This is a genomic window from Nocardia sp. NPDC127606, assembly GCF_042671725.1.
In the GTDB taxonomy this organism is placed as follows: domain Bacteria; phylum Actinomycetota; class Actinomycetes; order Mycobacteriales; family Mycobacteriaceae; genus Nocardia.
Genome location: NZ_JBHXWQ010000001.1, coordinates 2,246,200 through 2,287,156, shown reverse-complemented (window position 1 = coordinate 2,287,156; position 40,957 = coordinate 2,246,200). Strand labels below are relative to the sequence as shown.

At 67.3% G+C, this 40,957-nt stretch carries 49 protein-coding genes; 24 read left to right on the top strand and 25 right to left on the bottom strand.

Translation table 11 applies throughout. From position 1 onward, the window contains the following. From ACFVJ5_RS10755 to ACFVJ5_RS10745, 3 genes are all read left to right on the top strand, one after another. The coding region (locus ACFVJ5_RS10755; protein ID WP_379219730.1) for an NAD-binding protein at window positions 1–261 on the top strand (261 nt) is incomplete at its 5' end. A 17-nt stretch (window positions 262–278) separates the two neighbouring features. Further along, window positions 279–932, top strand: a complete 654-nt coding sequence (locus tag ACFVJ5_RS10750; RefSeq protein WP_379219729.1) for a TetR/AcrR family transcriptional regulator — start codon at window positions 279–281, stop codon at window positions 930–932. Continuing rightward, window positions 911–1,426: an SRPBCC family protein gene (locus ACFVJ5_RS10745; protein WP_379219728.1), complete on the top strand. Its 516-nt coding sequence runs from the start codon at window positions 911–913 to the stop codon at window positions 1,424–1,426. Before ACFVJ5_RS10750 ends, ACFVJ5_RS10745 begins: the two co-directional genes overlap by 22 nt. A gap of 18 nt (window positions 1,427–1,444) precedes the next feature. On the opposite strand, the gene ACFVJ5_RS10740 is transcribed toward ACFVJ5_RS10745, so the two are convergent. Continuing rightward, a complete protein-coding gene (locus ACFVJ5_RS10740; protein WP_379219814.1) occupies window positions 1,445–2,086 on the bottom strand; it encodes a LuxR C-terminal-related transcriptional regulator in 642 nt (213 codons plus the stop codon). 23 nt (window positions 2,087–2,109) lie between these two features. After that, window positions 2,110–3,507: a sensor histidine kinase gene (locus ACFVJ5_RS10735; RefSeq protein WP_379219727.1), complete on the bottom strand. Its 1,398-nt coding sequence runs from the start codon at window positions 3,505–3,507 to the stop codon at window positions 2,110–2,112. 171 nt (window positions 3,508–3,678) lie between these two features. Here ACFVJ5_RS10735 and ACFVJ5_RS10730 point away from each other — a divergent pair, with 171 nt between their 5' ends. Next, window positions 3,679–4,770 carry an alpha/beta fold hydrolase gene (locus ACFVJ5_RS10730; RefSeq protein WP_379219726.1) on the top strand — a complete coding sequence of 364 codons (1,092 nt, stop codon included), beginning with the start codon at window positions 3,679–3,681 and terminating at the stop codon, window positions 4,768–4,770. A gap of 19 nt (window positions 4,771–4,789) precedes the next feature. On the opposite strand, the gene ACFVJ5_RS10725 is transcribed toward ACFVJ5_RS10730, so the two are convergent. Continuing rightward, complete coding sequence (locus ACFVJ5_RS10725; protein WP_379219725.1) at window positions 4,790–4,951, bottom strand: hypothetical protein; 162 nt, start codon at window positions 4,949–4,951, stop codon at window positions 4,790–4,792. A 382-nt stretch (window positions 4,952–5,333) separates the two neighbouring features. On the opposite strand from ACFVJ5_RS10725, the gene ACFVJ5_RS10720 reads away from it, so the two are divergent. Continuing rightward, window positions 5,334–5,873, top strand: coding sequence for a DUF6328 family protein (locus ACFVJ5_RS10720; protein ID WP_379219724.1), 540 nt, complete (start codon window positions 5,334–5,336; stop codon window positions 5,871–5,873). 207 nt (window positions 5,874–6,080) lie between these two features. Here the strand turns inward: ACFVJ5_RS10720 and ACFVJ5_RS10715 are convergent, their stop codons facing one another. Next, window positions 6,081–6,647 carry a hemerythrin domain-containing protein gene (locus ACFVJ5_RS10715; protein ID WP_379219723.1) on the bottom strand — a complete coding sequence of 189 codons (567 nt, stop codon included), beginning with the start codon at window positions 6,645–6,647 and terminating at the stop codon, window positions 6,081–6,083. A gap of 95 nt (window positions 6,648–6,742) precedes the next feature. After that, the gene (locus tag ACFVJ5_RS10710; RefSeq protein ID WP_379219722.1) at window positions 6,743–7,324 is read right to left on the bottom strand and encodes a hypothetical protein; all 582 of its coding nucleotides are present in this window, start codon (window positions 7,322–7,324) and stop codon (window positions 6,743–6,745) included. 131 nt (window positions 7,325–7,455) lie between these two features. Here ACFVJ5_RS10710 and ACFVJ5_RS10705 point away from each other — a divergent pair, with 131 nt between their 5' ends. From ACFVJ5_RS10705 to ACFVJ5_RS10695, 3 genes are all read left to right on the top strand, one after another. Beyond that, window positions 7,456–7,752 carry a hypothetical protein gene (locus ACFVJ5_RS10705; RefSeq protein WP_379219721.1) on the top strand — a complete coding sequence of 99 codons (297 nt, stop codon included), beginning with the start codon at window positions 7,456–7,458 and terminating at the stop codon, window positions 7,750–7,752. Continuing rightward, window positions 7,749–8,132 carry a DUF1304 domain-containing protein gene (locus ACFVJ5_RS10700; RefSeq protein ID WP_379219720.1) on the top strand — a complete coding sequence of 128 codons (384 nt, stop codon included), beginning with the start codon at window positions 7,749–7,751 and terminating at the stop codon, window positions 8,130–8,132. Before ACFVJ5_RS10705 ends, ACFVJ5_RS10700 begins: the two co-directional genes overlap by 4 nt. 132 nt (window positions 8,133–8,264) lie before the next feature. After that, window positions 8,265–8,465 (top strand): hypothetical protein, encoded by a 201-nt coding sequence (locus tag ACFVJ5_RS10695; protein ID WP_379219719.1) that lies wholly within the window; start codon window positions 8,265–8,267, stop codon window positions 8,463–8,465. 57 nt (window positions 8,466–8,522) lie between these two features. Here the strand turns inward: ACFVJ5_RS10695 and ACFVJ5_RS10690 are convergent, their stop codons facing one another. From ACFVJ5_RS10690 to ACFVJ5_RS10670, 5 genes are all read right to left on the bottom strand, one after another. Continuing rightward, a complete protein-coding gene (locus ACFVJ5_RS10690; RefSeq protein ID WP_379219718.1) occupies window positions 8,523–10,001 on the bottom strand; it encodes an FAD-dependent oxidoreductase in 1,479 nt (492 codons plus the stop codon). 106 nt (window positions 10,002–10,107) lie between these two features. Further along, window positions 10,108–10,662: a type 1 glutamine amidotransferase domain-containing protein gene (locus ACFVJ5_RS10685; RefSeq protein ID WP_379219717.1), complete on the bottom strand. Its 555-nt coding sequence runs from the start codon at window positions 10,660–10,662 to the stop codon at window positions 10,108–10,110. Between the two features lie 41 nt (window positions 10,663–10,703). Then, window positions 10,704–11,171, bottom strand: a complete 468-nt coding sequence (locus ACFVJ5_RS10680) for an SRPBCC family protein (RefSeq protein ID WP_379219716.1) — start codon at window positions 11,169–11,171, stop codon at window positions 10,704–10,706. A 207-nt stretch (window positions 11,172–11,378) separates the two neighbouring features. Beyond that, window positions 11,379–11,939 carry a TetR family transcriptional regulator gene (locus ACFVJ5_RS10675; RefSeq protein ID WP_379219715.1) on the bottom strand — a complete coding sequence of 187 codons (561 nt, stop codon included), beginning with the start codon at window positions 11,937–11,939 and terminating at the stop codon, window positions 11,379–11,381. Window positions 11,940–11,943: 4 nt separating this feature from the next. Beyond that, window positions 11,944–12,462, bottom strand: a complete 519-nt coding sequence (locus ACFVJ5_RS10670; RefSeq protein WP_379219714.1) for a hypothetical protein — start codon at window positions 12,460–12,462, stop codon at window positions 11,944–11,946. A gap of 83 nt (window positions 12,463–12,545) precedes the next feature. Here ACFVJ5_RS10670 and ACFVJ5_RS10665 point away from each other — a divergent pair, with 83 nt between their 5' ends. Beyond that, window positions 12,546–12,938: a PPOX class F420-dependent oxidoreductase gene (locus ACFVJ5_RS10665; RefSeq protein WP_379219713.1), complete on the top strand. Its 393-nt coding sequence runs from the start codon at window positions 12,546–12,548 to the stop codon at window positions 12,936–12,938. A 37-nt stretch (window positions 12,939–12,975) separates the two neighbouring features. Here the strand turns inward: ACFVJ5_RS10665 and ACFVJ5_RS10660 are convergent, their stop codons facing one another. Next, window positions 12,976–13,335: an Rv2640c family ArsR-like transcriptional regulator gene (locus ACFVJ5_RS10660; RefSeq protein ID WP_379219712.1), complete on the bottom strand. Its 360-nt coding sequence runs from the start codon at window positions 13,333–13,335 to the stop codon at window positions 12,976–12,978. A gap of 99 nt (window positions 13,336–13,434) precedes the next feature. Here ACFVJ5_RS10660 and ACFVJ5_RS10655 point away from each other — a divergent pair, with 99 nt between their 5' ends. The 5 genes from ACFVJ5_RS10655 to ACFVJ5_RS10635 all read left to right on the top strand — a co-directional run bounded on the left by ACFVJ5_RS10655 (window position 13,435) and on the right by ACFVJ5_RS10635 (window position 16,603). Next, on the top strand, window positions 13,435–13,953 hold the full coding sequence (locus tag ACFVJ5_RS10655; RefSeq protein WP_379219711.1) for an ArsI/CadI family heavy metal resistance metalloenzyme: 519 nt from the start codon (window positions 13,435–13,437) through the stop codon (window positions 13,951–13,953). A gap of 73 nt (window positions 13,954–14,026) precedes the next feature. Beyond that, a complete protein-coding gene (locus tag ACFVJ5_RS10650) occupies window positions 14,027–14,398 on the top strand; it encodes an ArsR/SmtB family transcription factor (protein ID WP_379219710.1) in 372 nt (123 codons plus the stop codon). Then, window positions 14,395–15,483 carry an ACR3 family arsenite efflux transporter gene (gene arsB / locus ACFVJ5_RS10645; RefSeq protein ID WP_379219709.1) on the top strand — a complete coding sequence of 363 codons (1,089 nt, stop codon included), beginning with the start codon at window positions 14,395–14,397 and terminating at the stop codon, window positions 15,481–15,483. The genes ACFVJ5_RS10650 and arsB overlap by 4 nt, the downstream gene beginning before the upstream one ends. 13 nt (window positions 15,484–15,496) lie before the next feature. Continuing rightward, window positions 15,497–15,910, top strand: coding sequence for an arsenate reductase ArsC (locus ACFVJ5_RS10640; RefSeq protein ID WP_379219708.1), 414 nt, complete (start codon window positions 15,497–15,499; stop codon window positions 15,908–15,910). A gap of 75 nt (window positions 15,911–15,985) precedes the next feature. Next, window positions 15,986–16,603 carry a hypothetical protein gene (locus tag ACFVJ5_RS10635; RefSeq protein ID WP_379219707.1) on the top strand — a complete coding sequence of 206 codons (618 nt, stop codon included), beginning with the start codon at window positions 15,986–15,988 and terminating at the stop codon, window positions 16,601–16,603. A gap of 5 nt (window positions 16,604–16,608) precedes the next feature. Here the strand turns inward: ACFVJ5_RS10635 and ACFVJ5_RS10630 are convergent, their stop codons facing one another. Further along, window positions 16,609–16,869, bottom strand: a complete 261-nt coding sequence (locus tag ACFVJ5_RS10630) for a hypothetical protein (protein ID WP_379219706.1) — start codon at window positions 16,867–16,869, stop codon at window positions 16,609–16,611. A gap of 259 nt (window positions 16,870–17,128) precedes the next feature. On the opposite strand from ACFVJ5_RS10630, the gene ACFVJ5_RS10625 reads away from it, so the two are divergent. After that, window positions 17,129–18,214, top strand: a complete 1,086-nt coding sequence (locus ACFVJ5_RS10625; RefSeq protein ID WP_379219705.1) for a fatty acid desaturase family protein — start codon at window positions 17,129–17,131, stop codon at window positions 18,212–18,214. Between the two features lie 46 nt (window positions 18,215–18,260). Here the strand turns inward: ACFVJ5_RS10625 and ACFVJ5_RS10620 are convergent, their stop codons facing one another. Next, window positions 18,261–18,722: a PaaI family thioesterase gene (locus ACFVJ5_RS10620; RefSeq protein ID WP_379219704.1), complete on the bottom strand. Its 462-nt coding sequence runs from the start codon at window positions 18,720–18,722 to the stop codon at window positions 18,261–18,263. Between the two features lie 89 nt (window positions 18,723–18,811). On the opposite strand from ACFVJ5_RS10620, the gene ACFVJ5_RS10615 reads away from it, so the two are divergent. Beyond that, a complete protein-coding gene (locus ACFVJ5_RS10615) occupies window positions 18,812–19,378 on the top strand; it encodes a TetR/AcrR family transcriptional regulator (protein WP_379219703.1) in 567 nt (188 codons plus the stop codon). A 43-nt stretch (window positions 19,379–19,421) separates the two neighbouring features. Here the strand turns inward: ACFVJ5_RS10615 and ACFVJ5_RS10610 are convergent, their stop codons facing one another. Continuing rightward, window positions 19,422–20,117: a DUF2993 domain-containing protein gene (locus ACFVJ5_RS10610; protein WP_379219702.1), complete on the bottom strand. Its 696-nt coding sequence runs from the start codon at window positions 20,115–20,117 to the stop codon at window positions 19,422–19,424. 119 nt (window positions 20,118–20,236) lie between these two features. On the opposite strand from ACFVJ5_RS10610, the gene ACFVJ5_RS10605 reads away from it, so the two are divergent. After that, on the top strand, window positions 20,237–21,073 hold the full coding sequence (locus ACFVJ5_RS10605; protein ID WP_379219701.1) for an alpha/beta fold hydrolase: 837 nt from the start codon (window positions 20,237–20,239) through the stop codon (window positions 21,071–21,073). Between the two features lie 60 nt (window positions 21,074–21,133). Continuing rightward, complete coding sequence (locus ACFVJ5_RS10600) at window positions 21,134–22,276, top strand: metallophosphoesterase (protein ID WP_379219700.1); 1,143 nt, start codon at window positions 21,134–21,136, stop codon at window positions 22,274–22,276. A 34-nt stretch (window positions 22,277–22,310) separates the two neighbouring features. On the opposite strand, the gene ACFVJ5_RS10595 is transcribed toward ACFVJ5_RS10600, so the two are convergent. Next, a complete protein-coding gene (locus ACFVJ5_RS10595; RefSeq protein WP_379219699.1) occupies window positions 22,311–23,375 on the bottom strand; it encodes a PQQ-dependent sugar dehydrogenase in 1,065 nt (354 codons plus the stop codon). Between the two features lie 150 nt (window positions 23,376–23,525). Beyond that, window positions 23,526–23,948 (bottom strand): PaaI family thioesterase, encoded by a 423-nt coding sequence (locus ACFVJ5_RS10590; RefSeq protein ID WP_379219698.1) that lies wholly within the window; start codon window positions 23,946–23,948, stop codon window positions 23,526–23,528. Window positions 23,949–24,003: 55 nt separating this feature from the next. Between ACFVJ5_RS10590 and ACFVJ5_RS10585 the strand changes: the two genes are divergently transcribed. Together ACFVJ5_RS10585 and ACFVJ5_RS10580 are read left to right on the top strand one after the other, a co-directional pair. Further along, window positions 24,004–24,621 carry a TetR/AcrR family transcriptional regulator gene (locus ACFVJ5_RS10585; RefSeq protein ID WP_379219697.1) on the top strand — a complete coding sequence of 206 codons (618 nt, stop codon included), beginning with the start codon at window positions 24,004–24,006 and terminating at the stop codon, window positions 24,619–24,621. Then, on the top strand, window positions 24,611–25,327 hold the full coding sequence (locus ACFVJ5_RS10580; protein WP_379219696.1) for an HD domain-containing protein: 717 nt from the start codon (window positions 24,611–24,613) through the stop codon (window positions 25,325–25,327). The genes ACFVJ5_RS10585 and ACFVJ5_RS10580 overlap by 11 nt, the downstream gene beginning before the upstream one ends. 41 nt (window positions 25,328–25,368) lie before the next feature. Here the strand turns inward: ACFVJ5_RS10580 and ACFVJ5_RS10575 are convergent, their stop codons facing one another. Further along, window positions 25,369–26,829, bottom strand: coding sequence for a phospholipase D-like domain-containing protein (locus tag ACFVJ5_RS10575; RefSeq protein ID WP_379219695.1), 1,461 nt, complete (start codon window positions 26,827–26,829; stop codon window positions 25,369–25,371). Window positions 26,830–26,881: 52 nt separating this feature from the next. Beyond that, on the bottom strand, window positions 26,882–27,985 hold the full coding sequence (ald, locus tag ACFVJ5_RS10570) for an alanine dehydrogenase (RefSeq protein WP_379219694.1): 1,104 nt from the start codon (window positions 27,983–27,985) through the stop codon (window positions 26,882–26,884). 120 nt (window positions 27,986–28,105) lie between these two features. Between ald and ACFVJ5_RS10565 the strand changes: the two genes are divergently transcribed. Genes ACFVJ5_RS10565 through ACFVJ5_RS10555 form a run of 3 tightly spaced genes read left to right on the top strand, consistent with a single transcriptional unit; the run spans window position 28,106 to window position 30,362 of the window. Beyond that, window positions 28,106–28,618, top strand: a complete 513-nt coding sequence (locus ACFVJ5_RS10565) for an Lrp/AsnC family transcriptional regulator (RefSeq protein WP_379219693.1) — start codon at window positions 28,106–28,108, stop codon at window positions 28,616–28,618. Between the two features lie 60 nt (window positions 28,619–28,678). Continuing rightward, window positions 28,679–29,956 (top strand): MFS transporter, encoded by a 1,278-nt coding sequence (locus ACFVJ5_RS10560; protein WP_379219692.1) that lies wholly within the window; start codon window positions 28,679–28,681, stop codon window positions 29,954–29,956. A 22-nt stretch (window positions 29,957–29,978) separates the two neighbouring features. After that, window positions 29,979–30,362 carry a cyclase family protein gene (locus ACFVJ5_RS10555; protein ID WP_379219691.1) on the top strand — a complete coding sequence of 128 codons (384 nt, stop codon included), beginning with the start codon at window positions 29,979–29,981 and terminating at the stop codon, window positions 30,360–30,362. On the opposite strand, the gene ACFVJ5_RS10550 is transcribed toward ACFVJ5_RS10555, so the two are convergent. Together ACFVJ5_RS10550 and ACFVJ5_RS10545 are read right to left on the bottom strand one after the other, a co-directional pair. Beyond that, on the bottom strand, window positions 30,298–31,851 hold the full coding sequence (locus ACFVJ5_RS10550) for an FAD-binding oxidoreductase (protein ID WP_379219690.1): 1,554 nt from the start codon (window positions 31,849–31,851) through the stop codon (window positions 30,298–30,300). The genes ACFVJ5_RS10555 and ACFVJ5_RS10550 overlap by 65 nt on opposite strands. 124 nt (window positions 31,852–31,975) lie before the next feature. Further along, window positions 31,976–32,821 (bottom strand): GTP pyrophosphokinase family protein, encoded by an 846-nt coding sequence (locus ACFVJ5_RS10545; RefSeq protein ID WP_379219689.1) that lies wholly within the window; start codon window positions 32,819–32,821, stop codon window positions 31,976–31,978. A gap of 200 nt (window positions 32,822–33,021) precedes the next feature. On the opposite strand from ACFVJ5_RS10545, the gene ACFVJ5_RS10540 reads away from it, so the two are divergent. Continuing rightward, a complete protein-coding gene (locus ACFVJ5_RS10540; protein ID WP_379219688.1) occupies window positions 33,022–35,082 on the top strand; it encodes an AMP-binding protein in 2,061 nt (686 codons plus the stop codon). Window positions 35,083–35,118: 36 nt separating this feature from the next. Here ACFVJ5_RS10540 and ACFVJ5_RS10535 read toward each other — a convergent pair whose 3' ends face one another. From ACFVJ5_RS10535 to ACFVJ5_RS10515, 5 genes are all read right to left on the bottom strand, one after another. Continuing rightward, window positions 35,119–35,988: an alpha/beta hydrolase family esterase gene (locus tag ACFVJ5_RS10535; protein WP_379219687.1), complete on the bottom strand. Its 870-nt coding sequence runs from the start codon at window positions 35,986–35,988 to the stop codon at window positions 35,119–35,121. Between the two features lie 113 nt (window positions 35,989–36,101). Continuing rightward, the gene (locus ACFVJ5_RS10530; RefSeq protein ID WP_379219686.1) at window positions 36,102–37,208 is read right to left on the bottom strand and encodes a PDR/VanB family oxidoreductase; all 1,107 of its coding nucleotides are present in this window, start codon (window positions 37,206–37,208) and stop codon (window positions 36,102–36,104) included. Continuing rightward, window positions 37,205–38,104, bottom strand: coding sequence for a metal-dependent hydrolase (locus tag ACFVJ5_RS10525; RefSeq protein WP_379219685.1), 900 nt, complete (start codon window positions 38,102–38,104; stop codon window positions 37,205–37,207). The genes ACFVJ5_RS10530 and ACFVJ5_RS10525 overlap by 4 nt, the downstream gene beginning before the upstream one ends. Further along, window positions 38,101–39,879, bottom strand: coding sequence for an amidohydrolase family protein (locus tag ACFVJ5_RS10520; RefSeq protein WP_379219813.1), 1,779 nt, complete (start codon window positions 39,877–39,879; stop codon window positions 38,101–38,103). Before ACFVJ5_RS10520 ends, ACFVJ5_RS10525 begins: the two co-directional genes overlap by 4 nt. Before the next feature lie 21 nt (window positions 39,880–39,900). Next, on the bottom strand, window positions 39,901–40,827 hold the full coding sequence (locus ACFVJ5_RS10515) for an alpha/beta fold hydrolase (protein ID WP_379219684.1): 927 nt from the start codon (window positions 40,825–40,827) through the stop codon (window positions 39,901–39,903). Window positions 40,828–40,957 lie beyond the last annotated feature (130 nt).

The following is a 40,957-nucleotide window of genomic DNA, read 5'->3' as shown; positions in this document are numbered from 1 at the left end:
GCACTGACCAGCTACTGCCCGGTGCCCGGCCCGGTCCCCACCAGCCCGGCCAACAACGACTACCAGCCCGGCTTCGCCACCGCGCTGATGTCGAAAGATCTCACCCTGGCCGCGAACGCGTTGCAGGCCAACGGGATCGACGGTCAGCTCGGCGAACTCGCCGCCGCGATCTACGCGCGGTTCAACCAGACCGACGCCGGGCGGGACTTCTCCGCCATCGTCACCGACATCCGGGACCGTTCCGCGGAGCCCGACCGGTGATCGAGGCAGATAGCTAGGTGCGAACCGACACTTCGCCGCTCGGTCTGCGGGGGCCCGCCGCGCGGGCCCGCCGCAGACAGGCGGTGTTGGTCGCCGCGCAAGACGTATTCGTCGCGCACGGCTACCACGGCGCCCGGATGGACGAGATCAGCGCGCGGTCCGGGATCAGCAAACCGGTGCTCTACGACCACTTCGCGGGCAAACTCGAGCTGTATCTCGCTGTGCTGCAGCACAATCTGGACCGGATGGTCGACGGCGTCCGGGCCGCCGTCGCCCGCGACACCGACCCGCGGCGCCGGGTGCGTCGCGCGGTGATGTCCTACTTCGACTTCGTCGAACACGACGTCGGCGGGTATGTGCTGGTGTTCGAATCGCCGGTGCCCAGCGAACCGTCGGTCGAATGGCGGGTGCGCACCGCGATGCGCGACTGCGCCGCCCTGGTGAGCGTGGAACTGCGCGCGGGCGGTGTGGACGAGGCCAGAGCCGAGATGCACGCCTGGGCGCTGGTCGGTATCAGCCGCCTCACGGCCGGTCACTGGCTCGAGGCCGGGCGGCCGATTTCGAAAAGCGACGCGGTCGACACCGCGGCCGCCCTGTGCTGGAACGGATTATCGACAGTCGATCGACAACAGGAAGAACAAGGACAGTCATGGCTCAGGCTTTCGCATTGACCGAATCCGACGACGCGTTCCTCGCGAGCGCGGCGAACCGCTACGTCCACGTCATCGACATTCCCGCGCCGCCGTCGGCGGTGTGGGCGGCCCTGATCGCCGACGACGCCCTGGTGTCGTGGTCCGGGCTGGTCACCGCCATGCGGTGGACCACGCCGCGGCCATTCGGCGTCGGCACCTGCCGCGTCGTCACCCTCGGGCGCATCGCCGCACTGACCGAACGCTTCTACCGCTGGGACGACCAGCGGCGCATGACCTTTACCGTCGACTTCGCCTCGATCCCCGGCCTGCGCCGCTTCGCCGAGGACATCGAGCTGACGCCGACCGCCACGGGAACCCGGCTGACGTGGACCTTCGCCGTGGAGGGCAAGCCCGCCCTGCAACTGCTGCTGCGCTCGACGAGCGCGGTGACCGAGCGGATCACCGGCTCGATCGCCAAGGGCATCGTGCGCGGTGTCGCCGCAACGGCGCCGAACAGCGGCCCCGCCGTCTGACGGTACGTCGTCTGCGGTTCATCCCTTGAGCCGCAGCACCGCCAGCACCCTGCGATGGCGGGTATCCGACGGTGGCAGATCGAGTTTGGTGAAGATGTTGCCGATGTGCTTCTCGACGGCCCGCTCGGTGACGGTGAGCGCGGTGGCGATGGCGTTGTTGGTGAGTCCCTGCGCCATCAGTTCGAGCACCTCCCGCTCGCGCGGGGTGAGCCGGGCGAGCGAATCCTGTTGCCGGGACGCACCCATCAGCTGACTCACCACCTCGGGATCGAGTGCGGTGCCGCCGGTGGCGACCCGGTGCAGCGCGTCGACGAAGTCACCCACATCGGCGACCCGATCCTTGAGCAGGTAGCCGACGCCGCTGGCCCCGGCCGCGAGAAGTTCTGTCGCGTACCGGGTTTCGATCCACTGCGAGAACACGAGTACGCCGGTACCCGGATACTTCCTGCGCAGTTCGATGGCCGCCAGCAGGCCCTCGTCGGTGAAGCTGGGCGGCATCCGCACATCCACCACCGCGACGTCGGGCCGGTGGGCGTCGACAACCTCGCTCAGCGACGTCGCGTCGCCCACCATCGCCACCACTTCGTGTCCGCGTTCGGTGAGCAGCCCGGCCAGCCCGTCGCGCAGGATCGCGCTGTCCTCGGCGATCACCACCCGCAGGGGTCCGTGCGCACCGGCCGCGGTCACTGCGGGCCCTCGTTCGGCAGGATCATGGTCACCACGGTAGGCCCACCGGCGGGACTGTCGACGGTGAGCGTGCCGTCGACAGCGAGAGCCCGGGCGGCGAGCCCGGCCAGCCCACTGCCGGTCACGGTCTGTGTGCCGGGGCGGGGCGCACCACCGATTCCGTTGTCCCGCACGGTGACCGCGATGGATCGCAGACTGTCGGGCAGCACCGACACCGTCACCCGGTTCGCGTGCGCGTGTTTGACCACGTTGGTCAGCAGCTCGGCGACGGAGAAGTAGGCGATCGCCTCGATGGCCGGGCTCGGCCGCTGGAGGATCTGCACACGCAGCTCGACCGGCACCGCGCAGCGGGCGGTGAGCGTCTCGAGGGCCGGGCCGAGGCCGAGCTCGAGCGCGGGTGGATGGATGCCGCGCACCAGTTCCCGCAGTTCGGTGAGCGCCTCCTTGGAGTTGGCGCGCGCCTCGGCGATGAGGTCGCGGGCGTCGCCGCCCGCGGCCAGGCGTTCTTCGGCCCTGCCCAGGGCCATGGCGATGGTGACCAGCCGCGCCTGCGTGCCGTCGTGCAGGTCGCGCTCGACCCGGCTCAGCGTGGCGGTCGCGTCGTCCACCGCGGCCCGTCTGCTGGCCCGCAGTTCTGCCAGTTGCCGGTCGCGCGGTGTCGCCGCCAACAGGTGGACGATCAGCATCCGATGCACCCAGCAGATTGCCCGGACCAGCCACGGCAGCGCGAAGCACAGCAGGATGCCGATCCCGGACAGGGCGAGCGCCCGCGGCCAGGTGTCGATGTAGAACGTGCCGAACTGCGCGAGACTGTGGTGCTCCACGCCGCTGTCGTCCACCTGCACCGGATCGATCAGCGCCCACGGAATGGGGGAGATCGCCGTGAACCCGACCATCGCGATCACCACGAGCGCGACGTAGCCCACCGCGACACCCAGCACCGACTGTGCGAGCAGGAACAGCACCGCCCGCCAGCTCGGCCGATCGGTGAACGCGCTCTTCAGGAAACCGAAGAAGCCGCTCGACCTGGTGAAATCCGGTGGCGATTCGACCTGGGCGCCGAGCAGCCCGCGCCCGAGGAACCGATAGATCCGGCCCCAGACCCGCCCGCCGAGCAACACCGCCGCCAGCAGCGGAATGCCGATGAGCACGATCGACGCGTACAGCCCGCCGCCGAACCCGAAGAACAGGTAGCACACGGCCACACAGCCCACGACGAACGACAGGACCAGATAGGCGAGCTCCTTCCACGTCCTGGCCTCGAACGGCGCACGCAGGATCGCGCCCAGCGGGCCGGTCCGGCGCCGGGGTTTCTCGTGCGTGGCATCGATCGCAACGGTGGGTTCGCCGGCGATGTCGACCACGAGAGTCGGCTCGGCTGGGGTCTCGGTCATGACTCCATGGTTGTCGTCGCGGCGCGGAAATACGATCGAGCTGTCCACCGAGTCGATGGTGTGGCGAGCTACACCCTGCCGGCGCTCGAGGGGTATACGACCGGCTGGCCGGATTCTCCGCGTCCATGTATGAATGCGGCGCAACCACATTCGCAGCCGGAGGAGGGCACCATGGGCCAGGATGTCGACTTTCCGGGGCTACCGGACGGGGTCAGGTCCCGTTTCATCGACGACGTGAACGGGTTGCGCGTGCACATCCTCGAATCCGGCCACAGCCGTTCCGGCCGTCCGCTGGTGGTGCTGCTGCACGGTTTCCCCGAACTGGCGTACTCGTGGCGCAAGGTCTTGGCGCCGCTGGCCGACGCCGGATTTCACGTGGTCGCCCCTGATCAGCGCGGCTACGGCCGAACTACGGGCACCGATGTGAACGACCTGGAGTCCTTCCGAACCGACAACCTGGCCTTGGACGCGCTGAGTCTCGTCGGCGCACTCGGCTATGACCGGGCGCATCTGGTCGGGCACGACTTCGGCTCTGTTGTCGCCGGCTGGGCCACGGTCGGCGGCGAACGAGTTGTCAGCTCGTTGACGATGATGAGCGCGCCGTTCGCGGGTGCGGGAATCCCCAAGTCCTCGACCGAACTCGACGATGCCCTGCGCGCGCTGTCACCGCCGCGCAGGCATTACCAGCATTATTTCGCGGGGACCTCGAGCGCCGCGGACATCACCCATGCGCCGCAAGGGATCGCCGACTTTCTGCGCGCGTATTTCCACCTGAAAAGCGCTGACTGGCCGGGCAACGCGGATGCTGGAGAACTGCCGGGATCGACCGCGCACGATCTGGCACTTCTGCCGCGGTACTACGTCATGGACGCGGGCGTCGGTATGCCGGAAACAGTAGCGCCGCACTTACCTTCACCGCAGGAGCGGGCCGACTGTGCCTGGCTGACCGACGAAGAACTGAATTTCTACGCTCGCGAATTCGGTCGCACGGAATTCCAGGGCCCACTCAACTGGTACCGAGCTCTCACCCTGCCGGCCACAGCAACACCGAGCGACCCGCGGATCGAAGTGCCCACGCAATTCATTGCCGGACAGTGCGATTGGGGTATCTGGCAAACGCCCGGCGCGTTGCGCACCATGGCGGAAGTCGTCTGCGCTCAGTTCACCGGTTCCTTGCTGGTCCCCGATGCCGGTCACTGGGTTCAGCAAGAGCAACCACTCGCCGTCATCGAACAGATCTCGAGATTCCTCGACGAAAACTGAGCCGGACGGCGTGACCCCCTCATCGGTCTCGCATCGCCTGGGTTTTCAGCACATCGACCTTGCAGCCGGGCGCGTTCGGGTCGAAGCCGTGCTCGACCAGCCAGCGGACTCCCCGCAGGCTGCGCAACGACCACCACGCCCGGATCACGTCGAGGTCGACGTCGGCGCCGTACCCGGTCACCGAGGCGGCCGAGTGCGCGACCCGCGAGCGCGGCGAGTGCGAGGACGGGCGGGGTGCGCCACAAGATCTCCGGTGTCGGAATCGGTGCGGCTGCCATCGCGGCGACCTCGACGTCGGTGCGTGCCTGGTCGGTGTCGATCTTCAGGAACACCTCGCCCACACGCACCGTCGCGCGCTCGTGATGGGCGACAACGACTTCGACTGCTTCCACGTCGGCCAGTATGGCCGGGATTTCGACGGGCGTCGCCGGGTTTTCGCGCGGCGGGGGTTCTCGGTATCCACGCGGAAATCCCGCTCTGTTTCTCCGGGTTGTGGCCGCTCGAAGCGGGTATTGCCTCGGCGATGGCCCGTATTCGGAGCGCTGAGACAGGAGGGCCTGGTGATGGATGACTCTTCCTGGAATCAGCGCGTTCGTGGCGAGACCGAGATGCAGCGGCTGGACCGGAACTGGGCATCGCTACTGCAGGAATTGCGGGTCGTTCAGACCGGCGTTCAACTGCTCACCGGCTTTTTGATGGTGATGCCGTTCCAGCCTCGATTCGACTCGTTGAGCACCTCGATGCGGGTGCTGTACCTGATCGTTCTCACCGCCTCGATCTGCGCGACCGCGTTGCTGGTGGCGCCCGTGGCCGCGCACCGGCTGCTGTTTCGCCGTCATCAGCTCGCGTGGCTGGTCTCGGCGTCGAACCAACTCGCGCTCACCGGGGTGACACTGCTCGGAGTGGCGCTGGTCGGAGTGTCGGTGCTGCTCTTCGATGTCGTGGCGGGCGCTGTCGCGGCGGTGGTAGCGGGCGTCGCGTTCGGTGCGCTGTTCATCGGGACCTGGTTGGTTCGACCCTGGTTCGCACGTCGCCGATCAGCCCACGGCGCCGCCGAAGATCGCCGATCCGGCGCCGAACTGACCGACCCGGACCGACACTGAATTCTCGGCCGAGACAGTGGTTGGCGGTTGCCGAGGCCGTCGTGTGGGACAGCGTCCGAACGGGACGCGCTGGCCCCGGCAACCGCCCGCCAGCCGGTCAGGAGGTCGGCCATCCTGTCCCCGGCGGCGGTCTGTGGTTCGATCTACAACCGCGCGATACCCGAGCGCGTCCGGTCGAAACAGGACCGCTGATTCCCCGACGTTCGGTCAGTTCTGCTTCAGACTGCCCACGGCCAGCGACCCGTTCGGCAGCGACTCCTGCTCCTCTACGGCACGGACATAACTGTCGGGATCTTTGTCGACCGGCCGCACCCCGGCGTAGTGGCGCGCCTCGTAGGCGGCGAAAGTGACGGCCAGTCGATGGCGTTGCGGTACCGGGGCCAACCGCCGGAATTCGGTGAGGCCTTCGCGTTCTTCCTCCGCCATGTGGTCGCTGTTGGCCAGGTTGGCTGCCGCGACGGCGGCGTACCAGTCACCGGTGCCGACCTGATGACGCGCGACGCCGGCCACCGCGTCTCTGATCTCGTTGTGATCATGGATCGCATCGAGCGTCTCGTCCTCCACCGCGCCCGTGCGATTGGCCGCGATACCCGTCTCGAGCAGCGCGGGGTAGAAGATCTCCTCTTCGGCCTGCGCGTGTAGCTCGAGAAAGGCCGCGAGCCTGTCCCAGATCGCTGACAGCGCACCGGTGTCGGTGCGATCGATCTGTTCCAAGATCGCGAACAGCCGCCGCTGCTCGTGGTGGTCATCAAGGATCAGCTGGGTAATGTCCACGGTTCCTCCCTGATTGTCAGGTCAGCATGGATGGGTCAGGGCAGCTGGCTTCTTCGTCGGTAGCCGACGATAACCCATGGCCACTGCCTTGCTGGTCAGCGCCGTTGCCGGCCCCGCGCGACGGTGTGAGGCGTGGGCCAGTCCAGCGGAATTCCCAGGATGGAGCCCACACCGCGGACCGCCGAGATCACCGCGCGCACCTCATCGATCCCCTGTCCGAAGGCTTCGGTGCGATCGTCGATCCGGAAGGGGCAGAGAAAGGTGTGTGGACGATCGGGGTCTTGGCGGGGTCGTCCGAGCGTGATCACCACGGGACCCCCGGAGGTATGCACGGCCTTGGCCGCCAACGGCGGACCGAACTCGCGGGCCTTCGCGGCGGATCGGCCGCCTACCGGCAGGGGAGGGTCCACGGGTTCTCGCGAGCGGTCCGAGTCGTCGGGGCGCCCCGACGAGCCGACGAGCGCCGCGGCGTGCGAAATGTCGATCAACGCGGCATAGATGGCGGCCAACCTATCCGGTCCGCGCGCTTCGCGAACGGGGCTGCCGACAACGCGATAAGTACACCGCCAACCCTGTGTCGCGTGGTCTTGGCGAGGATCGGCGACCTGTACACGCAGTGCACGGTGTCCGGCCTTCACGGTGCTCACGATGGCTATCTCGTCGAGTTCGGTGTTCACAGATCCTCCAAAGGTTGTGCGCAATCGCGACGGACTTCGCTGCGCGCAGACCCGCGGATGGGTGTTGCCGCCTATAGGCTGGATCGGTTCATCTCCGACGTACCACTTCCACGATGAGAAGGGGATACACGTTGTCGACTCACAGAATCGCGTCCGCCGTGGCGGTCGGTGTCACCATCGCTTTCCTGGCGGCCGGAACAGCGGCCGCAGAGCCCCGATCACTTGCCCCGACACAGCTGCAACCCGGTGAGGGCGCCGCAATCGCCCAGACGGGCGAACGCGCGGCCGAGGCCATCGCCGACAGCGACGAAGGCGGCAAGCCGGAGGGCGACGCCGGCGGTAAGGGGAAGGGCAAGGGGAAAGGAAAGGGAGAGGGCCAAGGTAAGGGCAAGGGCAAAGCCGGTGGCCCAGGCGAGGCGGATCGATGACCGCGATCGGGTTGATCTTCACCGCAGTGGCGGTGCTGCTGCACGGCTACATCTTCGTGATGGAGTCACTGCAGTGGACCTCGGCGCGGACGCGAGCGACCTTCGGAATATCCGCCGCGCAGGCGGAGGCCACCAAGGAGATGGCCTTCAATCAGGGGTTCTACAACCTGTTCCTGGCCGTGGTGGCGGCGATCGGAATGGGGTTCACCGCGTTCGGCGACAAGGGAATCGGGCTCGCGCTCGTGCTGGCCGGGGCCGGTTCGATGGTGGCTGCCGGCGTGGTGTTGCTCGCATCCTCACCGGACAAGGCGCGCCCGGCCCTGATCCAGTTGGTACCTCCGCTGATCGGTTGTGTGGCCTTGGTGATCGCCCGGCTCTGATCGCCTCATCCACGACCCGCTCTCGGCGCGCGGCTGTTTGGGACGCGGATTTCGAGGTAACACGACGATGCGGCCGTCGGTCGCGCGAGCGGGTCATCACATCGTTGGACATCGTCGAAGGAGGAGAAGTTCATGGATCCCCTGGACATCATCGCTCAGTGGCGTCGGGACATCGAGCTCGCCGATAGCGGCGGCGAGGAGGCCGCGATACAGCGGTTGCGTGGCGAGTGGTCCGCGTCGGCAGGCGTCGACACGCACGACGCACTGACCCTGACTCCCGAGGGCGACGAATCCAGTCGGCGTACCGGAATCACGGACGACGATCTGACCTGATCGGCTCCGAGCCGCAGTTCGGCAACACGGTCGCGCGTGCTCGTCGCGCTCTGGAAATCAGCGGGGGAGCGGTGCGGTCGCTGGACCCTCCAGCACCGCGCCGTCCGGTGCGAAGCGGGAGCCGTGCAGTGGACAGTCCCAGGTCTTCTCGGCGTCGTTCCAGTTGAGGATGCCGCGCAGGTGCGTGCAGACAGCCGACACGGCATGGGTCTCACCAGCGACGGTGCACAGCGCGGTCGGGTGGAGGCCGCGACGTTCGACCCTGCCCTGTCCTTCGAGTGGCGTCGTTCCGGCGTCGGCGGCGACCAGATGCAGCCATCCGGTCGACATGTGCCGCGCCACTGCGGCATTGGCCTGTACACCCGCGAACAGCGTCTTCACCGCCCCGGAACGCCAGCCGTCGTAGGCCCGCGACCACGCGGGCGGTCGCTCGGTCAGTCGACCGGCCAGGACGAGCGCGGCGGCGACGCCGTTGGTGATGCCCCACTTGGCGAAACCGGTCGCGCACTGCACCTCGTCGGCGCCGAGCTGCACCGTGCCGACATAGGGCAGTTCGGAGATCGGGTGGTAGTCCTGCGCGGACCAGCGATCGAGTAGCCGCGCGCCGGGGAACCAGCGATTCGTCCAATCCAGCAACTCTGTGACGTGATCAGCCTCGGAGTCGACGCGGCCGACATCGTGGCCGCTACCACCCACCAGCAGGACATCGTCGGCCTCGGCGGGACACCAGCGCAGCGAACGGATCGGCTGACCGGCGCTGATGAACATCTCCTGCGGAATCGGGCCCGGAACCTGGAACGCGGCCAGGTAGGACCGCTGAGCCGTGAGTTGCGCCGCGATGCCGAGCCGGTCGAACACCGGCGATCCGGTCGCCACGATGGCGTTCGCCGCCGAAACCTCGCCCTGGCCGGTGCCGATCACGACGCCACCCTCGCGTCGGCGAAGTCGCTGTGCGCGAGTCGTTTCGAAGATCCGGCCGCCGCTGACCTCCAGCTCGGCCGCGATCGCCGTGAGGACCGCGACCGGATCGACCTGCGCTTGCTCTCTGAGCCGGACACCGCCGTGCGTGGGGAAAGGGACGTCGAACTCGTCGATCAGCTGGGTGGGCAGTCCTACCGCGCGGGTGGCCTCGAATTCGGCGCGGACCGCAGCGAACTCGTCGGCATTCTGTGCGTAGGTGGCCGCTGGAACGCGCTGAGTAGCGATCTCGTGGTCCATACAGAAGTCGAGCAACCAGTCGAAGCCCGCCTGATTCGCGGCCAGATAGGTCGACAGAACGTCGATGCCGTGCCGACGGGCGATCGCCTGCGCGCGCGTTCCCTGCAGCAGCGAGATCTTCGCGGTGGAAGCTCCGGTGGTCACGGCGCCGACCTGGCGTGCCTCCAGGACGGCGACCTCGCGGCCCTGCTCGGCCAGGAGCAAGGCGGTGGTCAGTCCGACGATCCCGGCACCGATCACCACGGTGTCGACCTCGATGTCACCGGCGAGCGGCGGCCGGGCCGGCGTCGGCGTACCTGCGAACCAAAACGATGTCATGCGGGCCGCATACCCCGATACGCCGAACGAAACGAGGCAATTCGACAGCGATACCCGGCACCAGGCGACTGCCGCGAAGTCGCGGTGCCGGTTACCCGGGCGCAGTTCAGTGTCTGCCCTCGGCGAACTCCTCGACGATCTCGGCGCAGAAGGCGGGCAGGTCGGAGGGGTTTCTGCTCGAGACAAGACCGTTGTCGGTGACGACTTCCTGGTCCAGCACGGTGCCGCCCGCGTTGCGGATGTCGGTGCGCACGCTGGGGTAGGAAGTGAGGGTGCGGCCGCGGACGGCGTCGGCTTCGACGAGAATCCATGGCCCGTGGCAGATGACGCCGATCGGTTTGCCGGTGGCGGCGAACTCCTTGACGAAGGCGACCGCCGCGGGGTCCTGGCGGAGCTTGTCGGGGTTGGTGGTGCCGCCGGGGAGCAGGAGTGCGTCGAAGTCATCGACGGCGGCCTCGGCGACGCGTCGGTCCACCGGGAAGGTGTCGCCCTTCTCGACGTCGTGGTTCACGGCCTGGATGGCGCCGTTCTCCAAGGAGAGCAACGCGGTCGTGGCGCCCGCGTCCTCGACGGCTGCGCGTGGCTGGACGAGTTCGACCTGTTCGACTCCATCGGTGGCCAGGATGGCGACGCGCCTTCCGGCCAGTGGTTGCTGGGGCATCGTGCACTCCTTCGGATGACTGGGGTTTGCGTTCGTGGGCATCACCCGTCCCCGATGTCGGCTCTCGCGTCCACGTAGCCGCCTTCGGCGAGATCAGCGAGCCGCGACAACGATTCGCGATTACGTGGCACGAGCACCAGCGCCTGGATCGCGTGCGGCAACAACCGACTCGGTCCGCGAATGGCTCGTTCGTTCATCACGACCTCGCACGATGTGGGGCCGACAGCGCGTAGCTCCACCCGGACGACCGCGGCGCCGATCGGCCAGAGCCTGGCGTCGAGTTCGATGCTGTGCGGCGGATCGACAGCGCGGACCGCCGTCGTGTCCTGGATGGTGCACGGCCACGGCCCGACACTGTGATGAATGCGAGCGCCCACCTCCGGCCATGTGTCGTCTACACCGCGGATATGGGAGGCGCCGACGACCCAACTCGCATAGGACCATCCATCGGCGAGTATCGCGAACACCTCGGCCACCGGGGCCTGGATCGTGCGCGTCACCTCGACCATGTCGTGGATCGCCTCCTCGGCTGTGTCGTCGTCGTTCGGTCACATCGACACTTACCCGCTCCTGCTGGAACAGCGGCGTCAGCATGGAGAGAGCTCCCCAGCTGCGGAAATGGCCGATCACCGGCTATACCCGGTTATCGGCGACCGACGCAGGAGCTGATCGCGAGAAGGTCGGGATCGATCGCCGGGCTCTTCCAGGGCCTTCGTTCACAGGAGGCGACGCACGGCCTCGACGAGCGCGCGGCGGCGGTCGTCGGCGCTCTCGGCGTCGGACGAGCAGGCGGGCAGGCTGGTGATGTTGCTCGGGTTCCACGCGAGAGCCATGCTCAGGACAAGCGTCAGTAGCGTCGGGGGTGAGAATTCGGCGCCGATGCCGTCCTTGTTCTGCGCCGCGGCAAGTGCGTCCAGTTTGGCGTCGCGCGCAGGCGCTGCGACGGCTGGGTCATCCCGGTCGCCACGCTCCAGGCGGTGCCAGGTGGCCAGCCGGATGACTTCGGGGTGCCGCAGGCAATAGTCGAAAATCCGTCCCGCGTACTCGGGGAGGTCGGCGACGGTGAAGGGGACCGAATTCAGGCCGTGGGTGACGTGGGCGTCGAAGACCGCGTCGAAGAGTTGGTCCTTGTTGCCGAAGTAGACGTAGATGAGGTTCTTGTTGGCTTCCGCCGTCTTGGCGATCCGGTCCACCCTGGCTCCGGCGATGCCGTAGGTGGCGAACTCGTCGGTGGCGGCCTGAAGGATGCGGGCCTTGGTGGCGTCGGCTCGGGACATGGGGTCATCGTAAGACGGCGAAGGCGGCGTCCGATGCGACGAGCAGCACCGTGCACCACAGGGTGATGCCGGTCATCAGCCAGCAGATCAGCGGCCGGCGGGGGATACCCAGCGCCGCGCCGAGCATGGCCGAGCCCCAGGTGCCGAACAGGGCAGGCCCGACGATGCCGAAGCCGGCCACGCCGTATCGGTCGAGGACTCGCCTGGCCCGCCGACCGGCGGCGCCGGAGAGCCGGGCGCTCTGCGCGGGCGTCGTCGAACCGGTCGCATCGACATCGGCGGTGCCGTCGGTCGGCGCCGCCGAATCAACCTGTGTGACGACCGAATTCCGGCGGACTCGCCAGGACTGCCACAGCAGCCGGGCGCGTTCCATGGCGAAGACGGCGAAGGTCACACAGCACGCCGCGCCGAGTAGCACCGCGAACAGCGCGACCGGGCCGGGGAGGGAAAGCGAGAGGCCGACAGGGATCGCGGGGGTGCCCACCGCGAAGCCCGCGAGCAGCGTCCCGACGAATCGCCCCATGCAGATTCCTTTCACCCGCGACATGCGCGCTCGGTTGGGCGGTTCCGGCGACCACCAATTGACTAACTAGTTAGTATGGTGCCATGGAATCCACCGATGCGGTGCTGGGCGAGCTGGCGGCCGGCAAATATCTGCTTCTCACCACGTTCCGCCGAGACGGCACGGCGGTCCCCACTCCGGTCTGGGTGATGCGCGACGGCCGAACGCTGGCGGTGTGGAGCGTGGCGGACGCCGGAAAGGTGAAGCGGATCCGCAACGGCGGTCAGGTGAGCGTCGCCCCCTGTAACTGGCGCGGCAAGCCTCTCGGCGCCTCGGTTCCCGGCCGTGCCGAGGTGCTGGCGCCGGAAGCGAGTACGCACTTCACCGCCTTGATGAAGCGCAAGTACGGGCTGGTTGCCCGGATCGGGCTGTTGGGCAGTGGGCTGCGTGGCGGCGCCGAACGGATGGTGGGAATTCGGATCCGGCTGGACGGTTGACGGTGGCGGACGTGCCCCGGGCGCGCTGCGCGACGAGCTAGGTGCAGCAGTTCGGATCCAGGACCGTGCACAGCGCGGACAGCGCGTCGCGACGGGCGCGGTGAATCGTGTTCATCCCGCGCCGCTCGGACTCCACCAGGCCCGCCTTACGCAACTGGCCGAGATGATGCGAGACCGTGGACTCGCTCAGGGCGACCGCGGCGGCGAGGTCGCCGCCGTTCTCCTCGCCGAGTGGGCTGGTCAGCAGCAGCGACAGCAATTTGACCCGGGCCGGGTCGGCGATCGCCTTGAGTCGCAACGCCACCTCCAGCGCGGCGGCGTCATCGACGGGCCCGGCCGCGACGGGGGCGCAGCAGACCGGGGTGGACATGTCGATGATGGGGAGCGCCTTGGGCATGAAACCGACCCTACCCGCGGTATTGACATATGTCGAAAAGGTGAGCAGACTCGGCACCACAAGTTCTTCGATATATGTCACACAAGTGGAGGTTCGATCATGTCTCGTATCCAGCTGGCCCTCAACGTCGACGACCTCGACACCGCCGTGCGGTTCTACTCCACCCTGTTCGACACCGAACCCGCCAAGCGCAAGCCCGGCTACGCCAACTTCGCGATCGCCGAGCCCCCGCTCAAGCTCGTACTGATCGAGAACGCGGGTCAGGGCGGGTCCATCAACCACCTCGGCGTCGAGGTCGACTCCTCCGAACAGGTACACGGCGAGATCGCCCGACTCTCCGAAGCGGGCCTGTTCACCGAGGAGCAGATCGCGACCACGTGTTGCTTCGCCACCCAGGACAAGGTGTGGGTGACCGGGCCGGGTGCTGAGCGGTGGGAGGTCTACACAGTGCTGGCCGACAGCGAAACCTTCGGCACCGCACCCGAACTCGGCCTCGCCGACGCCGAAGCGGTCGACGTCTGCTGCGGAACCGCCGCCGAAGCCGACGCCGAGGGAGCCTGCTGCGGTACCGACGCCAAGTCGAAGGCCGTCGCCTCCGGCGCGAGCTGCTGCGGCTGACCCGACCCGAGAGCGAGCGAGTTCACTCGATGTTCGCTTGCTTTCTTGATTCGATATCGATCAATATCGACATATGTCGAATCAGGATCTGCCGCTGAGTGTGGCCTCACCCTCGTGTGAGGCCACACCCCGCATCCGCCCACCGATGAGCGGCGAGACCGCTGCCGAGCTGGCCGTGCTGTTCAAGGCCCTCGCCGACCCGGTCCGGCTGCGGCTGCTCTCGGCGATCGCGTCCCGAGCAGGCGGTGAGGCATGTGTGTGCGACCTGTCGACCGGTATCGACGTCACCCAGCCGACCATCTCCCACCACCTGAAGGTGCTGCGCGAGGCCGGATTGCTCACCAGTGAACGCCGCGCGTCCTGGGTGTACTACCGGGTCGTCCCGCACGCCCTGGCGCGGCTGTCGGACGTGCTCGCGACCGAGGCCGGGGTGGTGATCGCGTGAGCACCACGACCGACCACCCGGCCGTCGTGGGCAAACTCTCGACGCTGGACCGGTTCCTGCCGGTCTGGATCGGCGTCGCGATGGCCGCTGGACTGCTGCTCGGACACCTGATTCCCGGCCTCGGCGAGGCATTGAGCGCCGTGGAGATCGACGGCATCTCGCTGCCGATCGCGATCGGGCTGCTGATCATGATGTATCCGGTACTGGCGAAGGTCCGCTACGACCGCCTCGACTCCGTCACCGGCGACCGCAAACTGCTGATCAGTTCGCTGGTGCTGAACTGGGTGCTGGGTCCCGCGCTGATGTTCGCCCTGGCCTGGCTGTTCCTGCCCGACCTGCCCGAGTACCGCACCGGCCTGATCATCGTCGGCCTGGCGCGCTGCATCGCGATGGTGATCATCTGGAACGACCTGGCCTGCGGCGACCGCGAAGCCGCTGCCGTCCTCGTCGCGCTGAACTCCGTCTTCCAGGTCTTCATGTTCGCCGTTCTCGGCTGGTTCTACCTCGCGGTCCTGCCCGGCTGGCTCGGCCTCGAACAAACCACCATCGACGTCTCCCCGTGGCAGATCGCGAAATCGGTGCTGATCTTCCTGGGCATCCCGCTACTGGCCGGGTTCCTCACCCGCCGCCTCGGCGAACGCGCCAAGGGCCGTGACTGGTACGAGTCGACATTCCTGCCCAGGATCGGTCCGTGGGCGCTCTACGGGCTGCTGTTCACCATCGTGATCCTCTTCGCGCTGCAAGGCGACCAGATCACCGCCCATCCGCTCGACGTCGTCCGCATCGCGATCCCCCTGCTGGCCTACTTCGCGATCATGTGGGGCGGCGGCTACGCCATGGGCGCGGCCCTCGGCCTCGGCTATGAACGCACCACCACGCTGGCGTTCACCGCCGCGGGCAACAACTTCGAACTGGCCATCGCCGTCGCGATCGCCACCTACGGCGTCACCTCCGGCCAAGCCCTCGCCGGGGTCGTCGGCCCGCTCATCGAGGTCCCCGTCCTCGTCGGCTTGGTCTATGTCTCGCTGGCCTTGCGCAAACGGTTCGCGCCCACCACCCACACTTCGTCGGCCTCGGCCAGCTGAAAGGCATTGCCCCATGACTACCAAGCCCAGCGTGTTGTTCGTCTGCGTCCACAACGCGGGCCGTTCCCAGATGGCCGCCGGATTCCTCGCCCACCTCGCCGGTGACGCGATCGAGGTCCGGTCCGCAGGCAGCGCGCCCGCCGAAACGATCAATCCGTCCGCGGTCGCCGTGATGGCAGAACTCGGCATCGATATCGCTGATCAGACCCCGAAGATCCTGACCTCCGACGCGGTGGAGACCTCCGATGTCGTGATCACCATGGGCTGCGGCGACACCTGTCCTTGGTACCCCGGCGTGAGCTACCGCGATTGGGTCCTGGAAGACCCCGCGGGCAAGGGTATCGATTCGGTCCGCCCGATTCGCGACGAGATCAAGTCCCGCGTGCAAGCCCTGATCGGGGAGTTGTTGCCACAGACGATGCGGTGATTTCGGCGCCGGTGCGTATTCGGTCCCGGTCGGGGTAAGCGCTTCCTACTTCTGTTGTCGATGATCGGAGGCGTCATGGTGGATCACGACGAGAAAGTGTCGACCGGGACCGGCGGGCGATTGCGGATTCCGCGGAGCCGGGGCGCGCTGGGCGGGCTCGCGGTGCTGCTCCTGGGCATCTGGGGCGCACTAATCCCGTTCGTCGGGCCGTACTTCGATTTCGCGTACACCCCCGACGAGCCGTGGGTCTGGACCTCGGCGCGCGGCTGGTTAGAGGTCCTGCCGGGCGCCGTCGCGATCGTCGGTGGACTGCTCATGCTGATGAGCAGGAACCGGGTGGTCGCGAGTTTCGGTGGCTGGTTGTCGGTGGCCGCGGGTGCGTGGTTCGTGATCGGGCCGTTCCTGGCCGACCTGCTGCGCCTCGGGGACGTCGGCGAACCGGTCGCCACGTCGGATCTGAAGCGCGCGCTGTTGCAGCTGACGTTCTTCTACGGACTCGGCGCGCTGATCCTGTTCTTCGCCGCGAGCTCGCTGGGCCGCCTGTCGGTGCTCAGCACCAGAGACATCGCGTTCGCCGAACGCGCGCGTAGCGTCGAGCAGCGTGGCGTGATCGACGAAGGGGTTCCTGCCACCGGCGGTTACGCCACTCCTCGACAGCCGTACCCCACCGACGCCCGGCATCGGCCGGTCTGACCGGACTATGCCGTTTTGACGGTGACCATCGTGTCGGCGCTCGGGAAGTCGAGCACGCGCAGGCGTCCGGTGACCAGGTCGACGGTGTCGGCGACCACTCGGCCCGCGCGGCGCGCGTCGTCGGCGAAGCTCGTGCTGACCACCCGGTAGCTGCGCTTGGCCGTGAGCACGACATCGCCCGCCCGCAGCGACCCGGCCGCGGTCGGGGGCTCGGTCGGGATTGTCGCCTGGGCCGGTCTCCGTATGAGCTCGATCAATTTCAGCAAGCTGTTCTCCACCCTGTGAACGTCCGCCAGGACGTCCCGTTCGCCGGTATTCGCGAACGGTGTCGAGCTTTCTTTACCCGCGAGCGTCACGGTTGAACCCTCGAATCCGCGCAGTCCGCTCGCGCGGCGCGGAGGCGTTCGTGGGTCACCGGTCGGGCACCCCGGCCCGCGGTCGCGTTCGGAATATCACCCCGCAGTCCGATTCGATCTCATACCAAGGGATTACGGTCGACGAGAATTCGGTCGATAGCTTCGGGAGATGACGACACCTGCTCTGGTTCCCGAGTCATCTCCACGCTCGCCGCGGCGCGGCGCCGACGGCGATTACGCCCGGCTGTTGCGCAGAATCTCCGATGCGGGGCTGATGCGCCGGCGCCCCGTCTACTACGCGGTGCGGCTGAGCCTCGTCGGGATCGCGTTCGCGGGCGGCTGGGCGGCGTTCGTCCTCGTCGGCGACTCGTGGTGGACCTTGCTGGTCGCGGCGTTCATGGCCGTGACGTTCGCGCAGGTCGCGCTGGTGATGCACGATGTCGCGCACCGCCAAGTCTTCCGGCTGCGACAGCCCACGGAGCTCGTGGGACGAATCGCGGGCAACGCGGGCATCGGCCTCGGCTACGGCTGGTGGCAGGACAAGCACACCCGCCATCACGCCAACCCGAACCACGAGGAACTCGACCCCGATGTCGCGCCCGACATCCTGGTCTGGTCACAACAGCAGGCACGTTCCAGCCGCGGTCTGCCGCGTCTCATCGGACGGGCGCAGGCATTTCTGTTCTTCCCCCTCCTGTTGCTGGAGGGCCTCAACCTGCACCTGGCCGGTGTCCGCGCGCTCGCGAATCGTTCGGTCAAACACCGCGGATGGGAGGGCGCGCTGCTGTTCGGTCACTTCGCCCTCTATCTGACGGCACTGTTCGCGGTCCTGCCCGCCGACAAGGCGCTCGTGTTCCTCGCTGTCCACCAGGGACTGTTCGGCCTGTACATGGGCTGCATCTTCGCCCCCAACCACAAGGGCATGCCGACCTTGACCGGGGACGACCGGCCCGACTACCTCCGTCGACAGGTCCTGACCTCGCGCAATGTGCGTGGCGGTGTGGTAACCGACTTCGCCCTCGGCGGGCTCAACTATCAGATCGAACATCACCTGTTCCCGAGCATGCCGACGCCGAACCTGCGTCATGCCCAGGTGATCGTTCGCGACTACTGCGCCGAAATCGGCGTGCCGTACCACGAGACCGGGCTGATCGCCTCGTACCGCGAGGCGCTGACCCACCTGCACCACGTCGGCGCGCCTCTTCGTGCCGCCGATCGACACCCAAATGCCGAAGTGCCCCAACGCGATCGCTGAGTACGGCCCCGATCACGCTTGTGGTCGGGGTTCGGCGTGGGTGACGTCAGCGATGAATGATGCAGGTGGTGGTGGCGTGGGCGACGAGCTTGCCTGCCTCGTCGAACACCTTGCCTTCGGCTGTCGCGGTGGTGCGGCCGACATGCAGCGTCGTGCCGGTGCCGATGAGGCGGCGGCCGTCGGTCGGCACGGATCGGATGTAGTTGACCTTCAGCTCCAACGTGCCGTATCCGACTCCGGCATCCAGCGCGGAATGGATCGCGCAACCCATCACCGAGTCCAGCAGGGTCGCGCAGATACCGCCGTGGGTGGTGCCGAGTGGGTTGGCGAAATCGGGACGCGTGACGAGGCTGAACGACACCCGCCCGAACTCGAGTTCCTCGACCGTCATGCCGAGCAGCGTGCCGATTCCGGCTCGATCGGGCATCGCGGTCGCCGCGCGCAGCAGTTCGAGCCCGCTCATGGTGGCGAAATCCGGCGTTTCAGGGTTGTGCGTTGCGGTGGTCATCGTGCCCTCTCTCTTGATAGACCGATCGTTCTATCGTCGATGACGATACCGTACGATGAACTGATCGGTCTATTGCGGAAGGGTTGCCGATGAACACAGTGGCGGGACCACGAGAACGCCTCATCCGCAGCGCGATTCTGATGATGCGTGAACACGGAGTCGCCGCGACCGGGCTGACCGAGCTGCTCGCGCACAGCAAGACCGCGCGAGGCTCGATATATCTCCACTTTCCCGGCGGCAAGAGCGAACTCATGGAGCAGGCGACCCTGCGGGCCGGGCAGCAGGTCAGTGCGACGATCGACGCGCTGGTCGCCGAATCGTCGTCACCGGCGGAGGTCGTTGTCGGACTGGTCGAAGTCTGGAAGCGGGTACTCGACACGTCGTCGTTCACCGCGGGCTGCCCGATCGTGGCTGCCGCGCAGAGCGGCACCGACTCGCCGACCGTGCAGGCGGCCTCGGCCACTGTTTTCGCCGACTGGACCCGTCGACTGGCCGATCTCCTGATGTCTGCGGGCAGGGAATCCGCCGCGGCAGCGTCGATCAGTAGCGTCATCATCAGCACGATCGAAGGCGCGATCATTCGATGTCGCAGCGAGAAATCTCTTCAGCCGCTCGATGACGCGGCTACCAACCTCGTCAGACTTCTCGAACTCTGAAAAGTTCTCCACACATACCGGATCGGCATCGGCCCGAGAAGTGTCACGGAAGATCGTCGAAACGCACGTCGTGGGCGACGGCGGTCGCGTGTAGACCGTCGGGGCCCGGTTGGATGGCGGTCAGGCGGGCACCGAGCGGCAGTGCTTGCAGCGGCACGACGAAGGTCAGGGATTGGCGCAGCAATGCCAGCGAGATCGTCGGCCCGCCCGCCGCGGCCTTGACCGAGACCGGGGTGACCTCGATGCCCGCGTCGGTCGGTGCGACGGTGACGAAAACTGTCGCGGGCACCGAGATCCCCGCCACCGAGAACGTCCCGGTGGCACGCAGTCCCTGCGGACTGTCGGAGATCGACTCCACGCTCGCCGGCGCGAAACCCTGCACGACGTCGTAGGGGACCACCGCGGTCGCGGTCGCCGTAGCCGCGACAAGATTGGACGTGCGGTTGTCGATCAGGTCGCCCAGCGGTGCGGAGACATCGGTCAGCGCCACATCGAGGTCATGGACCGAAATGTCCTGTCCACTCCAGTCTCCGATCCGGATGTCGATGTCGTGATAGGTGCCGGCGACCGCCTGGGTCAGGAACGGAAACCCGGCGATCTCGACATTCGGTCGCTCCGGAAGGTTGTACTCGGCGGCAACCTGGCGCCCGATCTCGTTCTGCGCCACCACAACCGCGACCCGATCGCCCACAACCAGCCCGATCGCCAGCACCACGATCAGAATCAGCAGGGCACGCATACATTCACCATCTCGGCCATCCCCCCATCATGCTGTGGATCGCGGCCGAATGCTGCTCTCGACCCGCCAGACGTCCGGCTACTGTTGGTGGCTGCCGTGTTCGCCGAAGGAGAGCCGAGTTGCCGAGTCAGTGGGATGGTCGACCGACATTCGTGTTCGTGCACGGCGCACACGGCAACGCTGGATACTGGACGCCTCTCCTGCGTGAACTCGGATTGCGTGGACACAGAGCGATCGCCGTCGATCTGCCGGGCCACGGGACTGACGCCTACTTCCCGATGTCCTACCAGGCTCCGCAGGACCTCGCCGCACTCACGGAACTGCCGGCACCGACGGCTGCGGTGACACTGCAGGACAACGTTTCTCACGTCGAAGCCATCGTTCGCAGAGTTGCGGTGTTCGGGCCTGTGGTGCTTGTGGGGACCAGCGGCGGAGGCGCCACGATCAGCGCTGTCGGAAACGCGATTCCCGATGCGCTGGCCCGCGTCGTCTACATCTCCGCCTGGTGCTGCGTCGAACTCCCCAGTGTGGCCGCCTATCTGGCAACCCTCGGCCATCACAACATTGCCACCGTCCCGGTCAACTGGCGTACGGCTGACCCGGACACGCTGGCGGCGCTCAAGAATGGTCTGATGGCCGACGCCACCGACGAGCAATTCCGCGCCTGCCTGAACCTGCTGGAACCGGCCGATTCCCCCCATGTACTGACCGCCGATTCGCGGGTTCACGCCACCACCTGGGGGAAGATCCCACGCACCTATATACGGCTGTCCCGAGACCGAGCGATCCCGCCCGAGATGCAGGACAAGATGATCGCCGAGGCTGACGCCCTCACACCGGACAATCCCTTCGACGTCCACACGGTCGACACCAGCCACATGGGGATCCGCCTGCACCCCACCGAGATCGCGGAAATCCTCGACCACCTCACGAGTCCAGATGGCCGGGTTGTCTGATGCGACGACCTGAACTGAAATGATCTGGTGTGGCGTGCTGCCCGGACGGGGTGGCCCTGGGTGGAACGGGACCTCGTGAGCTCCGCTGTACTTCTGATGGTGATCGTGCTGGTTGTGGCGGTGATGTTCGCGGTGCCGTGGTGGGTGCTGGTTGCCGCGCCGACCGGACGCAGTGGGTTGCGGTATCGGGTCGGGACCGGGGTCTGCGTGGCCGGCTTCGTGGGTCTGCCCGTCGCGATGTTCTTCGGACACGGGCCGCCGCAGTTCGACCCGGCGGCGATTGTGGGTGACGTTCTGCTCGGGGTGTTGTGGGTGGTGTTCGTCTGGTCGGTGATCGGGGCGGTTGTCCGGGGCGCGCTGCGCGTTGCCGGGGTCACCGGGATGCGCGTTACCCAGGGAGTGGCACTGGGTGTGGTGGTGGTGTCGGTGGTGCTCACGGGGTACGGGGTGTACGAGGCGCGGCGGGTGCCGCAGGTTCGGACCGTCGACGTCGCGATTCCGGGTTTGGCCGACGGGCTCGACGGGCTGCGCGTCGTGGTGCTCACCGATACCCACTTCGCCGCGCTCGACCGGGAGGGATGGTCGCGGGAAGTCGTCGACGTGGTGAATGCGCAGCGGCCCGACATCGTGGGTTTGGCGGGGGATCTCGTCGACGGTTCGGTGGACAAGCGCCGCGATCAGGTCGCCCCGCTCGCCGACGTGGTGGCGCCGCTCGGCCGGTTCTACATCACCGGCAATCACGAGTACCTCGACGACGCCCAGAGCTGGATCGACTACATGGCCGGCATCGGCTGGCAGCCGCTGCACAACGCGCATCGAACCATCGACCGTGACGGTGACCGGTTGGTTGTCGCCGGTATCGACGACCCCACCGCCGATGTGCCCGGCCACGGTCCCGACCTGCCCGCCGCGCTCGCGGGCACCGACCCCGCTCTGCCGGTCGTCCTGCTGGCTCACCAGCCCAAACAGGTCACCGACAGTGCCGCGGCCGGGGTGGAACTACAGATCTCCGGGCACACTCACGGTGGTCAGATCTGGCCGTTCCACTATCTGGTCCGACTCGATCAGCCGGTCGTCTCCGGACTGAGCAGGCACGCGAACACCCAGCTCTACACCAGCCGCGGCACCGGTTACTGGGGTCCGCCGATGCGGGTGTTCGCACCGAGCGAGATCACCGTGCTGGTGCTGCATCCACAGCGGTGAACGCCTGCGGCACAGGATGTTTCGTCGGCGGCATTCAGTTGTCGAGTCCGAGGCGGACGATGCGGTCGTCACCGGCGGCTGGGTCGCCGCGGCCGTCGGTGTTGTTCGTCAGCAGCCACAGCGACCCGTCCGGCGCGACAGCGACATCGCGCAGGCGCCCGTACTCGCCGACGAGGAGCTCGGTCGAGTGGGCGAGGTCGTCGAGCGGGATTCGACGTAGTCGCTCACCGCGCAGGTTCGCGAGGTAGACGAACCCGTCGATGGTCGTCATCCCGCTCGGGCTGGCCTCGGCCGGTTTCCACTGCTGAACAGGGTCGATGAAACCGGCCCGCCCGGCGATGCCCTCCACCTCGGGCCACCCGTAATTGCCGCCGGGTTCGATGAGATTGAGTTCGTCCCAGGTGTTCTGGCCGAATTCGCTGGCGAACATCCGCCCGTCCGGGGCCCAGGTGATGCCCTGCGGGTTCCGGTGGCCGTAGCTGTAGACGAGTGATCCCGGGAGGGGGTTGTCGGCAGGTGCCCGCCCGTCCGGTGTCATGCGCAGGATTTTTCCGCCGAGTGACGCGCGATCCTGGGCCGTCGGGCGGTTACCCGCGTCGCCGACGGTGGCGTACAGCATTCCGTCGGGTCCGAAGGCGATCCGGCCGCCGTTGTGATTGGCGGCCGCGGGTAGGCCGGTGAGAATCGTTGTGCCGCTGCCCAGGACAAGTTTGCCCGGCTGTCCGGTGAGGTCGAATCGTTCGATGCGATTGCCGTCGGCGGTGGTGTAATAGGCGAACAGGTGTCCCTCGCGCACCGCGATGCCGAGCAGGCCGCCCTCACCGGACGGCTCGACATCATCGACGACTCCCACTTCGTATCGTGTTCCGTCGGCACCGATTTCGAGAATGCGGGCGGTGTCTCGTTCGCTCACCAGTGCGGTGGAGCCGTGGAAGGCGATCGACCACGGGGCGTCGAGCTCCTCGGTGACGGTGGAGTCGCCGCCGGACCCGCCGGTCCGGGTGGGTGGCTGCGCGGGCCGCTCGCTGGTGGCACAGCCGCACAACAGACCGATGGCCAAGCCGGACGCGACGAGACACGCTCTGGTGCGGAACTCCATGTCTTCGAGACTAAACCCGCTGCTCGATCGCCTGCCAGGTCTCTGCGAGGCGTCCGAAACCCGGTGGAGCTGCAGATTGGTCGCGATGCCGGGCAGGCTCTCGACCATGTCCCGGTAGCGAGCGGGGGCCAGGACCGGCCGGACAGCGATTCACCCCACTTTGTAAGTACCGCCGCCCGCCGCGATCAGCCTCCCGTCGTCCGTGGAGACGATATCGACCCGACAGGTGCTGAGCTGGCGGCCGGCGCGCAGGCGGGTGCCGATGATGTCGATGCTTTCGGCGCGGGCGGGCTGGATGAAGTCGATCGACATCGAGACGGTGACGCCGCGCAACTGCTCGGGGAGACGGGCGCCGGCCCAGGACGCGGCCATGATGCCGATGTCGATGCAGCTCGCGAGGGCACCGCCGTGGACCATGTCGCCGACCGTGACGAGTTCTTCCCGGAACGGCATGCGCAGGCGGGCCCGGCCTTCGTCGATGTCGACGAGTTCGATGCCCATGTGCTGGACGAAGGGGGATTGGGGCAGGAACAGCGACATGGCTTCGCTGCCGGTGCGAGGAGAGGTGATCATCGGAACTCCTATCGGAAGTTGACTACGATATCGGAACGAGACTACGGTAATTCGTATGACGTTGGAACCCCCGGCCGACCGACGAAAACGTCGGACACACACCGCCGTTCTCGATGCCGCGCAAGCTCTGTTCTCGCGAGAGGGCTACCGCGGCACCACCATCGACATGCTGGCCGGTGAGGCGGACGTCGCGGTCAGCTCGATCTACGCCAACTTCCGCGAGGGCAAGGCCGACGTGTACGCCGCGCTGGCGTGGCGCATCGCGACCCGTCATGCGGAGGCGATGTCCGCACCGACCGGCGACGAGTCGATCCCGCGCGACGAAGTGGCCGCCGTCTTCGACCGCTATGTCACGTTCCACCGGGAGAACCCGCTCGCGCTGCGCATTCTGGCCCTGACCGACGTCGATGTCGGCGAATCCGAACTGGCGGCGAAAGCCAAGACTCAGATCGACGGTGTGCTGGGCGGGTTGGTCGAATCCTTCGCCGCCGCAGTGCGTCGCGGGGGATCCGATGTCGAAGCCCGTGCGCTGGTGATGGTTTCGTGGGCGGCGGTGAACGGTGCCTACGCGTTGTTCCAGCGACGAATGGTCGACCGATCGACCCTGGATGTCATGCTCGGCATCGCCCGCGCCGATCTTCTTTCGCATGTGGGTGGCCCAGATGAAGCGTGACGGCGAGCTCGGCCGACTGCAGCAGATCCGCACTGTGAGTGCGGCATTGGGCGCGCAGACCATGGCCCTGCCTCATCTCGTTCGCGGGCTGCGTCGCGGCAGCGGTGTTTCGGGGTGGCCTGCCCCGGTGCCACCGGATTCGCGGCTGTGTCGCGCCGCGCTCGAAGAAGCCACGGAAGTGCTCACCCCGGCGCTGCTCGCGCACAGCCTGCGCTGCTGGGAATTCGGTACGGCCTTGGCGCAGTTGGACGATCTCGCGCCCGATCCCGAGGCGCTCTACCTCGCGTGTGTCCTGCACGATGTCGGGGTGGGCGCGCCGGACGACGCGACGACGGGGTGTTTCGCCCTGCTCGGCGCCAACCGGGCCCGCACGTTCGTCACCGACCGAGGCGCTACCGCCGAGCTGGGCCAGTGCGTCCATACCGCCATCGCCCGGCACATGGATCCGCGCACTCCCCGCGAAGACGGCGCCGAAGCGAGGTTGCTGCACGACGCCGCGCACCTGGACGTCGTCGGGCTGCGGGCCCACCAACTGGATCCGCGTCAGATCGCCGAGATCCATGCTCGCCACGGCCGCGACGGATTCGGTAGCGAGTTCGCCGCCGCGATGCGCGACGAAGCGCGCGTGCGCCCACGCTCGACGGCGGCGACACTGTGGCGGTCGGGAATGCCGATCGCCATCGCGCTGAATCCGTTCGATCGCTGACTACGGTCGCGCGTGGACAGCCCGCGGTCGGGAAACCGGAATCAGTCGGTGCGGACACCCCGGCCCGGAAACAGGCTGTCCCACAGTCTCGTCGGGGTTCGCTCGGGATCCATCAACTCGTTCTCGGCCAGGGGACTGTCCTCGTTCTCGACGGTCGCCGGTTCGAATCGCCGCAGGGTCCGCCCGTCGCCGCGCAGTGCCTCGACGGTGCGCACCAGCGAGGATGTTTCGGCGAGTGTGGCGTCGAACTTCGCGGGTTCGGTGTCGAGATGTTCGCAGATCAGCTTGCGTCGGATGCCGAGGATGGTCTCGCGCAGAAGCTCACCGTCAGCGGTGGCAGGGGTGACCTCGACGGCCAGATCGCATTCGGTGTCGAATCCCATCGAACGGTTGTTGAGATTCGACGATCCCACCCGCAGCAGACGGTCGTCCATCACCAACACCTTGGCATGGACATAGATGGGCGCACCGGCGGCGGTGACGGGGTAGTACACGGCGAACCGATTCTCGGTGTCGGCCTTCCACAGCAGGTGCAGCAGGCGGCGGCGAGCTCCATCCATGGCCTGTTGCTCGAGCCAGCCGTCGGCGTTGCGGGGGAGCACCAGCACGACCTCCGGGCCGTTCGGTTCACGCAGGCGGGCCGCGATCGCCTCCGCGAGAGTGCGCGAGGCGAGGTACTGGCTTTCGATGTAGAGCGATCTGGTGGCGCCCGCGATCGCCGCCAGATACAGCGCCTCGATCTCGCGAACTTCGGCGCGGTCGGCGAGTTCGGGCAGAGTCCGCGCGATACCGACATCGACGGACCGCATCGTCGGCTCCAGGCCTTGCGGCCACGGGGTGTCCCCGGCGATCTCGCCGAGCGGGTCCAGCTCCCGGCCGGTGGCCGCCTTCCACCTGGCACGAGCCAACTCGCCGATGGCCTTCGCCGCGTCCCCGTCGACGGCGGTGGTCGCATCGTGCCAGGGACCGTAACTGTTGCCGTTCGGCGCGGTCCGGAACCCGTTGTCGTCGCGGTGGTCGCTGGTGTCCCAGCGATCGACAGTCATATCGATGCCGCCGCAGAACGCGAGTCGGTCATCGATCACCACGATCTTTTGATGATGGGCCGACCCGATCGGGTGCGCGGCGTCCATTTCGAAGTGCAGCCGACGGTCGGTGAGCCAGTTGACGACGAAGATCGGTGTCATCCCCCGGCTCATCGCCGTGAACGCGCCGATATTCCACTTCAGCAGATAGATCTCGAGGTCCGGTCGATGCCGCGGCAGCCAGGACAGGAATTTGCCCAGCCGATCGGGTCCGTCGAGGGTTTTCCCGTGTGGTTCGAACTTGATCCGGGTGTCGAAATCCCAGCCGATCAGCACGATGCGCTTGCGGGCTTGCAGCATCGCCGACTTCGCATGGCGGAAGTAGTCCGCCGCATCGACGATGCATGCCAGCCGATCCGCCTCGGCGATCTGCCAGCAGGTTTCGCCGGGAGAAAGGATCGGTTGCTCGTCGCGCATGGATAGTCAGTTCTTTCGTCCGTCCGGCCACCTGTCCCCGCAGGTGAACGACTCACACTACTGCGTGGACCCCCAGGTCGTGAGCCGCGGCGACCGCAGCGTTGGTGAGGTTGCCCGCCTGGGCGTTCAAGCCGAGCGCGAGGCTGGGATCTTCGGCGCAGGCGCGTTCCCAACCCTTGTCGGCCAAGGCCACTACATAGGGCAGGGTGGCGTTGGTGAGTGCGTAGGTCGAGGTGTGCGGTACCGAGCCCGGCATGTTCGCCACGCAATAGAACGTCGATTCGTGAACCGGATACGTCGGCTCCGCGTGCGTGGTCGGGTGGGTGTCTTCGAAGCAGCCGCCCTGGTCGACCGCGATATCGACCAGCACCGAACCCGGTTTCATCTGCGCGACGAGGTCGTTGCTCACCAGCTTCGGGGCGGCGGCGCCGGGGATCAGCACAGCGCCGATCACCATGTCGGCCGCACGGACCTGCTCGGCGATCGCCAGCTTCGACGACGCCAAGCCGCGCACGCGGTTGTTATAGCGCCAGAACGACATTCGCAACTTGTCGAGGTCGGTGTCGAGCAGCGTCACGTCCGCGCCCATACCCAAGGCGATGTTGGCCGCGTTCTGGCCCGCGACGCCTGCCCCGATGATGACCACCTTGGCCTGGTCGACACCGCCGACACCGCCGAGCAGCACCCCGCGACCACCGTAGGGCTTCATCAGCGCGTGCGCGCCGACCTGCGGCGCCAGACAGCCCGCGACCTCCGACATCGGATACAGCAACGGCAGCGCGCCGGACGGCAGCTGCACGGTCTCATAGGCGATGGCCGTAACCCGGTGCGCCAGTAGCTGTTCGGTCAACGGCCGATCTGCCGCCAGATGCAGATAGGTGAACAGGACGAGTCCTTCGCGCAAGCGGTGATACTCCTGGGCGACAGGTTCTTTGACCTTCAACACCAGCTCCGCCCCGGCCCAGACGTCGTCGGCCGCGGCGAGGACCCGTGCTCCGGCCGCGAGGTATTCGGAGTCGGGAATCGACGATCCCACTCCGGCCCCGGCCTCGATAGTCACCTGATGACCGTTCGACACCAGTTCGTGGACGCCGATCGGCGTGATCGCTACACGAAATTCGTTGTTCTTGACTTCCTTGGGGACACCGATGCGCATGGAAGTTACTCCTCGAGGATGTTCGGGTTCTGACACGAGCATCAGCGATAAACGCGGCTGCCAGCGATAACACCTGCACAATCGGCGGAATTGGCCGCCCGAGCTGAGTATCCTGCGGTGATGACGTCGCGAGAGCAACACCGATCGCACCCCGTGCAGCCGTTCCGGGGGTCCCCGTCGAACCTCGACGATATCGACCGTCAACTGCTCGCCGAACTCGCCGAGGACGCGCGCGTTCCCAACAACGTGCTGGCGGCACGGGTGGGCATCGCCGCGTCGACCTGTTCGCTGCGGCTACGCAGGCTCCGCGAACTCGGTGCGATCCGCGGCTTCTACACCGACATCGCCCCGGAGGCGCTGGGGCTGCCGCTGCAAGCGATGATCTCGGTCCAGGTCCAGCCGGCGGCGCGGGCGCGAATCGGTGAACTCAGTACCAAGCTCGCCGCACTGCCGGGTGTGGTGAACGTGTACTTCCTCGCCGGGACGGTCGACTTCTTGATCCAGGTCTCGGCGGCCTCACCGGACGCTTTGCGCGAGTTCGTCACCCAGGAACTCAGCGCGACCCGCGAATTCGCCTCGACCGAGACAAGCTTGGTCTTCGAACACATTCGCAGCCCACAGCCCACCCGCTGAGATCGGATCACCCCGAGCCCGTGCGCTGTGTAGGCGCGAACTCTCTGCGACGATGTGCCCATGAGGACCGCCACCCGACCGGGTGTGATCACGGCAGGCACGCTGGTTCTGTTGTCGTCGCTGTACTTCGCGCAAGGGCTTCCGTTCGGTTTCTTCACCCAGGCGCTGCCGGTGGTGTTGCGCGAATCGGGTTATTCGCTGGTGGCGATCAGTGCCTCGGGCGTGCTGTTCCTGCCGTGGGCGCTGAAGTTCCTCTGGGCGCCCTACGTCGATCGCTACGGCACCCGGCGCACCTGGCTGCTGGTGTTGCAACTGCTGGCGGCCGCGGTGGCGCTGGTGCTGGCTTGCCTGGATCTGTCGTCCTCGCTGCGATGGTTGTTCGCGGGCATCGTGGTGGTGAACCTGCTGTCGGCGACCCAGGACGTGGCTACCGACGGTGTGGCTGTGCGGTTGCTCGGTCCGCGTGAGCGTGGGCTGGGCAACGGGATCCAGGTCGGTGCCTATCGCATCGGGATGATCGTCGGCGGCGGCGCCCTGCTGTGGTTGTTCGCGCTGGCAGGATGGCGGGCACTGTTCCTGGCCATGGCGGCGTTGATCGTGCTCACCACGGTGCCGGTCTGGCTGATGCGCGAGCCGGTCGCGGACCGGCTGCCGCCGCCGAAGCCCGCGCGGTTACTCGGCGCCTGGTGGACCCGATTGCGTCGCCCCGGCATCCTCGCCTTCATCGCGTTGATCGGCGCTTTCAAATTCGGTGATTCGATGGCCGCGGCGCTCACCGGTCCCTTCCTGTCCGACGCCGGACTCGACCTCGGTGAGATCGCGCTGATCAAAGGCGTCCTGTCCTCGGCGGGCGCGCTGGCGGGCGCGGCCATGGGCGGCTGGCTGGCCTACCGCTACGGCCGTCGGCGGGCGCTGCTGATCGGCGGTGTCACTCAGACCGCGAGCATCGCGCTGTACCTGTTCGCTTCCCTCGGCCTCGGTGGCTTCGACCTTCTCGTCGCGGCAAGCCTCGCCGAGCACATCTTCGGCGGTGCCGCCACTGTCGCCGTGTTCGCGCTCATGATGGACGCGTCCGAACCCGATCACGCGGGCAGCGACTACACCCTGCTCGCCTGCGCGATCGTCGTAGTCCAAGGCGTAGCCGGGATGGCCGCGGGTATCGTCGGCGACCTGGCCGGATATCCCACGCTCTTCGCCACCGGTCTCGTGCTCTCCGGACTCGGTTGCGCCGCGATGATTCTCGGCCTGTCGCGGGGTCTCGGCCCCGCCGGCCTGCACCGAGCCCTCGCGCCGACGGACACTCAGCGACACGACGGCGACCGCAGCGTCGTCCGGTAATCCGGCGAGGACGGTGCCGGTCATGGTCCCGGTGGCCTGGCACGAGTCGGGTGGGTTCGGGCAGTTCGCGCTCGGGTACTGGGAGCACACCGGAACCCACCTCGACGCGCCCGCCCACCGGATCCCCGGCGCCACCACCACCGAGGCCCTCGCCGTCGACGACCTCGTCGCACCGCTCGTCGTGATCGATATCAGCGCCAAAGCCGCCGTCGACGCCGACGCAGTGGTGACCGTCGCCGACATCGACAGCTGGCGTTCGCGCCACGGTGACATCCCGGAGCGGGCATTCGTCGCGATGTATTCCGGCTGGGAGCGCCGCCTCGACCGACCGTCGACCTTCCTCAATCTCGTCGACCGATCGAAAGTCCGTGCTGGAAAACATTTCTCGGATCCGCGGCTGCCTTGACTCGAAGCAGTCGCCGATAATTGTCGCCGTAGTAGAAGACGTGCCACGGCAGGCCGGAGGTGTTCCATTCGGCATCGGCCAGATCCGGGTCCGGGTAGTTGATGTAGCTGCCGCCGTAGTTCTCGTTCGGCACCGGAACACCACCGGTCTCGGCGTGGACGTCGCGATACATCTCGCGCGCCCAGCGCACATACCGGTCGTCGTCGGACGGCAGCCGCCACGACGCGTGGATCAACATTTTCATGAACGAATCCCGGGCGGGCATCGCCGTCGCGTCGCCGGCGACGGCATTGATCGCGCCGCCGAACGGCAGGAATTCGAGCTGGGACTCACCGAGGAAACGGAGATCGGTGATGTAGCGGTAGAAGATGCGGAGTTGGTCGGGGGAGTACGCCGTGCGCAGATAGGCGGCTTTCACCTTGACGCGCGTGGTGTTCACGCCCTTCGCGTAATACACCTGGTTCACCGTGTCCGCGTAGGACAGCTGGGCGAGTGGGGTGAGAATGGACGGCGGGAAAACACCGTCGCTCACCGTGGCGACGAATTCATCGAAACGGGTTCGCGCGTGCGGGGTTTCGGCATCGAACAGGATGAGCATCTCAGCCGCGCCGGTGCCGGTCGTGTGGATCATCAGCGGCGCGTAGAGACCGGCGAAGTCGTTACCGGGCGCGCTGTGATGTTCGAAGAACCCGAGATAGTTGGTGAGTAACCGGACGAACGAATCCTCGGTCGTGATCGGCAGGATCAGTCGCGCGCTCAGCATGCTGCCCGGTGGCTTCGGTAGCGCGTGTGCCGGGTCCGAGCCGTCGGATTCCGGCGATCGGAGCAGAAACCGGGTCACCACACCGAAATTGCCGCCTCCACCACCGGTGTGCGCCCACCACAGATCGCGGTCGGGACCATCGTCGGTCGCGACCACGACGTTCGCCGTGCCGTCGGCGTCGACGGTGACGACTTCTACTCCGGCCAGGTGATCGGCGACGAGCCCGAAGCGCCGAGACAACGGACCGTAGCCACCACCGCAGACATGACCGCCCATCCCGACGCCGAGACAGATCCCACCCGGCACCGTGACCCCCCAGCGGTGCAGGGCGTTGTAGACGGTGCCGATGTCGGCGCCCGCGTCGACGGAGAACGCGCGGTGTCGCTCATCCCAGAACACCGCGTTCATCCGGCCGAGGTCGATGATCGAACGGGTTCGGTCGTTGTCGACGAAATCATCGAAGCAATGCCCGCCCGAGCGCGCCGCGATCGGCGAGTCCTCGGCCACCGCCCCGGCCACCGTGCGACGAACCTCCTCGGCGCTGGTCGGCACGAAGATCTTCGCCGGTCGAGCCACGAAGCGCCGGTTGTAGCCGCGCGCGGCCAGCGACTGGAACTCACCGGCGCTGAGCACCTGCTCCTCGGCGCGGCTCACGGGCATGCCGAGCGCGGCCGCGGTGCCACCGACCGCGGCTGCGGCGATCAACTGTCGACGGGAGAGCGCCACCGGGTTCCTTTCGCGCCATGGTGTCCGAGGATCTGCTCGGACAGTAGCGGAATCGCCGAGGCGCGGACGCCGGAAATGCGGTGCGGTCGCAGTGGTTGTGAGGTCGATATGGAAGCCGGTGGTGTCAGGTCGGCGGATCGCTGGGGCGCAGGTAGACGGGGTGCCCACCGGTGAGGCTGTTGTACAGCACGCTGAGGTCCAGTGAGTCCGTGGTCGGCTTCGTCTTCGGGGGAGCGCTGCGGTCGACCTGGCGGTGCAGGGCTTCCATCTTCTCGTCGAGCTGAGTGGCGACCTCGGCGGCCTGGGCCAGGTCGGTGCGCAGATTCGGCGGGACCTCGCCGCGGTACTTGTAGTAGATCTTGTGTTCGAGGCTGGCCCAGAAGTCCATCGCGATCGTGCGGATCTGGATCTCGACCGGAATCCGTTCGGTGCGGTCGGAGCGGAACACCGGGATCGACACGATCAGGTGCATGCTCTGGTAGCCGTTCGGCTTGCGGTGGGTGATGTAGTCGCGCTCTTCGAGGACCGTGATGTCTTCCTGACCGGCCAGCATGTCCCGGATCGTGCCGATATCGGAGATGAAGCTGCACACCACCCTGACCCCGGCGATATCGAGCACGTTCTCGCGGATCGCCGCCAGATTCATCGCGTAGTTCTTGCGACGGACCTTCTCGAGAACACTCTCGGGCGACTTGAGCCGCGATCCCACATGCTCGATGGGGTTGTACTCGTGGGTGTTGTTGAAGTCCTCGCGCAAGATGTTGATCTTGGTCGTCACCTCGTCGATCGCGAACTTGTAGCCGAGCATGAAGTCGACGAACTGTTCCCTGAGGATCCGCAGGTCATCGATGCCGACGTGGCCTCCGTCGCCGAGCGGGCCGTCATCGGAGCTGGGGTCGCGCTGCCACTGTTTCATCGACATCCATTGTGCCGTCCTTCCGGCGAACACCTCGACGAGTGCGTGCGGCATCACGTTGGCACCTCTCACAGCTGCCGGGTAATCCGGTTCGTTCGGTGACCAGAATCCGTAGATATTTCGTTTGCCCACGGGCCGGCAGGCCGAGGATGACTTCTGGTGCAGTGCCTGACGACGGGCACCGTCACGGCACGGGGGCCGAGGCGAGCAGGCACTACCCGGCAACGTGGCCGGGCTGAGGAAAGCGCGCAGCCATGCCGAGTGATGTCGTCGATGTGTCCGTGGAGTTCTCTATCCCACGCCGGGCCCTGTGGGATGTATTGCTCGAACCGCAGAGTTATCCGCGACTGTGGGCCGGGATCGGGGGTTGCGATCGGCTGCTCCAGCCGGACGGGAGCACCGTGTGGGAGGTCAGAATCGGAGACCGGGCCGCGGGCGTGCGGCGTACCGGGCTGGCGCTGACCATCGGGCGCTGGTACGAGAGTTTCGAACTGCACAATCCCGAATCGGGCAGTTTCGCCATGGTCCGGCTCACCGGCGACGAGCAGCGCACCCGGGTGAGCGTGACCGTCTTCGCGGCGCCGCGGCTGCACCCGACGCTGGCGGGGGTGACGAACGCGGTGATCATCGGGTGGGTCAAGGACGGGCTGCGGCGCGCGGCCGACGTCGTGGGTGGCGCACGGACCTCGGTGGTGGCCAATGGCAGCAGGGCACCGATCCGGCGCAAGTCCGAAATCGTGCGCTGGTGGGTGCAGTCGGGTCAGGTGTCGCCGCCGCTGACTTCGGTCAGGCAGCTGCGCTCGCTGTACCGGTGGGGATTCAATCTGGCGGGCGGCTACGCCGCGGGCGCCGCGCACAGCCCAGACCAGGTCGCGCTCATCGACGACACCAGCACCGCCACCTTCGCCGAAACCGACAAGCGGACCACCGCGTTGGCGGGCGCGATGTACGAGGTCGGGTTGCGCGCGGGTGACGCGGTGGGGCTGCTGGCCGGAAACCATTGCGGCATGGTCGAATCCATGGTCGCGGCGGGCAAGCTCGGCGTCGACGTCGCGCTGTTGAACTCGGGACTGTCGGGGCGGCGGATCGAGGACATCGTGCAGCGGCACCGGCTGTCGGCGTTGTTCGTCGACACCGATCTGGCCCATCTGGTGCAGTACCTGCACACCGATCTGCCGCGCTTCTTCACCGACGACGCGCCCGCCGACCCGACCCGGATCACGATCGAAGACCTCATCGCGGTCCGCCACACGAAGTTCCCCGTCCCGACGGTGCCGGGACGCCAGATCGTGCTCACCTCGGGCACCAGCGGCACCCCGAAGGGAGCGCGGCGTCCGCACCCGAAGGGTTTCGACACGTTGGTCGCGCTGCTGTCGCTGATCCCGATCCACGCGGGCAGCACCATGATGATCCCCGCGCCGCTGTTTCACACCTGGGGGCTCTCGGCGCTGCAATTGAGCACCGCGGTGCGGGCCACGGTGGTGCTGACCCAGGGCTTCGACGCCGAGGAATGCCTGCGCCGCGTCGCCGAACACGGCGTACACACGCTCATCGCGGTGCCCACGATGGTGCAACGTCTGGTCGACCTGCCCGAGCAGGTGCGACAGCGGTACGACCTGAGCAGCCTGCGGCATGTGATCAGCTGCGGCGCACCGCTCGCGGCGGTCACCGTCGACCGCTTCCTCGACGACTACGGCGACGTCCTCTACAACCTCTACGGGTCCACGGAGGTCTCCTGGGCCAGCGTGGCCGGGCCCGACGACCTGCGCGCCGCACCCACCACGGCCGGACGCCCGCCGCTGGGCACCAAGATCGCCATCCTCGACGCCGAGCACAGGGCAGTGCCGGTCGGCGTGGTGGGGCGGATCTTCGTCGGCAACCACATGCTGTTCGACGGCTATGTCAGCGACTCCCCGCCCGAGGAATCCGACGGCATGATGGACACCGGCGACCTCGGCTACCTCGACGCCGAGGGCAGACTGTTCGTGGCGGGCCGCGACGACGAGATGATCATCTCGGGTGGTGAGAACGTCTTCCCGCGCCCGGTGGAGGAGGCGCTGGCGCACCTGCCGCAGGTCACCGATGTCGCGGTGGTCGGCGTGCCGGATCACGAATTCGGCCAGCGTCTGGCCGCGTTCCTCGTCAAGCACGAAGGCTCCGGGCTCGACCCGGAGATGGTGCGCACCTACGTCCGGAATCGCCTCAGCCGCTTCTCCGTTCCGCGCGACGTCACCTTCCTCAACGCGCTGCCGCGCGGGGAGACCGGCAAGGTGCTCAAGCGGTTGCTGGTCGATCCGGAGGGACTGGCCGGCTGAGCCGCGGCGCGGCGGCCAGCCCCTCCGTCGAGGTCGCTACGGGCGCGGGTTGGCCTGGAACAACTGCCACATCCGGTTCAGCATCTCGGTGCGCCGGGCGCCCGTCGGCCAGGAATGGCTGCCGCCGTTGTAGACCCGCCACAGCACTTCGGTGCCGGACGCGCAGTCCCAGTGCCTGGAGTCCTTGACGTCGGTGCCGCCGCCGGGCTGCTCGTTCTGGCACGGACGGTTTTCCCAGCTCCAGTACATGACGTGGCTGTAGGCGATGGGCTCGATGACGGTGGTGTCGTTCGCCGAGGCGAACACGCCCCACGCGACCGCGCGCGCGGGATCGCACCCGGTCGGTGGTGGCGCCGGTGCGTACACCGCACCCGACGCGAAGACCTCGGGCGCGGTGCAGGCCGCGCGTGAGGCCATCTGACCACCGTTGGAATGACCGGTCAGATGGACGCGGTTCGGCGCCGCACAGTATTTCGTGCTGACCTCGGTCACGACCTTCTTGATATGGGTGACGTCGGCCGCGTCGGCGTTCCAGCCCCAACCGGGAGTGCCGTCCGGCTTGTTCTCGGTCTTGATCCCACGCGGGTAGACCACGATGAACTTGTGCTGATCGGCGAGGGCGTTCCAGCCCGACACCGCCTCGATTCCTTCGGGCCGGTCGTAGCCACCGTGGATGGCGACTACCAGCGGCGCACCGGCGGATACCCCGACGGGTACGTGGACGCGGTAATACCGGCCGTCGAACGGGACATTGTCGGGGACCGGCGCTGTCGAACATCCGGTGGCTGGACTTTCGAGAACCGCATTGTCGGCGGAACCGGGTGCCGCCGCCGGTACCGCGAGTAGTAGGGCTGCGCAGGACGCGCCGAAGAGCGCGGCCAGGCGTTTCGTCAGAGAGGACGCCACGGAAACTCCTTGTGTGCGAACAGAATTGCACGTCGCACACTACGCGTACAGCAGTGTTCTTCGATGTCGATTCACGGACACGGGCGGAGTCCGGCGCGCCGGGCCACGGGGGCTCAGAGGTCGAGGACCAGGCGTTTTCCCGCACAGCGCGAGACGCAGGCCAGCGTGACGCCCGCGGCGTGTTCGTCGGGGGTCAGCGCGCCGTCGCGGTGGTCGGGGGTGCCGTCGGTGACGTGGACGACGCAGGTGCGGCAGAAGCCCTGGCGACACGAGTAGGGCTGGTCGGGGCGGACCGCGAGCAGCGCGTCGAGCATGGTCTGGTCGGCGGCGACGGGGACGACCTCACCGGTGCTCGCCAACTCCACCTCGAACGCGGTGCCGTCGACAACCGGTGCGGGAGAAAACCTTTCGGAGTGGAACTCGATGCCCGGCATCGTGCGCACAGCGGCGACGAGGGCAGCCGTCATCGGAGTGGGTCCACAGCAGTAGATCGCCGTGTCGTGATCGACACCGTCGAGAAGATCTGTGGCACTGGGTGTTCCGTGCTCGTCGTCGGTGCGCACCACGACGTGTCCGCGGAGTTCGGCGAGTTGGTCGAGGAACGGCAGGGTGTCGCGGCTTCGCCCGCAATAGACCAGCGTCCAGTCGATACCGAGCCGGTCGGCGGCGCGCGCCATCGCCAGGATCGGGGTGATACCGATGCCGCCCGCGACGAAGTGCAGGCGTTCGGCCGAAGAACCACGCCCGGGCGGCGCGAACGGGAACGCGTTACGCGGTCCGCGGATCACGACCTCGGTGCCGACCGCCAGCTCGTCGTGGACCTCGATCGACCCGCCACCGCCCTGCGGAATGCGGCGCACCGCGATGCGGTACTCGCCGGTTTCGGCAGGGTCGCCGCAGAGCGAGTACTGCCGCAGGCGCCCGGACGGGAGTTCGATGTCGATGTGCGCGCCCGGCGCCCACCGGGGCAGCCGAGCACCGTCGGGGGCACGCAGGCCCAGATTGATGACGGCCTGGTCCTGCGCCACCAGCACCCGGTCGGAGACGACCACCGGAAAGCGGGCGTCGTCGGACCTGGTGAGGATCGGGCGGCGGTTGATCAACGTCGACCAGCGAACTCGCAGGTTGGCCACGGTGTCGATCACCCTGGTGGTCGGATCGTGATCGTGCTTGCCGTAGAGGTCCGGCGGGATCACCTTGGGCGCGGGATACACGGTCACTGTGCCGCCGCCCTGGCCGCCGGGGACTTGGCGAGGTAGGCGATCGCCTGCTCGGTGGAGCCGACATTCGCCGGGTCGTAGCGTGGATCGAAGGTGGACCCGGCGCTGATCAGCAGCGCCGGAATACCTGGCAGCGCACCGCGCCACATCGCCCCGAGGATCTTCCAGATCAGCGTGGGGTAGCCCATCTTCGGCAGTTCGGGATCCTGATTGACCAGGAACTTGGTGCCGCGCACGAGCAGGCTGAGCAGGATCGGGATGACGATCAGCATCATCGCCGCACGGCGCAGGTAGCCCGCGCCGAAGTAGATCGCGACATCGTGGGCGACACTGCGGTGTTCGACCTCCTCGGCGCCGTGCCAGCGGAACAGGTCGAGCACGCGCGGTTCGGCGCCGTGCTTTTCCAGGTCGGCGTTGAGAATCCAGTCGCCGAGCCAGGCGAAGAAGTGCTCGAGGCTGGCGATGAACGCCAACCGTTCGACCAGACGGGTCTGGGCCTGTTGCGGGCTGCCCTCGCGCGCGCCGAGGGAATTACGGAAGACGTACTCCATCTGGCGGGTGTAGGGCGCGGTGTCGATGTGGTGGGCCGTGAAAACCTGGTCGAGAACCTTGGCATGGGTTTCGGCGTGCATCGACTCCTGCCCGATGAATCCGAGCATGGCCTCACGCACCTTCGCATCGCGCACGTAGGGCAGCGCGTCGCGGTAGGTGGCGCAGAACATCCGCTCGCCCTCGGGCAGCAGCAGGTTCAGCGAGTTCACCACGTGCGAGGCGATCGGCTCGGACGGCATCCAGTGCAGTGGCGCCGAGGTCCAGTCGAACTTCACATTGCGTGCCTGCAGCGCCACATCAGGCGCGCGCACGGTCCTGGCCGCGCGACGGAACGGGAGTTTCATCGGGTCTCCTGTGCGAGGGGAGCGGAGTTGTCATGGCCTGCGCGCAGGAACCGCCCGGTTCCCCAGTCCGCGCCGATGCCGGGCGCCACTTCGCCCGCGCCGAAAACCCGGCGCCCGTTGACGACGGTGGCGACGACGGCGCGGTCGTTGCGGTTGACCATCCGGTCGAGGCCGAATTCGGGCAGCGGAGCTTCGTGGAGCTGGTGCACCTGCTCGTCGAGTCCGGCCGGGTCGATGACCACCAGGTCGGCTCGACCGCCTTCGCGCAAGTGACCGGCGTCGATCTGATACCAGTCGGCGAGCTCGCCGGTGAGGCGGTGGACGGCACGTTCGGTACTCAGGAACGGTTTTCCGGCTTCCTGTGCCCGCAGCACCCTTTCGAGCAGCCGCAGCGGGAAGTTGTAGAACGACATGTTGCGCAGGTGCGCGCCCGCGTCGCCGAAGCCCATCTGCACGCCGGGGCTGGCGGCGAGCTTGTTCAGGTACTCGGGGCGATCGTTGGCGATCGTGGTGCGCCAGCGCAGCGCGGGACCGTACTCGACCACCATGTCGAGGTAGGCGTCGACGGGGTGCAGGCCGCGGTCCTTGCCGACCTGCCCGATCGACTTGCCGACCACCGATTCATCAGGGCAGGCGATGATCTCGGCGTCGAAGAAGTTCCGGTGCCAGATGCGCGGGGTGAACTTGTTGTCGTACTGCTTGCGGAACCAGCGACGGTACGGCTCGCTCTGGAGCAGCTCGTTGCGTTCGACCTGGTCCTTCAGGTGCAGGGCCGCGGCACCGGCGCCGAACTCCTCGAACACCACCAGGTCGATGCCGTCGGCGTAGACAGTGAACGGCACCGGCAGGTGCTGCCAGCGGAAGTCGGTGCGCGCGAAGCGATTCAGCAGCGGCGCGGCGTAGAGCATGAACCACACCAGCGGCGGGTAGGCCTTGGAATCGGCCGCCGACAGCAGCGAGGTGCGCAGCTTGGGCCGGCCGATGCCGGCGCTGCCGACGAAGAACTTGGCGATGTTGGGGTTGAAGCCGACCGTGGGGGCGCTCTGCAGCACCCGATCGCGCTTACGCAGCACCTTGTTGAGCGCGCGCACCTCTTTGCCGCGGGTATAGGTCGACGGCAGCGACCGCGACCGGTATTCCTCGCCATCGATCTTGTCGAGCTTGTTCGTCATCGACGACAAACCGAGGAAGCCGGCGTCGACCGCCGCGTCGAGCAGGCTGGTCATCTGCTTGATTTCGGCGGCAGTGGGCTTGGTGTCGCGGGTGACCGCGCGGCCGAGGCCGAGCACATGCGTGCGTAGGTCCGAGTGGCCCAGGAACGCCGCCACGTTGGGGCCCAACGGGAGTTCGTCGAGCGCCTTGGCGTACTCGGTCGGGTCCGACCAGGTGCGGTGCTTGTCGAGAGCGCCGTGCACGGCCTCGCGCGGCACGGCTTCGACCCGGCTGAACAGATCGGCGCAGTCGGCGTTGGACGCCAGCACCGTAGACAGCGAGCAGTTGCCGACCACGACCGTGGTGACGCCGTGTCGCAGCGACTCCGACAGCGCGGGCTTGATGAGCATCTCGGCGTCGTAGTGCGTGTGCACGTCGACGAACCCGGGAAGCACCCACTTGCCCGCGGCGTCGATCACCTCGGTGTCGGGGCCGATCGGCAGCGGGTCCGCGGAGACGGCTTCGACGATGCCGTCACGGATGCCGATGGTGCGTTGGGCGGACGCGGCTCCGGTGCCGTCGAACCAGAGACCGTCGGTAATGACGATGTCGAAGTCGAGCATGGGCTTTTCTCTCATTCGTCGCTACTTGGGCTGAGCCTGGATGAACGCGTCGGCGTATTCGGCGATCGCGGCGGGGTCGGAGTAGGGCAGCCAGTGCCCGCGTGGCAGGTCGTGGCGGGTGACCTGATCGGCCCACTTCGCGGTGTCGTCGTAGCCCGCGGGGCGCACGGCGATGTCACGGGTGTTGACCAGCAGTTGCACCGGCACGGTGGTGCGTCGTTCGCGGGGCCCGAACATGCGGGCGATGATGTTGGCCCGGTAGAAGCGCAGCCCGGAGATCATGTCCTGTTTCAGGGTCGGCGCCAGGGAGATCTGCGCCGCGGACGTGCCTTCGACCACGCGAAGGAACATCTTCCAGACCTTCTCGGTGCCCACGAGCCGGAAGAACAGGTCCGGCAGGACCGGCAGCATGAAGAAGGTGGTGTAGGCCGAGGACAGGCACTGGCTGAGCGTGCCCCAGATCCCGCGCGGGGTTCCCGACAGCACACCACGGCGCATCCAGGTGGCCAAGTGGTCGAGGTTGGGCCCCGAGATCGAGGTGAACGACGCGACGTACTGGTCCGCGCCCGGCTCGCACACCGCTTCCCAGACCTGGACCGAGCCCCAGTCATGGGCCACGACGTGCACGGGTTCGGTGGGGCTGACGGCCTCCACCACGGCGAAGAAGTCGGTCGCGAGTCGGTTCAGCTCGTAGGCCGATACCTGGGTCGGCGCGCTGGATTGTCCGTACCCGCGAGTGTCGTAGGAGATCACGCGATATTTGTCCGACAGCAGCGGAACGACGCCGTCCCAGAGGTGATGGGTATCGGGCCAACCGTGGACCAGAACCACCGGAATGCCGTCGTGTGGGCCGAATTCGTAGACGGCGAGCGATATGTCGCCGTTGCGCACCAGATGCGTTCTGGATGACGCTGCCCCGGGATTGTGGTTGCCGGTTTCGCGCGTCATACGAGACTCCTTCCGGCACGGGGCTTCGTTGCTCCGTGCGCAATCAATAGTACCGCCGGTACCATTTGGTGGTACGCGTAGTACCGGAAATATCTTGAGCATCGGATCGGCCGCTGTCAACACCCCCTCG

Excerpts from the sequence above, each read along its gene's own strand:
- ACFVJ5_RS10745 (WP_379219728.1), top strand. The coding sequence starts at position 911 with ATGGCTCAGGCTTTCGCATTGACCGAATCCGACGACGCGTTCCTCGCG.
- ACFVJ5_RS10735 (WP_379219727.1), bottom strand. The coding sequence starts at position 3,507 with ATGACCGAGACCCCAGCCGAGCCGACTCTCGTGGTCGACATCGCCGGC.
- ACFVJ5_RS10730 (WP_379219726.1), top strand. The coding sequence starts at position 3,679 with ATGGGCCAGGATGTCGACTTTCCGGGGCTACCGGACGGGGTCAGGTCC.
- ACFVJ5_RS10720 (WP_379219724.1), top strand. The coding sequence starts at position 5,334 with ATGGATGACTCTTCCTGGAATCAGCGCGTTCGTGGCGAGACCGAGATG.
- ACFVJ5_RS10700 (WP_379219720.1), top strand. The coding sequence starts at position 7,749 with ATGACCGCGATCGGGTTGATCTTCACCGCAGTGGCGGTGCTGCTGCAC.
- ACFVJ5_RS10695 (WP_379219719.1), top strand. The coding sequence starts at position 8,265 with ATGGATCCCCTGGACATCATCGCTCAGTGGCGTCGGGACATCGAGCTC.
- ACFVJ5_RS10690 (WP_379219718.1), bottom strand. The coding sequence starts at position 10,001 with ATGACATCGTTTTGGTTCGCAGGTACGCCGACGCCGGCCCGGCCGCCG.
- ACFVJ5_RS10685 (WP_379219717.1), bottom strand. The coding sequence starts at position 10,662 with ATGCCCCAGCAACCACTGGCCGGAAGGCGCGTCGCCATCCTGGCCACC.
- ACFVJ5_RS10680 (WP_379219716.1), bottom strand. The coding sequence starts at position 11,171 with ATGGTCGAGGTGACGCGCACGATCCAGGCCCCGGTGGCCGAGGTGTTC.
- ACFVJ5_RS10675 (WP_379219715.1), bottom strand. The coding sequence starts at position 11,939 with ATGTCCCGAGCCGACGCCACCAAGGCCCGCATCCTTCAGGCCGCCACC.
- ACFVJ5_RS10670 (WP_379219714.1), bottom strand. The coding sequence starts at position 12,462 with ATGGGGCGATTCGTCGGGACGCTGCTCGCGGGCTTCGCGGTGGGCACC.
- ACFVJ5_RS10665 (WP_379219713.1), top strand. The coding sequence starts at position 12,546 with ATGGAATCCACCGATGCGGTGCTGGGCGAGCTGGCGGCCGGCAAATAT.
- ACFVJ5_RS10660 (WP_379219712.1), bottom strand. The coding sequence starts at position 13,335 with ATGCCCAAGGCGCTCCCCATCATCGACATGTCCACCCCGGTCTGCTGC.
- ACFVJ5_RS10655 (WP_379219711.1), top strand. The coding sequence starts at position 13,435 with ATGTCTCGTATCCAGCTGGCCCTCAACGTCGACGACCTCGACACCGCC.
- ACFVJ5_RS10650 (WP_379219710.1), top strand. The coding sequence starts at position 14,027 with ATGTCGAATCAGGATCTGCCGCTGAGTGTGGCCTCACCCTCGTGTGAG.
- ACFVJ5_RS10640 (WP_379219708.1), top strand. The coding sequence starts at position 15,497 with ATGACTACCAAGCCCAGCGTGTTGTTCGTCTGCGTCCACAACGCGGGC.
- ACFVJ5_RS10635 (WP_379219707.1), top strand. The coding sequence starts at position 15,986 with ATGGTGGATCACGACGAGAAAGTGTCGACCGGGACCGGCGGGCGATTG.
- ACFVJ5_RS10625 (WP_379219705.1), top strand. The coding sequence starts at position 17,129 with ATGACGACACCTGCTCTGGTTCCCGAGTCATCTCCACGCTCGCCGCGG.
- ACFVJ5_RS10620 (WP_379219704.1), bottom strand. The coding sequence starts at position 18,722 with ATGACCACCGCAACGCACAACCCTGAAACGCCGGATTTCGCCACCATG.
- ACFVJ5_RS10615 (WP_379219703.1), top strand. The coding sequence starts at position 18,812 with ATGAACACAGTGGCGGGACCACGAGAACGCCTCATCCGCAGCGCGATT.
- ACFVJ5_RS10610 (WP_379219702.1), bottom strand. The coding sequence starts at position 20,117 with ATGCGTGCCCTGCTGATTCTGATCGTGGTGCTGGCGATCGGGCTGGTT.
- ACFVJ5_RS10595 (WP_379219699.1), bottom strand. The coding sequence starts at position 23,375 with ATGGAGTTCCGCACCAGAGCGTGTCTCGTCGCGTCCGGCTTGGCCATC.
- ACFVJ5_RS10590 (WP_379219698.1), bottom strand. The coding sequence starts at position 23,948 with ATGATCACCTCTCCTCGCACCGGCAGCGAAGCCATGTCGCTGTTCCTG.
- ACFVJ5_RS10585 (WP_379219697.1), top strand. The coding sequence starts at position 24,004 with ATGACGTTGGAACCCCCGGCCGACCGACGAAAACGTCGGACACACACC.
- ACFVJ5_RS10580 (WP_379219696.1), top strand. The coding sequence starts at position 24,611 with ATGAAGCGTGACGGCGAGCTCGGCCGACTGCAGCAGATCCGCACTGTG.
- ACFVJ5_RS10575 (WP_379219695.1), bottom strand. The coding sequence starts at position 26,829 with ATGCGCGACGAGCAACCGATCCTTTCTCCCGGCGAAACCTGCTGGCAG.
- ald (WP_379219694.1), bottom strand. The coding sequence starts at position 27,985 with ATGCGCATCGGTGTCCCCAAGGAAGTCAAGAACAACGAATTTCGTGTA.
- ACFVJ5_RS10565 (WP_379219693.1), top strand. The coding sequence starts at position 28,106 with ATGACGTCGCGAGAGCAACACCGATCGCACCCCGTGCAGCCGTTCCGG.
- ACFVJ5_RS10560 (WP_379219692.1), top strand. The coding sequence starts at position 28,679 with ATGAGGACCGCCACCCGACCGGGTGTGATCACGGCAGGCACGCTGGTT.
- ACFVJ5_RS10555 (WP_379219691.1), top strand. The coding sequence starts at position 29,979 with ATGGTCCCGGTGGCCTGGCACGAGTCGGGTGGGTTCGGGCAGTTCGCG.
- ACFVJ5_RS10545 (WP_379219689.1), bottom strand. The coding sequence starts at position 32,821 with ATGCCGCACGCACTCGTCGAGGTGTTCGCCGGAAGGACGGCACAATGG.
- ACFVJ5_RS10540 (WP_379219688.1), top strand. The coding sequence starts at position 33,022 with ATGCCGAGTGATGTCGTCGATGTGTCCGTGGAGTTCTCTATCCCACGC.
- ACFVJ5_RS10525 (WP_379219685.1), bottom strand. The coding sequence starts at position 38,104 with ATGAAACTCCCGTTCCGTCGCGCGGCCAGGACCGTGCGCGCGCCTGAT.
- ACFVJ5_RS10520 (WP_379219813.1), bottom strand. The coding sequence starts at position 39,879 with ATGCTCGACTTCGACATCGTCATTACCGACGGTCTCTGGTTCGACGGC.
- ACFVJ5_RS10515 (WP_379219684.1), bottom strand. The coding sequence starts at position 40,827 with ATGACGCGCGAAACCGGCAACCACAATCCCGGGGCAGCGTCATCCAGA.